51 protein-coding genes (1 of these 51 running past the window's edge) are annotated in these 57,671 nt (G+C 65.1%); 20 read left to right on the top strand and 31 right to left on the bottom strand.

Translation table 11 applies throughout. The features are described from left to right. The 23 genes from BA022_RS09525 to surE form a co-directional block, all read right to left on the bottom strand. Positions 1–365, bottom strand: partial view of a phosphoribosyltransferase gene (locus BA022_RS09525; protein WP_011804614.1) — the 5' portion only. The gene continues 160 nt to the left of window position 1, outside the view; only the first 365 of its 525 coding nucleotides appear in the window; its start codon is at positions 363–365; the stop codon falls past the left edge of the window. 71 nt (positions 366–436) lie between these two features. Beyond that, positions 437–1,813: an adenylosuccinate synthase gene (locus BA022_RS09530; protein WP_088887356.1), complete on the bottom strand. Its 1,377-nt coding sequence runs from the start codon at positions 1,811–1,813 to the stop codon at positions 437–439. A gap of 29 nt (positions 1,814–1,842) precedes the next feature. After that, positions 1,843–2,991 (bottom strand): ATP phosphoribosyltransferase regulatory subunit, encoded by a 1,149-nt coding sequence (locus BA022_RS09535; RefSeq protein ID WP_088887357.1) that lies wholly within the window; start codon positions 2,989–2,991, stop codon positions 1,843–1,845. Positions 2,992–3,066: 75 nt separating this feature from the next. Continuing rightward, positions 3,067–3,246 carry a DUF2065 domain-containing protein gene (locus BA022_RS09540; protein ID WP_088887358.1) on the bottom strand — a complete coding sequence of 60 codons (180 nt, stop codon included), beginning with the start codon at positions 3,244–3,246 and terminating at the stop codon, positions 3,067–3,069. Between the two features lie 29 nt (positions 3,247–3,275). Next, the gene (gene hflC / locus BA022_RS09545) at positions 3,276–4,181 is read right to left on the bottom strand and encodes a protease modulator HflC (RefSeq protein ID WP_015912796.1); all 906 of its coding nucleotides are present in this window, start codon (positions 4,179–4,181) and stop codon (positions 3,276–3,278) included. A 9-nt stretch (positions 4,182–4,190) separates the two neighbouring features. Further along, complete coding sequence (hflK, locus tag BA022_RS09550) at positions 4,191–5,546, bottom strand: FtsH protease activity modulator HflK (protein ID WP_011804609.1); 1,356 nt, start codon at positions 5,544–5,546, stop codon at positions 4,191–4,193. 51 nt (positions 5,547–5,597) lie between these two features. After that, positions 5,598–6,776: a GTPase HflX gene (gene hflX, locus BA022_RS09555; protein ID WP_088887359.1), complete on the bottom strand. Its 1,179-nt coding sequence runs from the start codon at positions 6,774–6,776 to the stop codon at positions 5,598–5,600. Positions 6,777–6,839: 63 nt separating this feature from the next. Further along, the gene (gene hfq / locus BA022_RS09560; RefSeq protein ID WP_011804607.1) at positions 6,840–7,091 is read right to left on the bottom strand and encodes an RNA chaperone Hfq; all 252 of its coding nucleotides are present in this window, start codon (positions 7,089–7,091) and stop codon (positions 6,840–6,842) included. Between the two features lie 77 nt (positions 7,092–7,168). After that, positions 7,169–8,512 carry a ribosome biogenesis GTPase Der gene (der, locus tag BA022_RS09565; protein WP_015912794.1) on the bottom strand — a complete coding sequence of 448 codons (1,344 nt, stop codon included), beginning with the start codon at positions 8,510–8,512 and terminating at the stop codon, positions 7,169–7,171. Between the two features lie 19 nt (positions 8,513–8,531). Next, positions 8,532–9,659 carry an outer membrane protein assembly factor BamB gene (gene bamB / locus BA022_RS09570; protein ID WP_418236082.1) on the bottom strand — a complete coding sequence of 376 codons (1,128 nt, stop codon included), beginning with the start codon at positions 9,657–9,659 and terminating at the stop codon, positions 8,532–8,534. Between the two features lie 20 nt (positions 9,660–9,679). Continuing rightward, entirely contained in the window at positions 9,680–10,357 is a 678-nt protein-coding gene (locus BA022_RS09575) for a YfgM family protein (RefSeq protein ID WP_088887361.1), read from the bottom strand. Positions 10,358–10,370: 13 nt separating this feature from the next. Beyond that, complete coding sequence (hisS, locus tag BA022_RS09580) at positions 10,371–11,660, bottom strand: histidine--tRNA ligase (protein ID WP_088887362.1); 1,290 nt, start codon at positions 11,658–11,660, stop codon at positions 10,371–10,373. A gap of 97 nt (positions 11,661–11,757) precedes the next feature. Beyond that, complete coding sequence (gene ispG, locus BA022_RS09585) at positions 11,758–13,035, bottom strand: flavodoxin-dependent (E)-4-hydroxy-3-methylbut-2-enyl-diphosphate synthase (protein ID WP_088887363.1); 1,278 nt, start codon at positions 13,033–13,035, stop codon at positions 11,758–11,760. Further along, the gene (locus tag BA022_RS09590) at positions 13,036–13,968 is read right to left on the bottom strand and encodes a helix-turn-helix domain-containing protein (protein ID WP_088887364.1); all 933 of its coding nucleotides are present in this window, start codon (positions 13,966–13,968) and stop codon (positions 13,036–13,038) included. A gap of 33 nt (positions 13,969–14,001) precedes the next feature. Continuing rightward, complete coding sequence (pilW, locus tag BA022_RS09595; RefSeq protein WP_015912788.1) at positions 14,002–14,829, bottom strand: type IV pilus biogenesis/stability protein PilW; 828 nt, start codon at positions 14,827–14,829, stop codon at positions 14,002–14,004. 31 nt (positions 14,830–14,860) lie between these two features. Further along, positions 14,861–15,985, bottom strand: coding sequence for a dual-specificity RNA methyltransferase RlmN (rlmN, locus tag BA022_RS09600; RefSeq protein ID WP_088887365.1), 1,125 nt, complete (start codon positions 15,983–15,985; stop codon positions 14,861–14,863). A gap of 84 nt (positions 15,986–16,069) precedes the next feature. Further along, complete coding sequence (gene ndk / locus BA022_RS09605) at positions 16,070–16,495, bottom strand: nucleoside-diphosphate kinase (RefSeq protein WP_015912786.1); 426 nt, start codon at positions 16,493–16,495, stop codon at positions 16,070–16,072. A 77-nt stretch (positions 16,496–16,572) separates the two neighbouring features. Continuing rightward, entirely contained in the window at positions 16,573–17,913 is a 1,341-nt protein-coding gene (locus BA022_RS09610) for a pseudouridine synthase (RefSeq protein ID WP_088887366.1), read from the bottom strand. Then, on the bottom strand, positions 17,910–18,614 hold the full coding sequence (scpB, locus tag BA022_RS09615; protein ID WP_088887367.1) for an SMC-Scp complex subunit ScpB: 705 nt from the start codon (positions 18,612–18,614) through the stop codon (positions 17,910–17,912). The genes BA022_RS09610 and scpB overlap by 4 nt, the downstream gene beginning before the upstream one ends. 150 nt (positions 18,615–18,764) lie before the next feature. Beyond that, the gene (locus tag BA022_RS09620; protein ID WP_187305956.1) at positions 18,765–19,769 is read right to left on the bottom strand and encodes an RluA family pseudouridine synthase; all 1,005 of its coding nucleotides are present in this window, start codon (positions 19,767–19,769) and stop codon (positions 18,765–18,767) included. A 14-nt stretch (positions 19,770–19,783) separates the two neighbouring features. After that, entirely contained in the window at positions 19,784–20,695 is a 912-nt protein-coding gene (locus BA022_RS09625; RefSeq protein WP_088887369.1) for a peptidoglycan DD-metalloendopeptidase family protein, read from the bottom strand. 11 nt (positions 20,696–20,706) lie between these two features. Continuing rightward, a complete protein-coding gene (locus BA022_RS09630) occupies positions 20,707–21,477 on the bottom strand; it encodes a protein-L-isoaspartate(D-aspartate) O-methyltransferase (protein WP_088887370.1) in 771 nt (256 codons plus the stop codon). Next, a complete protein-coding gene (surE, locus tag BA022_RS09635; protein ID WP_047350873.1) occupies positions 21,477–22,259 on the bottom strand; it encodes a 5'/3'-nucleotidase SurE in 783 nt (260 codons plus the stop codon). The genes BA022_RS09630 and surE overlap by 1 nt, the downstream gene beginning before the upstream one ends. Positions 22,260–22,395: 136 nt before the next feature. Here surE and BA022_RS09640 point away from each other — a divergent pair, with 136 nt between their 5' ends. From BA022_RS09640 to BA022_RS19575, 7 genes are all read left to right on the top strand, one after another. Continuing rightward, a complete protein-coding gene (locus tag BA022_RS09640; protein WP_088887371.1) occupies positions 22,396–23,370 on the top strand; it encodes an NADPH:quinone oxidoreductase family protein in 975 nt (324 codons plus the stop codon). 93 nt (positions 23,371–23,463) lie between these two features. Beyond that, entirely contained in the window at positions 23,464–24,987 is a 1,524-nt protein-coding gene (locus tag BA022_RS09645) for a GGDEF domain-containing protein (protein WP_015912778.1), read from the top strand. Positions 24,988–25,001: 14 nt separating this feature from the next. Continuing rightward, positions 25,002–26,606, top strand: a complete 1,605-nt coding sequence (locus BA022_RS09650; protein ID WP_088887372.1) for an alkaline phosphatase D family protein — start codon at positions 25,002–25,004, stop codon at positions 26,604–26,606. Between the two features lie 69 nt (positions 26,607–26,675). Continuing rightward, entirely contained in the window at positions 26,676–29,330 is a 2,655-nt protein-coding gene (gene mutS, locus BA022_RS09655) for a DNA mismatch repair protein MutS (RefSeq protein WP_088887373.1), read from the top strand. 166 nt (positions 29,331–29,496) lie between these two features. Next, complete coding sequence (locus tag BA022_RS09660) at positions 29,497–30,324, top strand: proteasome-type protease (RefSeq protein WP_015912775.1); 828 nt, start codon at positions 29,497–29,499, stop codon at positions 30,322–30,324. Between the two features lie 8 nt (positions 30,325–30,332). Continuing rightward, complete coding sequence (locus tag BA022_RS09665; RefSeq protein WP_088888586.1) at positions 30,333–31,148, top strand: alpha/beta fold hydrolase; 816 nt, start codon at positions 30,333–30,335, stop codon at positions 31,146–31,148. 108 nt (positions 31,149–31,256) lie between these two features. Next, positions 31,257–33,047 (top strand): diguanylate cyclase, encoded by a 1,791-nt coding sequence (locus tag BA022_RS19575; protein WP_088887374.1) that lies wholly within the window; start codon positions 31,257–31,259, stop codon positions 33,045–33,047. A 5-nt stretch (positions 33,048–33,052) separates the two neighbouring features. Here BA022_RS19575 and BA022_RS09675 read toward each other — a convergent pair whose 3' ends face one another. Beyond that, positions 33,053–33,877 carry an undecaprenyl-diphosphate phosphatase gene (locus tag BA022_RS09675; RefSeq protein WP_088887375.1) on the bottom strand — a complete coding sequence of 275 codons (825 nt, stop codon included), beginning with the start codon at positions 33,875–33,877 and terminating at the stop codon, positions 33,053–33,055. 232 nt (positions 33,878–34,109) lie between these two features. Here BA022_RS09675 and BA022_RS09680 point away from each other — a divergent pair, with 232 nt between their 5' ends. The 4 genes from BA022_RS09680 to BA022_RS09695 are packed head-to-tail and all read left to right on the top strand — an operon-like array spanning position 34,110 to position 37,693. Further along, complete coding sequence (locus BA022_RS09680) at positions 34,110–34,430, top strand: 2TM domain-containing protein (protein WP_015912771.1); 321 nt, start codon at positions 34,110–34,112, stop codon at positions 34,428–34,430. Positions 34,431–34,473: 43 nt separating this feature from the next. Further along, complete coding sequence (locus tag BA022_RS09685) at positions 34,474–35,580, top strand: sensor histidine kinase (protein ID WP_088887376.1); 1,107 nt, start codon at positions 34,474–34,476, stop codon at positions 35,578–35,580. Next, positions 35,540–36,370 carry a LytR/AlgR family response regulator transcription factor gene (locus BA022_RS09690; RefSeq protein ID WP_088887377.1) on the top strand — a complete coding sequence of 277 codons (831 nt, stop codon included), beginning with the start codon at positions 35,540–35,542 and terminating at the stop codon, positions 36,368–36,370. Before BA022_RS09685 ends, BA022_RS09690 begins: the two co-directional genes overlap by 41 nt. Before the next feature lie 60 nt (positions 36,371–36,430). After that, the gene (locus BA022_RS09695; RefSeq protein ID WP_088887378.1) at positions 36,431–37,693 is read left to right on the top strand and encodes an MFS transporter; all 1,263 of its coding nucleotides are present in this window, start codon (positions 36,431–36,433) and stop codon (positions 37,691–37,693) included. A gap of 87 nt (positions 37,694–37,780) precedes the next feature. On the opposite strand, the gene BA022_RS09700 is transcribed toward BA022_RS09695, so the two are convergent. The 3 genes from BA022_RS09700 to BA022_RS09710 all read right to left on the bottom strand — a co-directional run bounded on the left by BA022_RS09700 (position 37,781) and on the right by BA022_RS09710 (position 42,755). Then, complete coding sequence (locus BA022_RS09700) at positions 37,781–39,025, bottom strand: FAD-dependent monooxygenase (protein WP_088887379.1); 1,245 nt, start codon at positions 39,023–39,025, stop codon at positions 37,781–37,783. Positions 39,026–39,150: 125 nt separating this feature from the next. Then, positions 39,151–42,069 carry an aconitate hydratase gene (locus tag BA022_RS09705; protein ID WP_088887380.1) on the bottom strand — a complete coding sequence of 973 codons (2,919 nt, stop codon included), beginning with the start codon at positions 42,067–42,069 and terminating at the stop codon, positions 39,151–39,153. Between the two features lie 389 nt (positions 42,070–42,458). Further along, complete coding sequence (locus tag BA022_RS09710) at positions 42,459–42,755, bottom strand: H-NS histone family protein (protein ID WP_088887381.1); 297 nt, start codon at positions 42,753–42,755, stop codon at positions 42,459–42,461. Positions 42,756–43,094: 339 nt separating this feature from the next. On the opposite strand from BA022_RS09710, the gene BA022_RS09715 reads away from it, so the two are divergent. Further along, positions 43,095–43,940: a symmetrical bis(5'-nucleosyl)-tetraphosphatase gene (locus BA022_RS09715; RefSeq protein ID WP_088887382.1), complete on the top strand. Its 846-nt coding sequence runs from the start codon at positions 43,095–43,097 to the stop codon at positions 43,938–43,940. A 106-nt stretch (positions 43,941–44,046) separates the two neighbouring features. Here the strand turns inward: BA022_RS09715 and BA022_RS09720 are convergent, their stop codons facing one another. Continuing rightward, on the bottom strand, positions 44,047–45,135 hold the full coding sequence (locus tag BA022_RS09720) for an FAD:protein FMN transferase (RefSeq protein WP_088887383.1): 1,089 nt from the start codon (positions 45,133–45,135) through the stop codon (positions 44,047–44,049). 18 nt (positions 45,136–45,153) lie between these two features. Beyond that, the gene (locus tag BA022_RS09725; RefSeq protein WP_041835930.1) at positions 45,154–45,594 is read right to left on the bottom strand and encodes a c-type cytochrome; all 441 of its coding nucleotides are present in this window, start codon (positions 45,592–45,594) and stop codon (positions 45,154–45,156) included. A 320-nt stretch (positions 45,595–45,914) separates the two neighbouring features. Between BA022_RS09725 and BA022_RS09730 the strand changes: the two genes are divergently transcribed. The 8 genes from BA022_RS09730 to BA022_RS09765 all read left to right on the top strand — a co-directional run bounded on the left by BA022_RS09730 (position 45,915) and on the right by BA022_RS09765 (position 55,085). Continuing rightward, on the top strand, positions 45,915–46,175 hold the full coding sequence (locus BA022_RS09730; protein WP_228403558.1) for a hypothetical protein: 261 nt from the start codon (positions 45,915–45,917) through the stop codon (positions 46,173–46,175). 11 nt (positions 46,176–46,186) lie between these two features. Next, positions 46,187–48,127: a TAT-dependent nitrous-oxide reductase gene (gene nosZ, locus BA022_RS09735; RefSeq protein WP_011804572.1), complete on the top strand. Its 1,941-nt coding sequence runs from the start codon at positions 46,187–46,189 to the stop codon at positions 48,125–48,127. Positions 48,128–48,228: 101 nt separating this feature from the next. After that, positions 48,229–50,850, top strand: a complete 2,622-nt coding sequence (locus BA022_RS09740) for a NosR/NirI family protein (protein ID WP_088887385.1) — start codon at positions 48,229–48,231, stop codon at positions 50,848–50,850. After that, a complete protein-coding gene (locus BA022_RS09745; protein ID WP_088887386.1) occupies positions 50,847–52,118 on the top strand; it encodes a nitrous oxide reductase family maturation protein NosD in 1,272 nt (423 codons plus the stop codon). Before BA022_RS09740 ends, BA022_RS09745 begins: the two co-directional genes overlap by 4 nt. After that, positions 52,093–53,025, top strand: a complete 933-nt coding sequence (locus BA022_RS09750) for an ABC transporter ATP-binding protein (protein WP_011804569.1) — start codon at positions 52,093–52,095, stop codon at positions 53,023–53,025. The genes BA022_RS09745 and BA022_RS09750 overlap by 26 nt, the downstream gene beginning before the upstream one ends. Before the next feature lie 20 nt (positions 53,026–53,045). Next, the gene (locus BA022_RS09755; RefSeq protein WP_011804568.1) at positions 53,046–53,861 is read left to right on the top strand and encodes an ABC transporter permease; all 816 of its coding nucleotides are present in this window, start codon (positions 53,046–53,048) and stop codon (positions 53,859–53,861) included. Then, positions 53,858–54,406 carry a nitrous oxide reductase accessory protein NosL gene (locus tag BA022_RS09760; RefSeq protein ID WP_088887387.1) on the top strand — a complete coding sequence of 183 codons (549 nt, stop codon included), beginning with the start codon at positions 53,858–53,860 and terminating at the stop codon, positions 54,404–54,406. Before BA022_RS09755 ends, BA022_RS09760 begins: the two co-directional genes overlap by 4 nt. Before the next feature lie 64 nt (positions 54,407–54,470). Further along, positions 54,471–55,085 (top strand): nitrous oxide reductase accessory protein NosL, encoded by a 615-nt coding sequence (locus BA022_RS09765; RefSeq protein WP_011804566.1) that lies wholly within the window; start codon positions 54,471–54,473, stop codon positions 55,083–55,085. Between the two features lie 93 nt (positions 55,086–55,178). Here BA022_RS09765 and BA022_RS09770 read toward each other — a convergent pair whose 3' ends face one another. Further along, the gene (locus BA022_RS09770; protein WP_088887388.1) at positions 55,179–56,633 is read right to left on the bottom strand and encodes a DEAD/DEAH box helicase; all 1,455 of its coding nucleotides are present in this window, start codon (positions 56,631–56,633) and stop codon (positions 55,179–55,181) included. 115 nt (positions 56,634–56,748) lie between these two features. Beyond that, positions 56,749–57,612: a KPN_02809 family neutral zinc metallopeptidase gene (ypfJ, locus tag BA022_RS09775; protein ID WP_011804564.1), complete on the bottom strand. Its 864-nt coding sequence runs from the start codon at positions 57,610–57,612 to the stop codon at positions 56,749–56,751. Positions 57,613–57,671: the final 59 nt, after the last annotated feature.

The raw sequence follows: 57,671 nt of genomic DNA on the forward strand, positions 1-57,671 counted from the left end.
ATGGGTGCGTAGTTGGTCTTGAGCATTTCCACCACGGCATTCAAGGTGTGGCCCGAGTCCGCTAGATCATCCACGAGTAGCACGCGGCCAGCGATCTCCCCCTTGGGAGTCGTGATAAAGCGAGCGATGTCCAAGTGCCCCTTGACTGTCCCAGCTTCTGCTCTATAAGAACTTGTGGACATGATGGCCAAGGGCTTGTCAAAGATACGACTCAGAATATCCCCAGGTCGCAAACCGCCACGTGCAAGACAAAGGATCGTATCGAACTGCCACGCGGATTGATGCACCTTTAGCGCAAGCTTCTCTATGAGGTTGTGATACTCGTCGTAGCTCACGTACAAATGCTTGCCGTCTTCCGTCAGCATACTAACTCCTGAATTGATAGCAACAATCGCCTTAACAGCGGGCGACACACTCCAACTGCCCCACTATGCCCTCAGTCCGCCGCGTAGGGATGGCGCATCAAGATCGTGTGATCACGGTCTGGACTGGTCGAGATCATTGCGATAGGCACCCCCGTCACTTGCTCAATACGCTCCAGATAGCGGCGCGCATTGGACGGCAGGTCCTCATAGCGAGTCACTCCCACGGTGGATTCCGTCCAACCGGCAATATTCTCGTAAATAGGTACGCACCGTGCGATTTCTTCGGCACCCATTGGCAGAAGATCGATCCTCTCACCGTCCAACTCGTATCCCACGCACAGCAACAGTTCCCTCAACCCGTCCAGAACATCCAGCTTGGTGATGCAGAGCCCTGAAAGACCATTGACCTGCGCGCTACGCTTGAGGAGTGCAGCATCAAACCAACCGCAGCGACGGCTGCGCCCAGTCGTCACCCCTTTTTCGGCGCCCACAGTACTCATGTGATAACCCGGTGTTCCAGGCGTTTCCCAGTCCAGCTCGGTCGGGAAAGGCCCTCCCCCCACACGCGTGCAATATGCCTTGGTGATCCCCAAGATGTAGTGCAGATGCCCTGGGCCAACACCTGACCCCGCTGCCGCATTACCCGCCACACAGTTACTGGACGTGACATAGGGATAGGTGCCATGGTCCACATCGAGCAACGTGCCCTGGGCCCCCTCAAACAGCAGATTTGCGCCCGCGGCATGCGCTTCGTTCAGTTCACGCGAGACATCTGCCATCATGGGCTTGAGCATCTCTGCATGCCGCATGGCCTCCTCAAAGACCGGTTCAAATTGCACTTGCCCGCCCGTGATGTAGGGCTTGAGTGCATCGCCAAACTGAAAATTGGCCGAACCCAAGAAGGTGCTGAGGACATGGTTGTGCAACGCCAGCAATTCGCGCAGCTTGGCGGCAAAGCGTTCTGGATACTTGAGGTCTTGTACGCGCAGGGCACGGCGAGCAATCTTGTCCTCGTAGGCCGGTCCGATACCACGGCCCGTGGTACCAATCTTCTCGGCGCCACCGTGTTCACGCGCCGCTTCACGCGCCACATCCAGCGCCGCATGGAACGGCAGGATCAATGGACAAGCTTCACTGACACGCAGACGCGAGCGCACTTCGACGCCCGCTTTTTCGAGTCCCTCGATCTCCTCAAACAATTTGCCCGCCGAGAGAACGACGCCGTTGCCGATGTAGCACTTGACACCCGGGCGCATGATCCCGCTGGGGATCAAGTGCAGCGCCGTCTTGACGCCGTTGATGACCAACGTGTGACCAGCGTTGTGCCCGCCCTGAAAACGCACCACCCCCTGGGCGCTCTCAGTCAGCCAATCAACCAGTTTGCCTTTGCCTTCATCGCCCCACTGGGTGCCAACCACGACAACGTTACGACCCTTGCTTGCTTTCATGTCAAACCCGATTCAAATGCTGAAGAAACTCAAATCGCCTTTACGACCCAGTTGCCATCCACCAGGACAAGCTCCCGATCGCAGTGGAATTCGTCCACTTCGCTGCCGTGCCCCGGCAGCACACACACAACCGTTTCGCCCTGACGACGCAACGTAGCAATGGCAGCACTGAGCGCACCACCATCGCCCCAGGGCGCCCGGATGGCCGCACGCAATGACGGAGCCGACACCACACCCACCAGTTGCTTCACGTCCAAGCTAAAGCCTGCGGCTGGCCTGTTACGGCCGAAGACCGCGCCGACTTCGTCATAGCGGCCGCCTCGCACCAGCGCATCACTGGCGCCCTGCGCATAAATCGCAAAACGCGCTCCGCTGTAATAGGCATAACCCCGCAGATCTGCCAGATCAAATGTGACCCGCACACCGTCCATTCGTGCCGCAATTGCCCTCAAATCTGATAGCGCCTCGCGCGCACCAGGAAAGGGCTTCAACAAATTTTCGGCCTCATTCAGCACTGCTGCATCACCATACAGCTGCAACAGTGCCAACAACCCTTCCCGCGATGCAGACGGGAAATCGCGTGTCAAAGACGCCAGTTCGCTGGCGTCTTTGGCAGCAAGCGCACCGTGGACGTGGGCGAGCTGATGCATACCGACAGGAAGTCCTGCAAGCAGACTACGCACGATACGGACGTCGGCCAGATCTACGCTCACCTCCTGTGCGTGGGCACTGCGCAAGCACTCCAACGACAGCAACACTGCTTCGATATCCGCCTCGATACCTGGATGACCGTAGATCTCGGCTCCAAACTGCAAGGGCTCCCGTGTGGCGTGCGGACGATCGGGACGCGTGTGCAGTACTGGGCCGCAATAGCATAGACGCGCCACCCCCTGCCGGTTGAGCAGGTGCGCATCAATGCGTGCGACCTGTTGGGTCGTATCGGCCCTCAAGCCGAGAGATCGACCCGAGAGTTGGTCCACCAATTTGAACGTTTGGAGGTCCAGCGCCTCGCCAGTGCCCGTCAACAGTGATTCCAGATGCTCCAGCAAAGGAGGCATCACCAACTCATAACCGTAACTGCGTGCCGTATCGAGCAGTCCGCGGCGAAGTTCTTCAATGTGCCGCGCCTCGGAAGGCAAGACATCGGCAATATGATCCGGCAGGACCCAGGCAGACATGGGATGGGGCAGGCTGTTAAAACGTTGATTCTACCGGCATGGATAAGCCCCACCCCGGGACCGAAAGCGGCCAGGCTACGCGAGCAGCAGAATGGCGCCGCCAGCGATCAGCCCCAGCAGCGCGCAAAAGCGAATCTGGCCGTCACGCAATTGCAAAAGCTGCGTGAACACGCGGCGCCAACCACCAGGTGACACGAAGGGCAGCAGCCCTTCGATGACCAGCACCCAACCCAACGCGATCCAGAACCCGTTCATGGAGGCCGACCACCGCCATCAGTCGCTCATCAGCGACGGGGGCCTGCAGATGCATTGCCCGTCCCGCCTCTGAACACCTTGAAAAATTCAGAGTTCGCCGGATCCAGCACCATGACATCGCCCTTGCGGTTGAAGCTCGCCTTGTAAGCTTCGAGACTCCGGTAGAACTGTGCAAATTGAGGATCACGGCCGAATGCCTCCGCATACAGACGCGCAGCTTCCGCATCACCCTCGCCCTTGATCTTCTGGGCGTCGCGGTAGGCATTGGCAATGGTGATCTCGCGCTGCCGGTCTGCGTCTGCGCGAATCTTTTCCCCCTCCGCCGCGCCCGTGGAGCGCAGTTCATTCGCAACGCGCTTGCGTTCCGCTTCCATGCGTCGATAGACGGACTCCGTGATCGCTTCTACGTAGTCGACCCGCGTGATGCGCACGTCCACGACATCGACACCCCAAGGCTTGGAGCCGCGGACAGCTTCCAGCACTTCCCGTTTCACGTCGGACATCAGCGCATCGCGCTTGAGCGACAGCAGCTCCTTGACGGTGCGACGGTTGACCTCTTCCTGAAATGCATTGCGGACCACCCGATTGAGCTGCAGTGCACCTGCGTTCTCGTCCAGCCCCACATTGCGGATGTACTCGGATGGGTCGGTAATGCGCCAGCGCACATACCAATCGATCACCACGCGCTGCTTCTCGGCTGTCAGCATCGACTCGGTGTCTGAACTGTCCAGCGTGAGCAGACGCTTGTCGATGTAGCGAACGTTTTGGAAAGGTGGAGGTAGCTTGAAATTCAACCCTGGTTCCGTGATGACTTCCTTGATCTGCCCCAACGCGTACACCACGCCAAACTGGCGTTGGTCGACGACGAACACCATCGAGCTGAGCAATGCCAGCAACAACAGAACTGTCGATGCGATAAATCCGATTCTGTTCACACGGCTCTCCTATCGGGACTCACGTTCGCGCGAACGGTTGGCATCACGCAACCGAGAATCGCCGGGAAATTGAGAGGTCGCGGCAGGAGGGACTGTCGCTGGCGGCGTATCGGTCGCCGCAGCCGCCGAAGTCTGCTGTGAAACGCTCTGCATGATCTTGTCCAACGGCAGGTACAGCAAGTTGGATCCTTGCCGCGACTCCACCAGTACCTTGGTCACATTGCCGTAAATTTGCTGCATGCTCTCCAGATACATGCGGTCTCGCGTCACCTGCGGCGCCTTCTGGTATTCAGCAAGGACGGCGCTGAAGCGCTGTGTGTCACCCTGCGCCTGCGCCACGATGCGCGCCTTGTAGGCTGCCGCCTCCTCGATCAAGCGGGACGCCGTACCCGTGGCACGCGGAACCACATCATTGGCATAAGCCTGGGCTTCGTTCTTAGCGCGCTCCCGCTCCTGGCCCGCCTTGAGCACGTCATCAAAAGCCGCCTGTACTTGCTCAGGAGGGCGCACCCCCCCTTGCTGCAGGTTGATGCCAACGACTTCCACGCCGACCTTGTATCGGTCCAGAATGGTCTGCATCAGATTGCGCACGCGCGGAGCAATCTGGTCCCGCTCTTCCGCCAAGGCGGTATCCATGCGCATTTTGCCCACGACTTCGCGCACCGCCGTCTCTGCCGCCTGAACCACGGCTTCGGCCGGATTGCGGCTCTCGAACAGCCACGCACGCGCGTCATTCAAACGATATTGCACTGCGAACTTGATTTCGACGATGTTCTCGTCTTCGGTCAACATGGCGGACTCACGCAGCCCCGTGCTCTTGATGACGCTATCCCGCCCCACATCAGCGGACCGGATCTGGGTCACGAATACCAGTTCATGGCGCTGAATGGGGTAAGGCAGGCGCCAATTGAAGCCGGCGTTGACCGTGCTCTTGTACTTGCCGAACTGGGTGATCACCGCTTGCTGGCCTTCTTGCACGATGAAAAAGCCAGTGCCCAGCCAGATCAGCACCGCTATGGCGGCGATCAATCCCACGCCAACCCCCGCGTTCTTCATGTCTGGCTGGAAACCACCATTGCCGCCACCAGAAGCTGGACCACGCGACCCGCCGCCGCCAAACAACCCACCCAGCTTGCGGTTCAGATCACGCCACAACTCATCCAGGTCCGGCGGCTGTCCCGAAGGATTCTGGTCACGTCCACGTGGACGCTGTGAGTTATCCGGAGAAGGGCGCTCCGAATCAGGGCGCTGTCCACCCTCGCCCTTATCGTCCCCACGGCCCCAACGAGGATCGTTGAGATTGAACATCCCCCGAATACGCTCAGGCAGCACGGCCCAGCGAGAGGCCCGGTTAAGAAGGTTCATGCGCGAATTCTCGTACTCTCAATAGCAATAGAACACCAGCATTGTGCCCAATCAGTCCCACTCGCCCTTCAATTCAGCCGCCGTCACAGGGGGCATGCCTGACGAAAGTGACTTCTGAACCATGTCTGCCAATAGCTGCCGCAAGTCAGCCACCCCTTCGCCAAGGCCGGCACTGACAAAAATCCGCGGTACAGGCCGCCCATCCAGTTCATAGGTATCTTGCCGCACGTTAGGACGCACTTCGGGCGTGAGGGCATCCAATTTGTTGAATACCAAGAGTTGTGGAATATCTGCGGCGCCAATCTCACCAAGAACCAGTTGCACCTGTGCAATCTGCTCGGGAAAGGCGGGGTTGGCGGCATCGACCACATGCAGGAGCAGATCCGCGTCCACGGCCTCCTGCAACGTGGCCTGAAACGCATCCACAAGCCCGTGCGGCAGATCACGAATGAAGCCCACGGTATCGGACAATGACACCGAACCCGCGGCTTCGCCCAAATAAAGATGACGCGTGGTGGTGTCCAGCGTGGCGAACAATTGGTCCGCTGCGTAGGCTCGCGCCTTCACCAGTGCATTGAACAGCGTGGATTTGCCCGCGTTCGTGTAGCCCACCAGCGAGATATTGAATGTATCGCGCCGCTGCCGCTGCCGCCGCTGGGTCGCCCGTTGGCGCTTGACCTTGACCAGGCGCTCCCGCGTGCGCTTGATGGCTTCGCTGATCATGCGACGGTCGAGCTCAATTTGTGTTTCACCCGGCCCGCCCCGTGTGCCAATCCCCCCGCGTTGACGCTCCAAGTGCGACCAGCGCCGCACAAGTCGAGTGCTCAAGTACTGTAAACGGGCCAACTCCACCTGCAGCTTGCCCTCGTGGCTGCGGGCGCGCTGGGCAAAGATTTCCAGAATGAGCAGCGTGCGATCATTGACGGGCAATTCCAGGCTTCGCTCCAGATTCCGCTGCTGCGCCGGACTCAGCGCCTGGTCGAACAGCACCTCCTTCGCGCCATGCATCTGCGCCAGAGTGCGGATCTCATCCGCTTTGCCGCTACCCACGAACAGCGCCGCATCAGGCGTCTTTCGCTTGCACGTCAGCCGCGCGACAGGATTCAAGCCAGCAGTCTGGGCCAATAAGCCAAGCTCTTCGAGTTCGGCATCGAAATGGGGCAAACCAAAATCCACGCCTACCAATAGAACAGGCGTGGATTTCGTGTCAGGAGAAGAATGGGAACTCAAGGCTGCGTGCCCTGGGATGCGCAATGCTTGCGCCGTGGCGCAGCCTTGAACTGCCGCAGGGGCTTACTGGTTGTCCCCGTCGGCGGCGGGTTCCGCAGTCGAGAAGTTGACGGCACGACCAGGCACGATCGTGGAAATGGCGTGCTTGTACACCATCTGCGTCACGGTATTGCGCAGCAGCACGACGTATTGATCGAAGGATTCGATTTGACCCTGCAGTTTGATGCCGTTCACCAAATAGATCGAAACCGGCACATGCTCCCGACGCAATGCGTTCAGGAAGGGGTCTTGAAGAAGCTGACCTTTATTGCTCACGATATTCTCCGTGTTCAAAAATGTTGTTGTAAACCAGCACCTTACCACAGCCAGACGGCCATACGCCGTCCAGGGGCTCAGGAGTTCTGCTTGTCCGTATAAGGATTGCTGGAGGTTTTCATTTCGATACGCAGCGGCGTACCGACGAGGTCAAATTCTTTGCGAAAACGCGCCTCAAGAAAGCGCTTGTAGGCGTCCGTGACATGCTCCAGCGAATTCCCATGGATCACGATCACCGGCGGATTCATGCCGCCCTGGTGCGCATAGCGCATCTTGGGCCGGAACATACCAGAGCGCTTGGGGCTTTGGAACTGCACCGCCTCCTGCAGCAGGCGCGTCAACACCGGCGTAGGCATCTTGCGGTTGGCAGACTTGTACGCCTGGATGATGGATGACCACAGCGGCCCAATGCCCTGCCGTTTCTTCGCGGAGATGAAGTGCAACGGCGCGAACTTTAGAAACGACAGACGCGTTTCGATGGAACGCTCCAGCTGCTGCCGGCCATAGTCGTCCACCGCATCCCATTTGTTCACTGCGATCACCACGGCGCGACCACTCTCCAGGATGTAGCCGGCAATATGTGCGTCCTGGTCCGTCACTCCCTGCGTGGCGTCCAGCAGCAGCAGCACGACATTGGCTGACTCGATGGCCTGCAGGGTCTTCACGACCGAGAATTTCTCGATCGCTTCAAACACCTTGCCTTTGCGTCGCAGGCCCGCCGTGTCGATCAATTCGAACTTCTGGCCGTTGCGTTCAAAAGGCACCGATATGGCATCGCGCGTGGTGCCGGGCATGTCGAAAGCCACCAGACGCTCTTCGCCCAGCCAGGTATTGATCAGTGTCGACTTGCCCACGTTGGGGCGCCCTGCCACTGCAAGACGGATGACATTCTTCTCGGCAGCCGCATCCTCCTCCTCAATCTCGGGCAACGCGAGCGGTTTCAGCGCGAGATCCACCAGGCTGCGCACACCCTGGCCGTGCGCCGCCGATACGGGGTGCACCTCTCCCAGTCCCAACTCATAGAACTCGGCCAGATGCATGCTGTCCTGCATGCCTTCGGCCTTGTTGCCGGCCAACACGCAGGGTTTGCCCAGGCGGCGAAGGTAGTTGGCAATGTCGTGGTCCTGGGCGGACAGTCCGCCGCGTACGTCCACGACAAAAACCACGACATCGGCCTCCGCCACGGCCTGCTGGGTCTGCCTGGCCATCTCGCGGTAGATGCCGCTGGAGGCGTCGGGCTCGAACCCCCCGGTGTCGATGACGATGTACTCGTGCTTGCCCTGTCTCCCATTGCCATAGTGGCGATCACGCGTGAGGCCGGCAAAGTCGGCCACGATCGCATCGCGCGACTTGGTCAAACGGTTGAACAAGGTGGACTTGCCCACATTGGGCCGCCCCACCAAAGCGATGACAGGCTTCATCCTGTGTCCTATATCCCTATCAGTCCGGACGGAAGCCGTAGACGCCGCCCTTGCGCGTCACCACCACCAAGGTGTCGCCCGCCACCGCCGGGGCCGCCGCAATGGCCGAGCCATCGGTCGTCAGGCGGTTGAGCGGTGCGGCGTCCTCACGGGACAGCAGGTGCACCAGCCCTGTATCGTCACCCACTACCACCGAACGCCCCAGCACCAAGGGCGCTGTGAGCTTGCGGAACTGCAGCCTGTCCGATGTCCAGGCGCGGGCCCCATCGGTGCGCCGCCATGCGATCACCGTTCCGTTGCTTTCCGTGCCGAACAGCATGGTGTCATCCCCGTGGATGCCCACGCCGCCGCTGGCGGGCTGCGTCCACGAGACCGTCCCCCGGGATGCATCGATACAGCCCACCGAGGCCTGAAAAGCCCGCGCGCACAGGCTGTCGCCCACACGGCTCGTACGGCCAACGATCTCCACCAGCCGCTCGACGTCATTGGTGCCGCGCGGGCTGGCCAAGGGCGCCTCCCAGCGCACCACGCCGTTGTCGGGATTGAAGCCGACCAGACGGCCGGACAGCCCCGCAACCAGGGTGTCACCCACAGCCATCAGCACACCGCCCTGGCGCAGGACCAGGGGCTCACCCGGCCGCTGCTGACTCCAGAGCCGGTAGCCAGTCGCCGCGTCGAAGGCGGAAATGGAGCGATCCGCCGCCAGCACGAAGATGCGCTTGCCCGCGACCAACGGCGCCGTATAAGCCTGGGCGGGCAATGGCTTGCGCCAGATCTCCCGACCGCCGTCCAGTGCGATAACTTGATTGCCCTTCGACACCACCGCCGTCCAACGCCCATCACTTCCCACGCCCGAGGCAAGCGGCTGGTTGAGACGCGTGCGCCATACGTCGCCCCCCGTGCGTGCATCGATGGCCGCCACATCGCCATTGGCAGAGGCCACCGTCACCACGCTGCCCTCCACGTGCATGTCGAGTTCAAGGCCTTCCTGTTCCCCAATCTGGGACATCCACGCCTGACGCACTCCCAGCACAGGGACGTTGGGGCCGAGCTCCGCCGGCTTCGGCTTCGGCGTGCCGCCCCACAACGAGCACCCTCCCATCACCAGCAGGCTCACCAGCAAAGAGGCGCCGGTCAGCGCCCTCATGGCATGACTACGTGCCTGGCTCATTGCACGCCCCCCGACGTAGCGGAGGCTACCGTCTCCACCTGTGCACCCAAAGCGTTGAGCTTGGCTTCCACCAGGCGGCGGTATTCCACACGCTCGTCAAAAGCCTGGTAGGCGCGGCGGTACTCGGCAATGGCTTCCTGTTTCTTGTCCTGCAACGCGAACACATCACCCTTGCGATCCGCGACCGTAGCGGCAAACTCTGCGGGGAATTTCCCCGACAGCTGTGCCGAGGCCTCGTCGTAGGCCTTTTGCTCGATCAGGACGCTGGCCAGGCGCAGCCGGGCCAAGGCCTGGTAACCCTCATCAGACGCTTTCTCGGCCACCCAAGTCAACGTACTTTTGGCGGCGTCCCACTTGCCAGCGTCGGCCAGCGCTTTGGCGGCCAGAAGCCCTGCCTGCCCCGCCTGCGCGGTGCCGCCGTAACTCGACTTCAGGTCGCCAACGGCTTGCTCCACGCGCGCAAGGTCACCCGCCTGCATGGCCATTTCCACGGCCTCGGCCAGTGCCGTCGCCTGCTGGGCCTGGCGGCCCTGCCACAGCCGGTAGCCGTTCCAGGCGGCAAGCCCCCCCATGATGACAATCAACACCCAGGTGATGGGCGTGCCCCACGTGTTCCAGAAGTGCTTGATCTGCTCAAGCTGTTCTTGTTCTTGAAGGTCGAAGTTGTTGGCCATGTTGTGGTTCCGTTCAGCGCGAGGATTGTAGGGTGGCCGCCCATTCGGCCAGCGCCGCCAGCGGGCGCTCCGCCTGCTCGCCGCTATCCCGCAGCGGCTTGACGGTCACGGCCCCGCGGGCCAGTTCGTCGGCGCCGAAGACCAGTGCATAGCGTGCGCCGCTGGCGTCCGCCTTCTTGAACTGGGATTTCATGCTGCCCATGCCCTCGCCTGCGGTGGTGGGGCTGTGCATCTGCACCGACACCCCCTGCGCACGCAGCCGCTGCAAGGTAGCCATGACGACCGGCAGGGCAGATGCGTCGGGCACTACGGCATAGGCATCGGCAGCTGGTCGGGCCACTTGCGTCTCCTGCTCCTTGAGCAACTCCAGCACGCGCTCCACCCCCAGCGCCCAGCCCACGGCCGGAGCGGACTTGCCGCCGATCTGCTCGATCAGGTAGTCGTAACGGCCCCCACCGCAGATCGTGCCCTGCGAACCCAGTTGGTCCGTCACGAACTCGAATACCGTGAGGTTGTAATAGTCCATCCCGCGGACCAGGCGGGGATTGAGGCTCCAGGCCACGCCGTTGGCATCCAGGATCGCCTTGACGGTCTCGAAATGCTGCAGCGACGCCTCGCCTAGAAAGTCGATGAGCCGCGGGGCGCCTTCCACCAGCGCCTGCATCGCGGGGTTCTTGGTGTCGAGAATGCGCAGCGGATTGCTGTGCAGACGGCGGCGCGCATCCTCGTCGAGCACATCCATGTGCTGCTCCAGGTATGCGATCAGCGCCGCGCGGTGGGCGCGGCGCTCGTCGGGCTGCCCCAGGCTGTTCAATTCCAGCCGCACGTTCTCCAGCCCCAGTTCCGCCCACAGCGCATGCGCCAGCAGAATGATCTCGGCATCGGCTTCCGCGCCGGGAAAGCCCAGCGCCTCGGCACCGATCTGGTGGAACTGGCGGTAGCGGCCGCGCTGTGGCCGTTCATGCCGGAACATCGGCCCCATGTAGTACAGGCGCTTGCCGCCGTCGTAGAGCATGGAATGCTCTACCACCGCACGCACCACCCCCGCCGTTGCCTCGGGGCGCAGCGTCAGCTGTTCACCGTTGAGCCGGTCCTCGAAGGAGTACATCTCCTTCTCGACGATGTCGGTGACTTCGCCCAGGCCGCGCACGAACAGCGGCGTAGGCTCGACGATGGGCGTGCGGATGTTGCGATAAGCGTAGCGCGCCATGAGGGTGCGCACTTTGTCCTCCAGCCATTCCCAGCGCGCCGAATCGGGCGGAAGAATGTCGTTCATGCCCTTGATGGCAACCAGCTTCTGCATCTTGTTCTGTTGTTTGTGATTTTGAATCAAATCAGCCTCTAGCGCTTATCCATCAAGCGCTATAAGCTATAATACTTATAGCAAACTTGCGCACACTTCACTGTGCGCCTGCGCCGTTGCCGAAACGCCGGGCAATGTAGCCTTCAACGATATCCTGGAACTCTCGCGCGATGCCCTCGCCCCGCAGGGTCATGGCCTTTTCGCCGTCGATGAACACCGGGGCGGCGGGCGCCTCGCCCGTGCCGGGAAGGCTGATGCCGATGTCGGCATGCTTGCTCTCGCCCGGGCCGTTGACGATGCAGCCCATCACGGCCACCTTGAGTTTTTCCACGCCGGGATAGCGCAGCCGCCATACGGGCATCTGCGCACGCAGGTAATCGTCGATCTGCTTGGCCAGTTCCTGGAATGTGGTGCTGGTGGTGCGGCCGCAGCCTGGGCAAGCGGTCACGCTGGGCACGAACGCACGCAGTCCCAGCGATTGCAGGATCTCGGAGGCCACCACCACCTCCTGGGTGCGCGCCTCGCCGGGCTGCGGAGTCAGCGACACACGGATAGTGTCGCCAATGCCTTCCTGCAGCAGGATCGAAAGCGCGGTGGTCGACGCCACGATACCCTTGGTACCCATGCCCGCCTCGGTCAGACCCAGGTGCAGCGCATAGTCGCAGCGGCGCGCGAGTTCGCGGTACACCGAGATCAGATCCTGCACACCGCTGACCTTGCACGAAAGGATGATCTGGTCGCCGCTCAGGCCCATTTCCTCGGCGCGTTTCGCCGATTCGATGGCGGAGGTGATCAGCGCCTCGTACATGACCTGGCGCGCATCCCACGGCTGGGTGCGGCGGCTGTTCGCATCCATCAGCTCGGCCAGCAACTCCTGGTCCAGGCTGCCCCAGTTCACGCCGATGCGCACGGCCTTGTCCCAGCGCACCGCTGCCTCGATCATCTGGCCGAACTGCTTGTCCTTCTTGTCGCCCTTGCCCACGTTGCCCGGGTTGATGCGGTACTTGGACAATGCCTGTGCGCAGTCGGGAAATTCCGTCAGCAGGCGGTGGCCGTTGTAGTGAAAGTCGCCCACCAGCGGCACCGTCTCGCCCATGCGGTCCAGCTGCTCACGGATGTAGGGCACGGCCGCTGCGGCCTCCGGCGTGTTCACCGTGATGCGAACGAACTCAGAGCCCGCTTGCGCCAGTTCCTTGATCTGGATGGCCGTGCCGATCGCATCCACCGTGTCGGTGTTGGTCATGGACTGCACCCGCACCGGTGCGCCGCCACCCACCGTGACCACCCGGCTGCCCCAGACGATGCGTGCCTGCCGCGAGCGGCGTGCCTGGGGCTGTGCCATAGCGATCGGTGCGGCTGTGCCGGAGATATTCATTTACTTCACCTCGAAACGCGCAACGTTCTCGCGCGCAATCGCATTCAGATCCATGGGCTGGCCGCGCACAACCACCTCCGTGGCATCCGCCTTGCCAATGACAACCGACCAGGGAGGGCTGCCCGCCGCGGAAACACTCTCGCCCGCAGCCAGGATCTTCTGCAGCACGACGCCGCCCGCGGCGTTGCGCACCTGAATCCAGGATTCTCCCCGGGCGCGAATGACCAGCACGCCCGAAGCCTCTGTGCCCTTGGCGTCAACTCCGGCCTCGTTGGTCACGCCGTGAGATGGGGCCGGCTCCACCGCCGCAGCGGAGGTCGATGCGGCGAGGGCCGCTGAGGCCACCGCAGCAGAAGATGGCTCTGCCCGCACAATGGCCTGTCCCCCTGAGGCAACGGACTCTTGTGTTGAGGGCACCGCAGCAGTCACCGGGTCCAGTTGCGTGGCTTCGGGCGCGCGCTGTGGCGGTGTTACCGCCTCCGGACTGCTGGCGACCGGCAAACCGTCGTTGCCCTTCGGGAGAAAGGCGATGGCCACCGCGGCGGCCAACAGCGCGGCAACCGTCACGCCCATCATGCGCGATTTGGGTCGCTCCAGCGTTCCCCCCTTGATGAACCGGTGACCAGGGTCTTTGAACGACGCGTTGAGTCCCTTGTCCACCACAAGCTGCACGGGGCCGCTCTGGGGCAGCAATGCGAGCACCGGCGCAGCATCGGCCTTCAAGGTCCGGCAGACGCCCGACGCCAACGCCCGCATGAAGACGGCGTCGGGAAATGCGTCGTATTGGTCCGCTTCCAGCGCATGCAGTTTGTTCGCGGGCACCTTCAGCGTTCCGGCCAGCACATCAACATGGACCCCTGCGGATTCGCGCAGTTGCCTCAGCAACTGCCCCGCGGTAACGCCGCCCGCCGGTTCAGTGCCGTGATCCTGCATCCGATGATCACCCCCCCAGCGGCGCCCATGGGCTCACTCATCGAAGGCCCCTCGTTCGAATGCCAGGGTTTCTTTCGCGTTGGGGAAGCGCTTGCGCAACTGATCACCCAACTGGCGCATGGCCACGAACTCCTTGAGCACGCGCTCGATCTTCACACCCAACCACAGAGACTCGGCATTGGCATACTCGCCATTGTTCACGCGACGGACATAAAACTGCGCCCGCTTGGCCTCGCCCCGCGCAAACAGCACGGCCGCCAAGTGGTACCCCACCGCCGGGTTGCCCGCATCAATCTCATAGGCCTGCTTCAGCGCTTGTTCGGCCTCTGCAAGACGCCCCGCCCGCTGGTAGCACAGGCCCTGGGACATCAGCGTCTTGCTGCGTGCCTTGTAACTCGGCACGGCAAGCGCCCGCTCGAACATCTGATTGGCGACGTCGTACTGCTGGCGCTGGCACTGCAGCCAGCCATAGTTGTGCATGATGTCTGGATCGGAAGGCTTCATGCCTTGGGCGCGCTTGAGGCTGTCTTCCGCGAGCGCCAGGTCGCCCATATTCATGTATATCAAGCCGCGAAGGTGGTAGGCGTCGGCATACGTGGGATCGGTCGTGATCGCCTGCCGCACCTCCTCCATGGCCACGGTGGTCTGCCCCATTTGCAGGTAGTTCGCAGCCAGCTCCAGCCGGATACGCGCACGGCGGCGCACGTCGGCTTCGCCGCCACCGGATGCGGATTCCGCCACGGCACCATTGGCATCGGAGGCCCCTTGGTGGGCACAACCGGCAAGGCCCGAGACGACAACGGCAATGCCGATCGCCGCCATCGCCTGCCACCCGCCATGATTGATCCGCCACTTCGCCATGAAAGCCTCCCGTAATTGTTGCGCCACGCCGTCAGATGACCGGCTTGATCTCGATGGTCCTGAGCTTGGCCATGCGTTCATTGACCCGTGTTCGGTCCTTCACATCGCCAGCCAGTTGTCCGCATGCCGCATCAATATCGTCACCGCGCGTCTTGCGAACGGTCGTGACGATACCCGCGTCACTCAACAATTGTGCGAAAGCCGTCACAGCCGCCGGGGGAGATCGGCGCAGACCGGAAGCCGGGAACGGGTTGAAGGGGATGAGATTGAACTTGCACGACACCCCGCCGTCGGCCGCCTTGCGGCCCACCAGGTCAATCAACTGTCGCGCATGCTCTGGCTGATCGTTCACGCCTTCCAGCATGCAGTATTCAAAAGTGATGAAGTCCCGCGGTGCGTGGTCCAAGTAACGCCGACACGCCGCCAGGAGTTCATGCAGCGGGTACTTGCGGTTCAGGGGAACGAGGTTGTCGCGCAACACGTCATTGGGAGCATGCAGCGAAACAGCGAGCGCCACAGGACAATCCTGCGCCAGGCGGTCCATCATGGGCACGACGCCTGAGGTAGACACGGTTACGCGACGCCGCGACAAGCCGTAACCATGGTCATCGAGCATGACACGCAGCGCAGGCACCAGTGCAGCATAGTTCTGCAGCGGCTCGCCCATTCCCATCATCACCACGTTGGAAATCACGCGTTCGCCGTCACCGCGGCGCTGCCGTAGTGCGTGCTCGGCATACCAGAGCTGGGCCAGGATTTCGCCAGTAGTGAGATTACGGCTGAACCCCTGGTGACCGGTGGAGCAAAAACGGCAGCCTACGGCGCATCCAGCCTGCGAGGAGATGCACAAGGTGCCGCGATCGTCCTCAGGAATAAAGACTGTCTCCACGGCGTTGCCGTCGCCCACGTCGAACAGCCACTTCACCGTGCCGTCGGCAGAGATATGTTCGCTGATGGCTTGCAGCCCTGCCACCTGGGCGCAGCCCCTGAGCTTCTCGCGCAACGATTTCGCCAGGTCGCTCATCTGGTCAAAATCGCTGGCACCGCGCTGGTGGATCCAGCGAAACAGTTGCGTGGCCCGAAAACGTTTTTCTCCCAGCCGCTCGCAAAAAGCAGCCAGGCCGTCCAGGTCAAAATCCAGAAGGTTCGTGGTCATAACGTTCACGGATGTCCACGCCCACATAGCGCATCCGCACGGGGGCGGCCAAACCAGGACCGCCCGGCACGCGGAGCCACTGCATTAGCGCGAGTAGATGTTCAGGCCGGGGAAGAAGAAGGCCACTTCCACCTGTGCGGTTTCAGCAGCGTCGGAGCCGTGCACTGCATTGGCGTCGATGCTGTCCGCGAAGTCGGCGCGGATCGTGCCGGGCGCCGCCTTCTTGGGGTCGGTCGCGCCCATGAGTTCGCGGTTCTTCAGGACGGCGTTCTCACCCTCCAGGGCCTGCACCATCACGGGGCCGGAAATCATGAAGTCCACCAGATCCTTGAAGAAGGGGCGCTCCTTGTGCACTGCGTAGAACTGCTCGGCTTCGGCGCGCGACAGGTGGATCATGCGCGCAGCGACAATCTTCAGGCCAGCGGCTTCAAAGCGCGCATAGATCTGGCCGATCACGTTCTTGGCAACTGCGTCCGGCTTGATGATGGAAAGGGTGCGTTCGATAGCCATGTTGGTTTTCCTAGTGAGGTGTTGCGGTATTTTTTGCCCTGAAGGCAAACCGTCAATTTTAGCTTTACGCCAATCCCCTAACGGCCGCCGCGGCGCGGCCCGTTGTTGCGTTGCTGTTGGCGATGGCGCGAGAAACTGTCAGCCCCGATATAGCCGAGCGACGTCTTCATCGGGTCCGGCTGAGCATTCGGTGAGGGCGATCGCCCCGCACGCCCCCCTGTCTTGTCACGCCCACCGCCAGATGCCTTGCCGGGCCCCGCGGATCGACGATCGCCTTTGCGGCCGCCCCTGCCCTGGCCACTAGTGGGGCGCGCACCACCACCGTCCAGCGTTGCACCTGCCGCCTGCATCAGGGCACGAATGTCGCGCTCATCAAGCTCCAGCCACGCCCCGCGCTTGAGCCCGCGCGGCAGCATCATGGCCCCGTAGCGAATCCGAATCAGCCGGCTCACCGCATGTCCTACCGCCTCGAACATACGGCGGACCTCGCGGTTACGGCCTTCAGAGATGGTGACCCGGTACCAACAGTTGGCGCCCTCGCCGCCGCCGTCTTCCACGGAGCCAAAGGAAGCCATGCCATCCTCCAGCGGCACGCCTTCCAGCAAGCGTTGCTTTTCCTCGGCGCTCAACGCACCCAGCACGCGGACCGCATATTCACGCTCCAGCCCGAAGCGGGGGTGCATCAACTTGTTCGCAAGCTCCCCCGAACTCGTGAATAGCAACAAACCTTCGGTATTCAGGTCCAGTCGCCCGACGGATTGCCATTTGCCCTGCTGCAGCCGGGGGAGTTTGCGAAACACCGTGGGGCGGTTTTGCGGATCGTCATGCGTAACCACTTCGCCCACCGGCTTGTGGTATGCAATCACGCGTACCGGCGGTGGTGCAATACGGAAGCGGATGGGTTTGCCGTTGACCTTTATCTGGTCCCCAAACTGCACGCGCTGTCCGATATGGGCCGGCTCGTTGTTGACGGAAATACGACCTTCCAGGATGAGCTGCTCCATTTCCAGCCGAGACCCCATGCCCGCCTGGGCAAGCACCTTGTGCAGTTTGGGGGTTTCTGGCTGGGGAAGCAGCACCCGCTTGGCGGGGGCGAGCTCGGCGTTGGCTTCATCCTCGTCGAACAGACCCGACACCACGTCGGCAAACTGATAGCCATCACCCTTCGGCGCGCGCTTGGCAGCATGGCCGCTAGACTGTCGTGGCACCTCAACAGCAGCGCCTTGCTCATGCACTTCCTGCATCTTCACGTCCGATTGGGCACCGTCAGCGCTCAGTTGCGGCACTGCCACATTCTCCTGAAGCGCGCCTTCCGCAGACTTGCGCTTGCGGAGCCTGCGCGGCGCAGCAGCCTCCGATGCGGGCAAAGGCGAGTGACCCGCCATGGAGTCCGGATCCTTGTGAGATTCATCATTCATATGTCAATGTCCCGTGGCCCCTCTTCGGCACCACTGTGTGTCGCGCCCACTACCAGATCAGGGGCATCTTCAATATCTACTTCGTCTACGGCCGACACCTGCACGCCGTCCTCAGGTACCCCTGCAGTGTCTTCGCTCTGCGGTGCCCCCTGAATGGCGCCCAGCGCTTCAAACATGCTGACCTGCACGCCGGGGTCTTCGAGCGTAGGCAGTTGATCCAGTGATTGCAGTCCTAAATCGTCCAGGAACTGCCGTGTGGTAGCAAACAACGCAGGCCGGCCCACTGTCTCGCGGTGGCCAATGACCTCCACCCAGCCGCGGTCCTCCAGTTGTTTGATGATGAGGCTGTTGACCGTCACCCCACGGATGTCTTCGATGTCCCCGCGGGTCACGGGCTGCCGGTACGCAATGATGGCCAGCGTCTCCAGCGTCGCTCGCGTGTAGCGGGGCGGCTTTTCAGGATGCAGCCGGTCCAGAAATTCACGCATCTCGGGCCGGCTCTGGAAACGCCAACCTGTGGCCACTTGTACCAACTCCACCCCTCGCAAGGCCCAGTCCTGCTGCAGTTCCAGCAGCAGCATCTTTACTGTATCGGAACCCAGCGCGTCATCGAACAATGTCCGCAAGTCACGGATCGATACAGGCTGCGGGGCACAGATCAACGCGGTTTCAAGAACCCGTTTGGCGTCCACCGAATTCATGGTCCAACAGTCCCTGGAAAGGCAGCCTCGCATCAAACGGGAGGCTGCGCCTTGGGTTGGAGATATTGCGGCGCAGAAAGCAGAGCGTGGCAATGCGCCTTCACGGGGCCGGTAGCTCGTGCTGACCGGCGGTTCACGGCAGAACAGCCGTCAGGGGCGATTGTAGCGCAGCCCCCAAAAATCCAGCGCCTGCGTCATGTCTTCCGGCAGCGGCGCGTGGAACTCCAGGGGAGCGCCAGTGACCGGGTGTACAAACGCCAGCCGGAATGCATGCAGCGCCTGTCGATGCATGGGCCCGGCCATCGCGCCGCCGTACAGTGCATCTGCCACCAAGGGATGACGTATGGATGCCATATGCACGCGGATCTGGTGCGTTCGCCCCGTGTGCAGCGTACAACGCACGAGGCACACCTCCTCGTTGGCATCTATCAGGTCGAAATCGGTGCGGGCTTCCTTGCCTGGATGCTGTGCCAGATCGACCACCGCCATCCGCAGGCGATTGCGCGGGTCACGACCGATCGGGGCATGCACCGATCGATGTGCGGCCCCCGTCCAGCCACCCCACCCCAGCGCCACATACTGGCGGCTGACCTCGCGCGCAGCGATCATGCGGACGAGTGCATCCATGGCCGACCGGCTGCGCGCAACGACCATGAGGCCACTGGTGTCCTTGTCCAGGCGATGGACGATGCCCGCACGCGGCACCTGCATCGCCTGCGCATCCCGGCCAAGCAAGGCGTTCAGCAACGTGCCGCTCCAATTGCCGGGCGCGGGATGCACCACCAGCCCCGCAGGCTTGTGAATCACGAGGATGTGCTCATCCTCATACACCACATCCAATGGCCATTGCTCGGGCCGAAAAGCCTGGCTCTGCTGCGTAGGGCGCATCTCGACCGCAATGCGGTCCCCGGCCTTGACCCTGGACGCCGGCTTCTGTACCTCCCGCCCATTCAGGCGTACGCAGCCCTGGAGCAGCAACTGCTGCAGATAACTGCGGGAAAACTCTGGGACCAGTTCCGCGAGTGCCTTGTCCAGCCGCTGAGCATGCTGCTCGGCACCCACGACGACCTCCCGCAGTTCCGCCTCAAACTCGTCCGCCTGACTCCCACCTGTCTCTGCTGGACCAGCATCCTCCAGCCAGGACGCCTCTCCCATGGAAGCCGGCGCACTCAACGGGAGGGGAGGTAGCGGGCGGGGTCCACGGGCTTGCCCTGGCGCCGGATTTCGAAATGCAGTTTCACACGATCCGCGTCGGTGCTTCCCATCTCGGCAATCTTCTGGCCGCGGCGCACGTTCTGGTCTTCCTTCACCAGCAGCGTCTGGTTGTGCGCATAGGCCGTGAGATAGGTGTTGTTGTGTTTCAAGATCACCAGGTTGCCATAGCCGCGAAGCCCAGCACCGGCGTACACCACACGTCCATCGGCAGCGGCGAGCACCGGATCGCCTGCCTTGCCGCCGATGTCGTAGCCCTTGTTACGCACCTCGTCGAATCCCGCCAACAGGCTGCCCGACGAGGGCCAGATGAAGTTGACGTCATCCGTTGCAGCGGCTGCGGCCGGCGCGGTGGCCACCGCTGGCGCGCTGGGTGCCGCTGCCGGCGCCACCGCGGCCGGTGTAGACGCCGCCGATGCCGACGGCTTGGGTGCGCTCGCAGCCGATGCTGCAGCCAAGGGCGAAGACGTGACGGGGCGGGTGACCACACCGGTGTCAGATGCCACCGCAGTCGCCGCAGTCGCAGCAGGGGGCACCACACGCAGCACCTGGCCCACCTCGATCAGGTTGGCGTTTTCCAGGTTGTTCCAGCGCGCGATGTCTTTCCAACTTTGCCCGTTTTCCAGACCAATGCGAATCAGCGTGTCGCCTGGCTTCACGGTGTAGTAGCCAGGCTTGCCCGCGTTTTCAGCACCAGGCAAGGGCTTGACCTCAGGCACGGCCCCGGCGGGCCCCGTCGTGCCGCTGCTCGCGGCAAAGGTGCCGCGATCTTCCACGGGAGCCCTGTTGATCGGGGTGCTGCACCCCGCCAGCAAACCGCCAGCCAGCACGGCAACTCCCCAAACCACAAGACTACGCGATACCAACATAAGCAAATCCTTCAGGCGATCCCCGATTTTAGGGGGACGAAATGCACGGCTTCCAGAATGCCCTGCTTCAAGCCTTGCGCAGTTTTATCAACGACCAGCAGCATCTGCTGGCCGTCGGTGCCCGCCAGTGGGGCGACCAGCCGGCCACCCACGGCAAGTTGCTCGCACCACGCGGCGGGAAGGCTATCTCCCCCCGCCGCGGCAATGATGCCCGCATAGGGCGCGCCGCTGGGGTAACCCAGCATTCCATCGCCCAGGATCAGGTGCACATTTGCCAGGCGCAGCGGGCGCAAGTGGTCTCGCGCCTTTTCATGCAACGCGCGCAAGCGTTCAACGGTATACACCTCGCGCGAGACACGCGACAGCACCGCTGCCTGATAGCCGCAGCCCGTGCCGATCTCCAGCACCCGGCCCATTCCATTTCCGCGCGCGCACTCGGCCCCCAGCAACAATTCGATCATGCGTGCTACCACGCTGGGTTTGGAAATGGTCTGACCCAGTCCGATGGGCAGACTGGTGTCCTCATAGGCTTGGTTGGCCAAGGCGGTGTCGACAAAACGATGCCGCTCAATCATTCCCATGGCCTGAAGAACCGCCCCCGCCGAGATGCCCGAGGCTGCGAGTCGCTGCACCATGCGTGCACGCACGGCAGCGGAGTCCAGCCCCACGCCGTGCGGCGTGGGCGGCTGCACCTCGCGGCGCGCGCCTACCGGTGGCGCCGCAGTGGGTGCACCGGGTTGGCGCCAGTCGATCCGCGCAGGAAAACCTGGCCGCCGCTGCATCAAGCCACCTCGCCGGACGCCTGCGCTGGTACGAGACGGGCCAGAGTCTGCGCCCAATACCCCAGTCCGTCGTAATCGGTCAGGTCCACCTTCAATGGCGTGACGGATACATGGCCGTGGGCCGTGGCATGAAAATCGGTGCCCTCCGCCGCGTCCTTGGCGGCGCCAGCGCCACCGATCCAGTACATCAGCTCCCCACGCGGGCTCTGCTGCTCAATGACACGCTCTGCCGCATGGCGTCGGCCCAGGCGGCACATGCGCAAGGGCCGCAATGCGTCATACGGCATATTGGGAATGTTGACATTCAACAGCCAGGGGGCTTCGCCGACCAGGTTTTGGCGATCCATCTGCTGAACGATCTCGCGCGCCTTGCGCGCAGCCGACTCGATCTCGCCCCACCCCTTGTCCACCTGCGAAAAGGCGATGGACGGGATCCCAAAAAGATAGCCTTCCATCGCAGCACCCACCGTGCCGGAATAAATTGTGTCGTCGCCCATGTTGGCACCGTTGTTGATGCCGGAGACCACCAGATCAGGCCGGTAACCCAGCAGGCCCGTCAGCGCAATGTGCACACAATCGGCAGGCGTGCCATTGACATAGCGAAAGCCGTTGTGCGCGGTTTGCACATACAACGGCGAATGCAGCGTCAGGGCGTTCGACTTCGCGCTATTGTTGTGTTCGGGAGCCACCACTTCCACATCAGCAATGGTCTTAAGGGCGTCATGCAGCGCCACGATGCCAGGCGCCTGGTAGCCGTCGTCGTTGGAGATGAGGATTTTCATGGTCTGGAAGGCGGAACGGCTGGCATTGTAGGAGCGCACACACACGCTGTCGCTGGTCACGCAAGGGACAACCCAGCCTCAGGGACGGCCCCTATGATGCCCGCCCAACAGATTCGTAGCGACCAAGGAGACATTCATGCACGCCTGGCTCTGCACCAACCCCATCGGCGTCGAGGCCCTGGCCTGGACAGAACTGCCCGACCCGGCTCCCAAGGCGGGCGAGGTCCTCGTCGAGATCCGCGCGGCAAGCCTGAATTTTCCCGACCTGCTGATAGTGCAGAACAAGTACCAGATCAAGCCACCCCTGCCTTTCGTGCCCGGCTCGGAGTTCGCGGGCGTCGTGCAGGCCGTGGGCGACGGCGTCACCCATCTGCAGGTGGGTCAAAACGTGGCCTGCCTCAGCGGCACGGGTGGTTTCGCCACGCATACCATCGCCCCGGCCGCACGCTGTATCCCCCTGCCGGACGGCTTTGGCCATGTGGATGCGGCGGCATTCATCATGACCTATGCAACCTCCTACCACGCCCTGCTGGACCGGGGCCAGCTCCAGCCTGGCGAAACCGTGCTGGTGCTGGGCGCGGCCGGCGGCGTGGGCACTGCCGCGATTCAGATCGCCAAGGCCAAGGGAGCGCGCGTGATCGCCGCCGCCTCCACGGACGAAAAATGCGACGTGTGCCTGAAGCTGGGCGCCGATGCCGTGATCAATTACAGCGTGGAGGACCTGCGCGACGCCGCCAAGTCACTGACCGACGGGCGGGGACCGGACGTCATCTACGACCCGGTGGGCGGCGCACTGGCAGAGCCCGCATTTCGCTCCATCGCCTGGCGAGGCCGCTATCTGGTGGTCGGCTTCGCATCGGGCCCCATCCCTTCGTTGCCGTTGAATCTGCCACTGCTCAAGGGTGCTTCTGTCGTCGGCGTGTTCTGGGGCGAATTCGCCAAGCGCGAGCCCCAGGCCAATGCTTCGATGATGGGCACCCTGCTCCAGTGGTATGCGCAGGGCAAGATCAGGCCCGCCATCGACCGAACCATGCCCATGTCACAGCTACCCGCCGCGTTTGCCCACATGGGCGCACGTGCGGTGATCGGGAAACTGGTTCTGGTCAACTGACACGATTTACACATGGCTTGACCCGGCCTGCTATCCAAGCGGGCTGCACTCTGTCACACTTTTGGCTGTTTGCATCTTCCTGCGTCCCTGCAGATGGCCTCCGCCAAATCCCCTTCTGAAATTGCCCGCGAGACGCTCAAGCTACTCGCCACGCGCCGGCTTCCTCCCACGCCCGACCACTACCAGGCCCTCTATGACGAAGTGGCCGGCACCACCAGCGCGCCGGCGTTTCCCAGCGCCCAGCTGCGGCAGATCTCGCGGGTGATCCCCGGCCAGACCCCGGCGCAAAAGCGGTTGCTGGGCCTGTTGGAAACCGCCATCACCCAGCAGGACTGGGGCGTTTTGCAAAACGTGTTGGTGGGATACGCCAACCTGGGACTCTCGCCCGTGGCTGCGCCCGAGCCCGCGAGCACCCGGATTGACCACCTGCCGCTGACACTGGCGCAGAATCTGGCGCGGCTGGTGGACAACACCCTGCCGGCGCTGGGCGAGGACGATGCCCGCGTGCATGAGCTGGCTGCGCAATTGAGCACCTTCCTGCGCGAGCCCGACCCACCCGTCTCCACCGCCGAGCTGATGCTCGGCAACTTCAGCTACCGCCTGTCTTTCGCGGCGGAAGACCAGGCCGCCATCCGGCTGAGCTTGCTCAGCCTGCTGCGCCTGGTGTTCGAGAACATTGCCGCCCTGAGCATGGACGACGAGTGGCTGCACGGCCAGGCCGAGGCGCTGCTTGCGGCCTCCACCCCGCCGCTCACGCTGCGCCGGCTGGACGACGTGCAGCGACGCCTCAAGGACGTCATCTTCAAGCAGACTGAGGCCAAGGAACGCACCGTTCACGCCCAGATGCAGATGCGCGAACTGCTGGCCACATTCATCGAGCGCCTGGCGCAGATGGATGAATCCAGCAGCGCCTACAACACCAAGATGGAGGATTGCGCCGAGCGCATCAGCCAGGCCACGCAACTGCAGGACATCATGCCGCTGCTGGAAGAAGTCATGGCCGCCACGCGCGCCATGGCGCTGAGCAGCCGGGTGACGCGCGGCGAACTGCAGGAACTGCGCGAGCGCACCGAGGCCAAGCACGCCGAAATCGACCACCTGCGCCAGGAGCTGGACCGCGCGAGCGCCCAGGCGCGCCACGACCCGTTGACGGGCTCGCTCAACCGCAAAGGCTTTGCCGAGGCCATGGAGCGCGAGATCGCGCGTGCGCGCCGCCAGGACGCGCCGCTGTGCGTGGCGCTGCTGGATGTGGACAACTTCAAGTCCATCAACGACCGCCTGGGCCACACCGCCGGCGACGCGGCCCTGGTGCATCTGGCGCAGGTCACCCGCGAGGTGATGCGGCCGCAGGACCAGCTGGCGCGCTATGGCGGCGAGGAATTCGTCATCATCCTGCCCGACACCGAACTGGCGGAAGGCGTGAAGGCCATGGAGCGCCTGCAACGCGAGCTGACCACGCGCTACTTCCTCAAAGACCAGGAGCGGGTGCTCATCACCTTCAGCGCCGGTGTGGCCCAGGTGGAGGGCGAACAAGGCAGCGCCGACGCAATCCGCCGCGCCGACCAGGGCATGTACCTGGCCAAGCGCACCGGCAAAAACCGCGTGGTTGCTGCCTGACGCCTGGACCCCTTGTGCGATGTCCCGTGCACCCGCCTTCGCTTGACATCTCGCGCCGCACACTGCTGCGTCAGGCCGCCTGGGCCGGCATGGCCACGCAGTTGCCCCGCTGGGCCTGGGCCCAGGCCGCCGTGCGGCACGACCCCTTTGGCCTGGGTGTGGCCAGTGGCGACCCAGCGCACGACGGCGTGGTCCTCTGGACCCGCGTGCTTCCGCCCGCGGACCTGGCCGGCGCCCACGCCCCCTGGGCCGGCCCCCTGACCGTACGCTGGGAACTGGCCGACGACGCGCAGTTTCGCCACATCGTGCAGCAAGGCACGGCGATGGCGCTGCCTGAACTGGGCCACAGCGTGCATGTGGAGGTGGCCGGCCTGCGCCCCGACCGCTGGTACCACTACCGCTTCATGCTGGGTGACGCCACCAGCCCCGTCGGCCGCACCCGCACCGCACCCGCACCGGATGCGCTGCCCGGGCGCCTGCGGCTGGTGTTCGCGTCCTGCCAGCGGTGGGAGCATGGCCATTACGCGGCCTGGCGGCATGCCTGCGCGGACCAGCCCGACCTGGTGCTGTTCCTGGGCGACTACATCTACGAATATCCCAGCCCGCAGGACGCCACGGGCCTGGCCCGCGTGCACCCGCTACGCCTGCCTCGCAACCTGCAGGACTACCGTGACCGCTACGCCCTGCACAAGAGCGACCCCGCGCTGCAGGCTGCGCACGCCTGCGCCCCGTGGGCGGTGACCTGGGACGACCACGAGGTACAGAACGATTACGCCGCTGGCCAGGGCCGGGGCGAGCGCGCCGAATGGCTGCCGCTGCGCAGCGCCGCGTGGCAGGCCTTCTATGAACACATGCCGCTGCGTGTATCCACGCTGGCCGGCTCCGGCTTCCATCAGTTGCAGATCCACCGCCGCCTGCTCTGGGGGCGCCTGGCGCGGCTGCACATGCTGGACACACGCCAGTACCGCGACCTGCAGGCCTGCCGCACGCCGGGCAAGGGCGCGACCGGCGCGGTGCGGCCCGACGCCTGCCCCGAAATCCTGGACGGCCACCGCAGCTTCCTCGGCTGGGAACAGGAGCAGTGGCTGCACGCGGGCTTGGCAGCCGATGCGCGCAACCAAGCTACGCGCTGGAGCGTACTGGCGCAGCAGACCCTGTTCTCGCCACGCCGCTATCCCTCGGGCCTACAGTCCACCGACAGCTGGGACGGCTACCCCGCCGCACGCGACCGCCTGCTGCAGGCGCTGGCGCAGCACCCGCCGCGCAACACGGTGCTGCTGGGCGGCGACATCCACCAGAACTATGTTTGCAACGTGATGGCGCCACACGGGCCGCATGCCCACGGTGCGCCGCGCGTCCTGGCCAGCGAGTTCTGCGGCACCTCGATCTCCTCGCGCGCCGGCACCACGCAGGAGAAGGTGGATTCCATCACGCGCCACAACCCCCATGTACTGCTGGCACGCTGCGAGGAGCGCGGCTACGGCCTGTGCGACATCACGCCCACGCGCTGGACCACCACGCTGCACGCCCTGCGCGACCCGCTGGATGCCGGCAGCGCCGCGTACACTCTGGCCCGATTCGTGGTGGAAGACGGCCGCCCCGGCCCGCAGCCGGCCTAGGGCCCGCACCAATCCTGGCGCGTCGCGCGCCTTGCCACTTTCGTTCGCACCCAAGGAACACGCACGCAGATGACCGGGAAACCCGCGCCCACCCCGCGCCCCGACGAGGCCGACTTCTCGAACCACACGCCGATGATGGCGCAGTACCTGGCCCTGAAGGCGCAGCACCCCGACACGCTGCTGCTGTACCGCATGGGCGACTTCTACGAGCTTTTCTACGCCGATGCCGAGAAGGCCGCTCGCCTGCTGGACATCACACTCACCCAACGCGGCCAGTCGGCCGGCCAGCCGGTGACCATGGCGGGCGTGCCCTTTCATGCGCTGGAGAACTACCTGGGCCGCCTCATCAAGATGGGCGAGTCGGTCGCCATTGCCGAGCAGGTGGGCGAAGTGGGCGCCGCCAAGGGCCCCGTGGAGCGCAAGGTGGTGCGTGTGGTCACCCCCGGCACGCTCACCGATAGCGAACTGTTGTCCGACAAGAGCGAGTCCATGCTGCTGGCCGTGCACCAGGGCGCGCGTGCGCGCTGCGGCCTGGCGTGGCTCTCCGTCACCCAGGGTGTGGTGCAGCTGGCCGAATGTGCACAGGCCGACGTGGGCACCTGGCTCGCACGCATCGCCCCCAGCGAGGTGATCTACAGCGCGGGCATCACCCAGCGCTTTGAAGAACAACTGACCCAGTTGCGCCAGGGCGGCGTGTTCACCTGCCCCATGAGCCTGCGGCCCGACTGGCAGTTCGATGGTGCCCTGGGCGAGCGCAAGCTGCTGGAGCAGCTCGGCGCGGCCAGCCTGCAGGCCTGGAATGCCGAGGGCCTGCCCCACGCCCACGCCGCCGCCGCCGCGCTGCTGCAGTACGCCGAGCACACGCAGGGCCGCGCACTCACCCATGTGCACGGCGTGCGCGTACAGCAAAGCGACGAACTGATCCACCTGCCGCTGGCCACGCGGCGCAACCTGGAACTGGTGAAGACCCTGCGCGGCGAGGACGCGCCCACGCTGTTCTCGCTGCTGGACACCTGCATGACCGGCATGGGCAGCCGCCTGCTCAAGACCTGGCTGCTGGAGCCGCGCCGCGACCGCAGCGACGCGCGCCAGCGCCTGGCGGCTACGGCCGCGCTGCGCGGCGCCGGCAGCGGCCAGGGCCCGTGGCAGCTCCTGCGCAGCGAACTGCGCGGCGTGAGCGACGTGGAGCGCATCACCGCGCGCATCGCGCTGCGGCAGGTGCGCCCGCGCGAGCTGGTGGCGCTGTGCAAGACGCTACAAAAAGCAGAGCTTCTCGCGCTTAACAGTCAAGCGCCAGAGCCGTTTTTGGCCCAAATCTTCAGCCACCTGCAGCCCCCCGTCGACTGCGCGGCACTGCTGCGTGCCGCCATCCTGGAGGAACCCGCCGCGCTGGTGCGCGACGGCGGCGTGATCGCGCCGGGCTTCGATGCCGAGCTGGACGAGCTGCGCGGCATCCAGAACAACTGCGACGACTTCCTGCTCGATCTGGAGACGCGCGAGAAGGCACGCACCGGCATCCCCAACCTGCGTGTGCAGTTCAACAAGGTGCATGGCTTCTACATCGAGGTCACCAGCAGCCACGCGGACAAGGTGCCCGAAGACTACCGCCGCCGCCAGACACTGAAGAACGCGGAACGCTTCATCACGCCCGAGCTGAAGACGTTCGAGGACAAGGCACTGTCGGCGCAGGAACGCGGCCTGGCGCGCGAGAAGTGGCTGTACGAGCAGGTGCTGGACCAGCTGCAGCCGCATGTGCCCCAGCTCACGCGGCTGGCGCAGGCGCTGGCCACGCTGGACGTGCTGTGCACGCTGGCCGAGCGCTCGCTCACGCTCAACTGGTGCGCACCGCAATTCGTCAACGAGCCCTGCATCGACATCGAGGCAGGCCGCCACCCCGTGGTGGAGGCCCGGCTGGCCGAAACATCGAGCGGCGCCTTCATCCCCAACCACACGCGCCTGCACGCCAACGCGCGCATGCAGATCATCACCGGCCCCAACATGGGCGGTAAGTCCACCTACATGCGGCAGGTCGCCCTGATCGTGCTGCTGGCGAGCATGGGCAGCCACGTGCCGGCCGCGGCCTGCCGGCTGGGTCCCATCGACGCGATCCACACCCGCATCGGCGCGGCCGACGACCTGGCCAATGCCCAGTCCACCTTCATGCTGGAGATGACCGAGGCGGCGCAGATCCTGCACGCCGCCACGCCGCACAGCCTGGTGCTGATGGACGAGATCGGCCGCGGCACCAGCACCTTCGACGGGTTGGCGCTGGCCAGCGGCATCGCCACCCATCTGCATGACAAGACCCGCGCATTCACGCTGTTCGCCACGCATTACTTCGAGCTGACCGAACTGGCGGCGCGCCACCCGCACGCGGTGAACGTGCACGTGGGCGCCACCGAGTCCGGCCACGACATCGTCTTCCTGCACGAGATCCAGCCCGGCCCCGCCAGCCGCAGCTACGGCATCCAGGTGGCGAAGCTGGCGGGGGTGCCCGCCGCCGTGCTGCACCACGCGCGCCACACGCTCGCCGCGCTGGAAGAGCGCGCGGGCGAGGATGAGCTGCAGGTGGACCTGTTCGCTCCGCCGCCCGCGCCCGAGGTGGCGACCGTGAGCCCCGTGGAGTCCGCCCTGGCGCAGATCCACCCGGACCAGCTGTCGCCCCGCGAGGCGCTGGACGCGCTCTACCAGCTCAAGCGGCTGAGCACGCCCGGGTTTGAATAAAATAAGGCTCTAGCGCTTGCCAGTAAAGCGCTAGCAGCTATGTTTATGGTAGCAAACAAAACCTCATGAGCATGCCCGCCCTGCGCCCGCCGCAGCGCCGCAGCCGCGACACGGCCGCCCGGCAAAGCGCCCTACACTCGCCCTCTTCGCCTTCACTGCCCATCCCATGACGTACTGCGTCGCCATCAAGCTCAACGCCGGCCTGGTGTTCCTGTCCGACTCGCGCACCAACGCCGGGCTGGACCAGATCAGTTCCTTTCGCAAGATGATGGTCTACGAGCAGGCTGGTGACCGCTTCATGGTGCTGCTGTCGGCCGGCAACCTGAGCATCTCGCAGTCGGTGCGCGAAATCCTGCAGGTCGAGCAGATCCAGGAGCCCGGCGACAGCACGCCCATCACGCTGTGGAACGCCACCAGCATGTTCGACGTGGCGCGCGTGCTGGGCGCGGCGGTGCGTCGCGTGTACGAGCGCGACGGCGCCGCACTGCAGCGCGCGGGGGTGGACTTCAACGTCTCCCTGCTGCTGGGCGGCCAAATCAAGGGCGAGGGCATGCGCCTGTTCCAGGTGTATTCGGCAGGCAACTTCATCGAGGCCACGGCCGAGACGCCGTACTTCCAGGTGGGCGAGTCCAAGTACGGCAAGCCCGTGCTGGACCGCGTGATCACGCCCCACACGCCGCTGAGCGAGGCGGCCAAGTGCGCGCTGGTGTCCATGGACAGCACGCTCAAGTCCAACCTCTCGGTCGGCCTGCCGCTGGACCTCGTGGTGTACGAGGAGGGGCGCCTCGCCACCGACAAGATCGTGTGCATCGACGAGCACAACCCCTACTTCCGCATGCTGCACGACAGCTGGGGCGAGAAGCTGCGCCAGGTGTTCGACAGCATCGAGGACCCGGCATGGAACGGCGGCGTGACCGAAGTGCCCATCCGCGTGGAGCCCCTGCGCAGCCGGCCGATCAAGAAGATCACCACACCGCGCGACAAGCTCGTGTGAACCGTTCCATGGCCTGCATCGTTTTCTCCCACGCCAACAGCTTTCCCGCCGGCACCTACCGCGTGCTGTTCGATGAACTGCGCGAGCGCGGCTTTCGCGTCAGCGCCATCGAACGCTATGGCCATGACGAGAAATACCCCGTCAGCAACAACTGGCCCCACCTGGTGCAGCACCTGGCGGACTTTGCCGCCGAGCAACAGCAGCGCAGCGGCGAACAGGCCTTTCTGGTGGGCCATTCGCTCGGGGGCTTCCTGAGCGTGATGGCCGCAGCGCGCCACCCCGAGCTGGCACGGGGCGTGGTGCTGATTGACTCGCCCCTCATCGGCGGCTGGCGCGCCAGTGCCCTGGGGGTCGCCAAGCAGACGCAGGTGGTGGGCGCCGTCTCGCCCGGGCGCGTGAGCCGCGCGCGGCGCAACAGCTGGTCCAGCAACGAGGAGGCGCTGGAGCACTTTCGCCGCAAGAAGGCCTTCGCCCACTGGGACCCGCGCGTGCTGCGGGACTACGTGACACACGGCCTGCAGGACCAGGACGGCAAGCGCGTGCTGGCCTTTGACCGCGCGGTGGAAACCCAGATCTACAACACCCTGCCCCACAACCTGGCCCGGCTGCTGCACGCGCATCCGCTGCGCTGCCCGGCCGCCTTCATCGGCGGGCGCGATTCCGCCGAGATGCGCCAGGTGGGCATGGCGATGACCCAGCGCATCACCCAGGGCCGCGTGACGATGCTGGACGGCAGTCACCTCTTTCCCATGGAGCAGCCCCGCGCCACGGCCGCGGCGATCGAGGCCGCGCTGCTGAACCTGGCCCACATCGCGGATTCCTGACACGCGCAGCCCGCGGCAGCCCGCGGCAGCCCGCGGCGACTCGCCCTCTATCCGCTCACACCGCAGTCGTTACGCGGTGATACATTTGAACCTCCTGCGGAGGGTGCGATGCGGCTCTTGCTGTTGCTCTGGTGCGGAATCTTGCCTGGCGGCGCGCGGCTGCGCGCGGTGCTGGGCGGAATGCTGTGCCTGCTCGGCGCGCTGCACCCCGGCCCGGCGCAGGCCTGCAGAGCCACGGTGCTGGAGCCGGGCACGGGCCCCGTAGATCTGTGGGCCCACCTGTGCACGCGCTCTGACCCCACGCTGGCACGCACGGTGCAGGAGATGCTGGCCACTCCCACGGAGTTCGCGGCACCTGCGACGCGCGGCGGTTCACTGGGCGTGCGCCCGGATGCCGTGTGGCTGAAGGCGACACTGGTCCCCCAGGCGCGCGCAGGGCCCTGGGTCATCAATGTGGACTTCCCGCTGCTGAACGAACTCGACGTCTATCTGGTGGCGGACGGCGAGGTGCTGCAGCATCACGCCCTGGGCAACCTGCAGCAGCCCAGCCCCCACGCGCTGGATTGGCGCACCCCCGCGGTGGTTCTGGCGCTGGAGCACGAACGCACTTACGAGCTGCTGGTGCGCGTGCGCACGCTGGGCGGAATGATTGTCCCGCTGCGCATCGGCACCTGGCGAGACATGGCTGCGCCCATGCTGCGCGAGCAGATGCTGCAGGGCCTGTTCGTGGGCCTGGCGCTGTGTCTGTTCATCTACGGTCTGCTGCAGGCCGTTGCGCTACGGGAAAAGGTGTTCGCCTACTACGCGCTGCTGGTGCTGGGCAGCGCGGGGTTTTCCATCCACTTCTTTGGCATCGGCACCCTGTTCATCTGGGGGCACCACCCCTGGATGCAGCAGCACGCCGGCCCGCTGTTCGTCTGCATCGCGGTGATCGGCGCCTTCCTGTTCATGGGGCACTCGCTGGCGCGCGACAACCGGCCCGGTCGATTTCTGCGCACCATGCAGGGAGGAGCCGCGCTGTCCATCCTGCTCTGCGCCGCGTTCCTGTCAAACGTTTTGAACACGCCCGCGACCCTCGCCACGCTGGCACTTCTGGGGCCGCTGCCGGCGTTGATCAGCCTGCCCGTGGCCGCGCGGCGCATGCACGAGAACGACCCCGTGGGGCACACGCTGCTGCTCGCATGGCCGGCCTATATCGGCACTGCCGTCGCGCTCGCTCTGCTGGTGCATGGGGTGCTCCCCGCCCGGTTCTGGCCCATGCACCTCTTCCAGATCGCAGCCGTGGTCAACATGCTGCTGTTCATGCGCATGCTGGGCCTGCGCCACGCACGCCTGCGTGACGCAGTGCAAGACGCCAGCCGGGAGCGCGACGCGCTCATGTCGCTGGCCCGCACCGACCCCCTCACCGGCCTGCCCAACCGGCGCGGCCTGGACGCAGCCCTGGGCGCCGCGCTGCCCCACGCACAAGCCGACCGGCTGCTGGCCGTATTTATGCTGGACCTGGACGGCTTCAAACCCGTCAACGATCAGCATGGGCACGCCGTGGGCGACCGGCTGCTGGTGGCCGTGGCGCAGCGGCTGCGCGCCCAGTTGCGCCACGCCGACTTGATCGCACGGGTGGGCGGGGACGAATTCGTCGTCATGGCGCAGCAGCTGCCCAGCGTGATGCAGGCGCACGATCTCGGGATCGCACTGCTGGAATCCTTCCTGAAGCCGTTTTACGTGCAGGACGTCGAGATCCGCGTGGGGTTGACGATCGGCTACGCACTCGCGCCCGACGACGCCTGCGACGCCTGCACCCTCATCCGCCTGGCGGACGCCGCCATGTACAGCGGCAAGCAGCAGGGCAAGTTCTGCGTGCGCCGCAACAAGGGCGACCTGGCGCTGGCGTCGTCCTGACGCGGCTATTCGGCCCAGGTCACCAGGCCGCTCCATGCCGTGGCCAGCACCACCAGGCCAAACGCGATGCGATACCACGCGAACGGCACGAAGCTGTGCGAGCTGATGTAGCGCAGCAGCCAGCGCACGCACAGCCAGGCGCTGATGAACGAAAACACCAGTCCCACGGCAAACAGCGGAATGTCGGCCGCCGACAGCAGCGCGCGCTCCTTGTAGAGGCTGTAGACGCCTGCGCCGATCAGCGTGGGGATGGCGAGAAAGAACGAATAGTCGGTGGCCGCCTTGCGCGACAGCCCCAGCAGCATGCCGCCGATGATGGTGGCACCGCTGCGGCTGGTGCCGGGCACCATGGCCAGGCACTGCACCAGGCCAACCTTCAGCGCGTCCAGCGGCGTCATGTCGTCCACGGCATGGATGCGCACGGCGGCCTGCTGGCGCCGCTCGGCCCAGAGGATGACGAAGCCGCCCAGGATGAAGGTGCTAGCCACCACCACCGGCGTGAACAGATGCGCCTTGATGGCCTTGCCCAGCAACAGACCCAGCAGCACGGCCGGAAGAAAGCCGATCAGCACGTTCAAGGCGAAACGACGCGCCTGCCGCTCGGTGGGCAGCGCCACCAGCGTCGCGCGGATGCGCTGCCAATAGACCAGAATGACCGCGAAAATGGCGCCGGTCTGGATGGCGATGTCGAAGACCTTGGCCTTGGCATCGTCAAACCCGAGCAGCGCCCCGGCCAGGATCAGGTGGCCGGTGGAAGAGATGGGGAGGAATTCGGTCAGCCCTTCGACCACGCCCATGATGGCGGCCTTGAGCAGCAAGAGAGTGTCCACGCAAGCGTCCTGACAGCGAAAAAGCAAAGCGCGGATTATCAGCCCCGTGCGGCGTGACACGGGTGTCACGCCCTGTGTCCTGCCGGGCCATACGCCAGAACGGCTCCGCTCGCGCCCGCCAGGCAACCGCCCGCGCCACGCGGGTGCCGTTCGTCGCAATGCACTGTTTGGTGGGCCCCTTCTCCTTGCACAGTACGGCAACGGGGTGCAGTACCCCGTCTGGAGACGCGCCATGCATCACTCTCTTCATTCCCCGAACCACCCGGATACCCTCGACCGCCTGGCCCGGCGGCGCGCGGGTGCCAAGCTGGGCTGGCTGTTGCACGCGGGCGTCTACCTCACCGTTCAGCTGGCGCTGGCGGGCCTGGCGCTGATGCAGGGGCGGACTTGGACGCCCTACCCCGCTCTCGGTTGGGGTCTGGGCCTGCTGCTGCATGGGGCGGTCGTGTGGCTGGCCCTGCCCGGAGCCCACTGGCGCGAAGCGCTTGTCGCACGCGAGCGGGCGGCGCTGGCACGCGAGCGCAGCGGCCACAACGACTCGGCACCGCAATGACGGGCCGGCCCTGCAGCACAATGGCTCGTACCCCGCCTGTTCCATGAGCGTCAACCACCCCATCGCCTTCCTCTGCCGGCTGCTGACCACGGCGGCGTTCTGCTGCCTGGTGGCGCTGGGCGTCACACTGGCGAGATCCACGCCCTGGGATGCGAACCTGGTGTATTCGCTCACCATCGGCCTGGTGAGCTGGTTCACGGTGGACCTGGGGCGCATGGCGCTCACACGCCACAGCGCCATTCCGTGGCCGCGGCGGCCATGGGGAGCGGTACTCATCTTTGCGGGCACGGCCATGGGCTTTGTCTCCGGCTCGGTGGTGGGACACCTGTACAACGGCGGCGCACTGGGCGACCTGGCCTGGCTGCGCGGGCACGAGGCCGTGTCCACCCTGGTCGTCACCATCGCTGCCAGCGCATCCATCTCGTTTTTCTTCCACAGCCGTGGCAAGGCGCGCTTTCTGCAGGCGCGCGTGGCCCAGGTACAGCGTGACGCGGCCGAGGCACGCCTGAAACTGCTGGAAACGCAGCTGGAGCCGCACATGATGTTCAACACCCTGGCCAACCTGCGCGTGCTGGTGGCCACGGATCCGCCGCGCGCCCAGGAGATGCTGGACCACTTCATCGCCTACCTGCGCGCCACCCTGGGCGCATCGCGCGCCGCGCTGCACCCATTGGCCGACGAGTTCGCGCGGCTGCAGGACTACCTGGCCCTCATGGCCGTGCGCATGGGCCCGCGCCTGGACTACACCCTGGAACTGCCCGAGGCTTTGCACAACGTGCCCGTCCCGCCCCTGCTGCTGCAGCCGCTGGTGGAAAACGCCATCCGCCACGGCCTGGAGCCACAGGTGCAGGGTGGCCACATCCACGTACAGGCCGCGCTGCTGCAGGGCGGCACCCCGGCGGCGCGCGTGCAGCTGGCCGTGCGTGACACCGGCGCGGGCCTGCGCGACACACCACCCGCGGGCACCGCGGGCACGACCACCGCGCGCTTTGGCCTGCAGCAGGTGCGCGAGCGCCTCGCCACCCTGTACGGCGACGCTGGCACTCTCGAATTGATAGCTGCTAGCGCCCAGGGCACAGCCTGCATCATCACTTTTCCCTTGAAGCACCATGCACTCGACGTTCCCCCGAGCCCTGATTGCCGAGGATGAGCCGCTGCTGGCCGCGGCCCTGCGCCACGAGCTGCAGCAGGCCTGGCCCGCGCTGGAGATCGCTGCGAGCGTGGGCGACGGCCTGAGCGCCGTGCGTGAGGCGCTGGCACTGCGCCCCGACGTACTGCTGCTGGACATCCGCATGCCCGGCCAGAGCGGCCTGGAGGCGGCGGCAGAGCTGGCCGATGCCTGGCCCGATACCGCAGCCTTTCCCGCGCTGGTCTTCGTCACCGCCTACGACCAATACGCCGTACAGGCCTTTGAAGCCCAGGCGGTGGACTACCTGCTCAAACCCGTGCAGCCCGCGCGGCTGCGCCAGACGGTGCAGCGGCTGCAGCAACTGCTGGCACAGCGCGGCGCCCCTGGCGCGCTGCCGGCGCTGGAGCAAGCGCTGACCCAGTTGCGCGCTTTGGCGCAGGCCCCAGGGCTGGGCGGATCGGTGCAGCCCCCAGCGGGCGGCGGCGCGCCGCTGCGCATGATCCAGGCCAGCAGCGGCACGCAGATCCACCTCGTGCCCGTGCAGGAGGTCGTGTACTTCGAGGCGGCCGACAAGTACGTGCGTGTGCTCACCGCCGAGCGTGAATACCTGATCCGCACGCCACTCAAGGAACTGGCCGGGCAGCTCGATCCGACCGACTTCTGGCAGGTGCACCGGGGCACGCTGGTACGTGCCGCCGCCATCGCCAGCGCCATACGCGACGAAGCGGGCCGGATGCATCTGCAGCTGCGGGGCAGGCCTGAGCGGCTGGCGGTGAGCCGGCTGTATGCGCCGCTGTTCAAGGCCATGTAAGCGCGGGCCGGTGCGCACGGCGCCTGCACGCGCGCCGCGTCCGGTGTAGCCTCGGGCCCCATGCCCAACGCCCCCTCCGCCGCGCCGCTTCCACCCGCCCCCATCGCCATGGCATCACGCGCCGCCCTGCTGATGCTGGTGGCGCTGACCTCGGGCTTCGCGTTGAGCTCGGCCTTTCGCACCGTGGCCGCCATCATGGCCGCGCCGCTGCAGGCGGACTTCGGGCTGTCGCCGCAAGCGCTGGGAGTGTTCGCGGGCACCTTCCATTTCGCCTTTGGCGCCATGCAGCTCTTCATGGGCATCGGCATCGATCTGTATGGCGTGCGCCGCACGATCCTGGCGGCGTTTCCGCTGTGTATCGCGGGGGCGCTGCTGTCGGCGCTGGCACCGGGCTACGGCACGCTGCTGCTGGGCCAGGCGCTGATCGGCGTGGGCTGCGCGCCGGCCTTCCTGGTGTGCACGGTGTTCATTGCACGGCATTTCGCGCCGCAGCGCTTCGCGGCGATGTCGGGCATGGCGATGGCGCTGGGTACGCTGGGCATGCTGTTCACCGGCACGCCGCTGGCCTGGCTGGTGCAGCAGTGGTCCTGGCGCGCGGGCTTCGTGGTGCTGGCGGCGCTGGCGCTGGCGGCTTGGCTGTGGATCTGGCGCAACGTGCATGAGCCCGTCGCCGCGCCGGCGCAGCAGGAGGCCCCGCGCGAGTCCGTGCGCGAGGCGGTGCTGCGCTTCGCCGCGCTGTTCACCGTGCCGCACACCTGGGGCATCGTGGTGCTGGGCGCGGTGACCTATGCGGCGCTCATCTCCCTGCGCGGCCTGTGGCTGGGGCCCATGCTGATCGAGCGCCACGGTTTCTCGCTGGTGCAAAGCGGCAACGTGGCGCTGGCCCTGTCGGTGGTGGCGCTGTGCGGGCCGATGCTGTTCGGCCGCATCGACCCCGGCCCCGCCCGGCGCCGCCGCTGGATCGTGACCTGCACCCTGGCCATGGCGGTCCTGTTCGCGGCCATGGTGCTGCCGCACTCCGCCCTGCTGGACGTGGCCTGCATGCTGGCCGTGGGGCTGCTGTCAGGCTTCATCGTGCTGCAGTACGCGGACGTGCGCGCGGCCTACCCGGCGGCGCTCACCGGGCGGGCCATGGCGGTGTTCACCATGGCCATGTTCCTGGGTGTGGCGGCCATGCAGTGGCTCACGGGGCTGGTGGCGTCCCTTGCCAAGCGCGGGGGGACGGACCCTTACCTGGCAGTGATGGCCTGCATCGCCGTGCTGCTCGCGCTGGCGGCGCTGGCGTTTCGGCTGCTGCCGCATCCGCCACAGGGTGAAAGATAGCAGTCAAATCTGCCGTTATCGCTTACAGGATAAGCGCAAGTAGCTATCAATTAAATAGCGTCACATGCCAACTGCCCCAGCGCACGTTCACAGCGAGCTGGCGCTGGAGCCGTCGCCCCGGTAGAGCCAGGGCACGTCCAGCAGCCGCTCTCCCAGCAGCCGCAACGCCGTGTCGCGCCCCCAGCGCACGAGGCCCGTGGCATGGAAGATGCGCCCGTTGCGCCGCGAGCGCTCCTGCACGCGCGCGTTGCGCTGCCAGCGGTTGAGCGCGTAACGGCGCAGGCGCAGCGGCACTTCCAGGTCGTGCATGGCCAGGGCGCGCTGCAGCTCGGCCGCGTCCTCGATGGCCATGCCGGCGCCTTGCGCCAGGTAGGGCCGCATGGGGTGTGCCGCGTCGCCTAGCAAAGCCACCAAGCCCTGCGCCATCTCTTGCGGGCCGGCGACGGGCGGGCGGTCCAGCAGCGGCCACAGGCGCCAGCCGCTGCCCACCTGCGGCACGGCGCGAATCAAGTCCTGCAGCGGCGTGCAGGTGCGGGCCAGCGCGGCCTCCAGATCGGCCGCGTTGGCGCCATGGTCCCAGGAATCGAGGTCGGCCGGCGGTTGCCCGTGGCGGATGGCCACCACGTTCAGCAATTCGCCACGGCGCAGCGGGTACTGCACCACGTGCAGGCGCGGTCCCAGCCAGGCGGTCACCTGCTGGCTGCGCAGCGCCTGGGGCAGCGCGTCCTGGCGCACCACGGCGCGGTAGGCCAGGTGACCGGAGACTCGCGTGGGCGTCTCACCCAGCAAACGCATGCGCGTGCCGCTGCGCAGGCCGTCGGCGCCGATGAGCGCATCGCCTTCGATCAGCAGATCTTGCGCACCGCCCTCGCTGTCGCTTCCCGGGCCGTGGCGCGCTACGCGCACGGTGACCACGCCACCCTCTTGCGCATGGTGCACGATGGAATGGCCCAGGTTCAGGTGCACACCGGTGCGCTCGCGCAATGCATCGAACAGCAGGCCGTGCAGGTCCGCACGGTGGATGGTGGCGTAGGCGGCGCCGTAGCGCTCGATGGCGGTGTTGCCCAGGCGCAGCGCCGCCAACTCAGCGCCGGTGAGCGCACTGCGCACCTGCAGACGCTCGGGGAAGGCGGCCACGGCCTGCAGCGCCCCCTGCAGGCCCCAGGCCTGCAGCCGGCGCACCACGTTCGGGCCGATCTGCACGCCGGCGCCCACCTCGGTGAACTCCGCGGCACGCTCGAAGAGGCGCACTTCCCACCCGGCACGCGAGCTACCCAGGGCGGCAGCCAATCCTCCAATGCCACCGCCTGCGATCAAGACTTGTTTCTGCATGGGCCGATTGTCCGCCCACCGGCAGCCACCCTGCTACAGCGGCGCACCAGGCATGGCGCAAGCCCGCGGCGCGCAGACCAGATCGCACCGCCTGGGGCCGCAGCATCGCGTCCTAAGAGATGGAATCACGCACTCAGCAACTGTCGCAGTACATACGGCAGGATGCCGCCCGCACGGTAATAGTCCACCTCGATGGGTGTATCGATGCGCAGGGTGACGGCCACTTCCTGGCAGGAACCATCCGCACGGCGGATGACCAGGCGCGCCTCGCTTTGCGGTGTGAGCGCGGGGTCTGGAATCACGTCGATCACCTCGTCGCCTTGCAGGCCGAGGCTCTGCCACGAGTCGTTGTCGCGCAGCTGCAGCGGCAGCACGCCCATGCCCACGAGGTTGGAGCGGTGGATGCGCTCGAAGCTGCGCGCCACCACCGCCTTGATGCCCAGCAACTGGGTGCCCTTGGCCGCCCAGTCGCGGCTGGAGCCGGTGCCGTATTCCTCCCCCGCGAAGATCACCGTGGGCGTCTTGTTGGCGATGTAGTGCATCGCAGCGTCGAAGATGAACATCTTCTGGCCCTGCATCGGCCCCTCGCCCTGGAAGAGGGTGACGCCCCCCTCCTCGCGCGAGCCGTCGGCCAGCGGCGGGATCATGAGGTTCTTGATGCGCACATTGGCAAAGGTGCCACGCATCATCACGTCGTGGTTGCCGCGGCGCGCGCCATAGCTGTTGAAGTCGGGCTTGGCCACCCCGTGCTGCAGCAGCCACTGGCCGGCGGGAGAGGTTTCCTTGATGGAGCCTGCGGGAGAGATGTGGTCCGTGGTGATGGAGTCGCCGAACAGCGCCATGATGCGGGCACCCATCACGGATTCAGAGTTTTTTTGGCCTGCAGCGCCCTGTTTACCAGCGCTAGCAGCTACTGAATCGAGAGCAAAATCCGCGAAGAATGGCGGCTCCGCGATGTAGGTGCTGCCGGGCCATACATAGACGTCTCCGTCCACCCCGCGGATCTTGTTCCACAGGGCTCCGGGGTCGGTCTTGACCTTGGCGTAGTTCTCCTTGAAGGCCTTGCCGTTCATGGCGTACTTCATGAGCGCATGGATCTCGTCGCTGGTAGGCCAGATGTCGCCAAGGTACACGTCGCGCCCGCCCTTGCCCTTGCCGACCGGTTCGGTCATGAGGTCCTTGAGCACCGTGCCCGCGATCGCATAGGCCACCACCAGCGGCGGGCTGGCCAAGAAGTTGGCTTTGAGGTTGGGGTGGATGCGCGCCTCGAAATTGCGGTTGCCCGACAACACCGCGGCACACACCAGGTCATTGCTGGTGATGACCTCATTGAGCTCGGGCGCCAAATCGCCCGCATTGCCGATGCAGGTCGTGCAGCCATAGCCCGCCAGGGCAAAGCCCAGCTTTTCCAGATAGGGCAGCAGCCCGGTCTGCGTGAGGTATTCGGTCACGATGCGCGAGCCCGGCGCCAGCGAGGTCTTGATGTGCGGCGCGACCCGCAACCCTGCCTCCACCGCTTTCTTGGCCAGCAGGCCCGCAGCCAGCAGTACGCTGGGGTTGGAGGTGTTGGTACAGCTGGTGATCGCCGCGATCAGCACGTCGCCGTTGCCGATGGTCGGGTCCGCCCCCTTGGCGGGCAAATGGATCGCCGCGTCTTCGTGCTGCACCTCCAGGCGAGGCTTGTTCTGCTCCATCTCGACCAGGAAGCGCGGCGCCCCTTCGGGTGCGGGTTTTTCGCTGGGGGCCCCCTCGGTCACGGGCGCCATGCGCCGGTGGATATGGTGGCGCGTGTGCAGCAGCTCAGCGGGCTGGTTGAAACCCGACTCGGCCACCGGTTTGCTGAACAGCTCGGCAAACTGGCGGCACACGTTGCCCAGTTCGATGCGGTCCTGCGGGCGCTTGGGGCCGGCCAGGCTGGGGGTGACATCCCCCAGATCCAGACGCACCACCTGCGAGTAGTCGATCTCCCCCGCGCGCGGCACACCGAACAGGCCCTGTGCGCGAAAGTACGCTTCAAACGCATCGATCTCCGCCTTGGTGCGCCCCGTGCCGCGGAAGTAGTCGATGGTCTTCTCGTCCACTGGGAAGAAACCCATGGTGGCCCCATATTCCGGTGCCATGTTGCCGATGGTGGCGCGGTCGGGCAGCGCCAGGGTCCGCGTGCCTTCTCCAAAGAACTCCACGAACTTGCCCACCACCTTCTCGCGGCGCAGGATCTCGGTCACGGTGAGCACGAGGTCGGTGGCGGTGACCCCCTCGCGCAGTTGACCCGAGAGTTCGAAGCCCACTACGTCGGGCGTGAGGAAATACACCGGCTGGCCCAGCATGGCGGCCTCGGCCTCGATGCCGCCCACGCCCCAGCCCACGACGCCAATGCCGTTGATCATGGTGGTGTGGCTGTCGGTGCCCACCAGCGTGTCGGGGTAGTACACGCCGTCGTTGCCCTTGTGCACGCCGCGTGCGAGGTATTCCAGGTTCACCTGGTGCACGATGCCAAAGCCCGGAGGCACCACCCCAAAAGTGCTGAAGGCCTGCATGCCCCACTTCATGAACTCATAGCGCTCGCGGTTGCGCTGGAATTCCAGCTTCATGTTCAGGTCGAGGGCCTTCTTCGTGCCGTAGTAGTCCACCATGATGGAGTGGTCCACTACCAGGTCCACAGGCACCAGCGGTTCGATCTTGCGGGGGTTGTGGCCCAGGCGCTGGGCCACGCTGCGCATCGCGGCCAAATCGGCCAGCAGCGGCACGCCCGTGAAATCCTGCAGCACGACGCGCGACACCACGAACGGAATCTCGTCCTTGCGCGGCGCATTGGGCGCCCAGCGAGCCAACTGCTCCACATGCTCTGCAGTGATGCGGCGGCCATCGCAATTGCGCAGTACGGATTCCAGCACGATGCGCAGGGACACCGGCAGCCGGTTCACCCCCGGAAACTGGCGCGCCAGCGCAGGCAGCGAGTAGAACTTGCCGCTCTTTCCTGCTGCCGTGGCAAACGTAGCGAGCGTGGAAGCAAAAGCGTGACCGGGGTTGCGGGAGGCTGCCATACAAGAACTCCTGTGGGTAACGACAGAGCCCATTTTGGCAGCGCCGCACTGCAGAGCCAACGCATCGCGAAATACCTTTACCCCACGCTGGGGGCAATCGGATTTAAATGAATACGCGTTCTGCGGTCGCGGCGCGGCCAGAAAGCACCGGTACAGCGCTCCTGCACCGTATCCGTTAATCGGTGCGTGGGCCACTTTGCCGAGTGTCTGACATCAGCGGGTCCTTTGACGCACCCACCATATTGCCGCGCACCGCGCCACGAATACTGCACCCCTCATAAGCGACAAAACCCGCCAAGGCCACGCCCCAGCGGGTTCTTCAAATCACACGCAAAACAGCGGTTAGGTCGGCCCGGAGAATTGCGCCGAGCCGCGCCGCCACGTGGTGTTCAAATAACGAACTTCTCGCGGTCTTCGTTTTGAATCCATTTCGGCGCCTTGCCGCGGCCCGTCCAGGTCTGGCCCGTGGCGGGGTCGCGGTATTTGGGCGCGACCTTGGTTCCACTGGTTGCAGAAACGCGGCCCGTGCGGCCTGCAGGGAACACATCCTGCTGCGTCAGGCCATATTCCGCCACCAGTTCGCGCACCTGCGAGATAGCAGCCGTCAATTCACGGCGTCGCGCCTCGGTGATTTGCTGCTCAAGGGCTTCACGCTGTTTCAACAGTTCTTTGTAGCTGACGGTCATGGAGGTATGGAGCGTTAAGGATTAATGGGCACGCGGATTATAAAGTCCCAAACCCAATCCCGTTACAAGTTCATGGCAATTGGCCGCATAAAAAAGCAACCAACAACCCCAGCCCGGATCACTACCTCTCATGGACACCCTCAAGGAACCTTTTCTCGCGCAGGTGCACAAATGCATCCGTATCATTGCTTGCACCAAAATGGTGATTTGATTCAACTAGTTACTAACGCTTCTGGTTTGCGCAGCACTTTCCCAGCATCGCATAGCCCTTCAAATAACCACCGATTCCACCCAGTTGGCGCGCACAATCGCCGCTTCTCCTGACTCTGTTCTAAGAATATGGCTCTATATTGTGTGGGCGACATCCAGGGTTGCGACAACGCCTTTGAACGCCTGCTCGCCACCATTGGTTTCTCGCCCAGCCGGGACACGTTGTACGTGCTGGGTGATCTGGTGAACCGCGGCCCGGACTCCGCCGCAGTGCTGCGCCGCTGCATCACCCTCGGAGACAGCGTGCGGCCCCTACTCGGCAACCATGATTTGCACCTGCTCGCTGCCGCCTACGGCACGCGCCGACCGTCGCGGCGCGACACGCTGCAGGGCATCCTGCTGGCGCCGGATCGGGACGAGATGCTCGAATGGCTGAGGCACCAGCCGCTGGCGCGGCGTGTGCACCATGGCGGCGGCGACCTGCTGATGGTGCATGCCGGCGTGTTGCCACAATGGACGGCAGAGGAGACGTTGGCATATGCCGGCGAAGTCGAAGCCGTCCTGCAAAGCCGGGAGTTCGCCGGTTTTCTGCAGCAGATGTACGGGAATTCTCCCGACCTGTGGAGCCCGGAGCTTCAGGGAACGGACCGCCTGCGCGTGATCGTGAATGCGCTCACGCGCATGCGCTTTTGCTCACCCGAGGGCCGTATGGATTTCGAGAGCACCGAAAGCGCCTCCGAGGCGCCTCCAGGGCTGGTGCCGTGGTTTGACGCACCCGGACGTCGCACGCTGAACACACTGATCGCCTTTGGCCACTGGTCCACGTTGGGCTGGCTGGACCGGGCTGACGTCCTCGGGCTGGACACCGGGTGCGTGTGGGGCGGCTGTCTGAGCGCAGTGCGTTTCGGCACGACACTGGCCGACCGCGAGCGCTACCACGTGGAATGCCCGCAGGCGCAAATGCCCGGTGCCTAGGCACGCTATCAACAATATAGCTTGGAGCGCTTGCTGTTCCGTCAGTTGAGCCGCAAATCGCCAAAAGCCTTCTTCGCGGCACCGCTGGCCCGCGAAGAAAGCGTTTTCATGCTGCGCGCGCAGGCACTGGGCGCAGCGCGGCGAGCATGCCAGGGGAGCTCCAGCGCGTGCCATCCGCGCTCGCCACGAGGGCTTCGACATGTGCGTGGCCCGCATGCCATGCAGGTGCTGCCGCAGGTCCTTGGACCATCAGCGCCGTGCCCCAGCCGTTGACGTCTTCGATACGCTCGGCCATGAGCGCCACGCCAGACACACCTTCCGTAGGCCAACCCGTGCGGGGGTTGAGCACATGGTGCAGGCGGCGTCCTGCACGCAGGAAGCCCCGCTCGTAGTCGCCGGACGATGCCACCACGCCGCGCCCTTGCAGCTCCAGTACGCCCAGCAGCTGCGCCGGAGCGGAGGGATTGCGCACGCCCACACGCCAGGGACGGTCGTGCTGCCGGCCCATGACCAGGACATCGCCACCGCCGTTGACCAGCGCATCCGTGACGCCAGCGCGCTCCAGCACTTGCAAGCCCGCCTGCAAAATAGGTAGCTTCGCCACGCCGCCCAGATCCAACCCCATGCCCGGCCGCGCAAGGTAGGCCGTTCCTGCGCGCTCGTCCAGCACGAGGTGGCGCGCGTTCACCAAACGCAGCGCCTGAGCGATCTCCTCAGGTGCCGGCGCGGCTTCGTGGCCGGGCTCAAAATGCCAGCCCCGCAGTGCACCGACGGTGGGATCGAAGGCGCCAGCACTTTCTTGGTGCAGGCGACGCGCCGTGCGCAGCACCTGCATCACTTCCGGGGCCACGTGCACGGCATGCCGGCCGGCGGCCGCGCCGAGCCGCGCCACGTCGCTGCCCTCCCGGTAACGGCTCATGAGCGCCTCCAGGCGCTCCATTTCCGCGAATGCGTGCAGCATCGCCTGCTGCACAGCGCCGGCATCGCGGCCATTGCCAACGGCAGCCGCGATGTCCACGCGTGTGCCCATGAGGGTACGGCTCGCGCGCACCAGGGGCTGCGCGCCCTCCACCATGCCAGCCAAAGCCTGGCGCGGGTCGAGGTACGCCAGCGCGCCCAGCAACGGCAGCGCAAGGGCGAAGCGCCGCCGCGTCCACCGGTTGCCTACCGCCGGCATGCACCGATCTGAATTCATCGCGAGCCCCTCCGGTCCTTACATCGACTGGTCAGCCATGAAATCCACGGCAGCCTTCACTTCGTCGTCGCTCAACGAAGCCGCGCCGCCGCGCGCGGGCATCATGCCCTTGCTGCCGGTGAAGCCTTCGATGGCGTGCTTGTAGAGCGTGTCCTTGCCCTGGGCAATACGCGGCGCCCAATCGGCCTTATCGCCAGGCTTGGGAGCCCCTGCAACGCCGGCCGCATGGCACATCGCGCAGGTTTTGCCGTACACGCTCTTACCGACGGTGTTCTCCGCCGTCGCGGGGGCGGCGGCAGGTGCTTGAGCGGCTGGCGCGGGAGCAGGGGTAGGCGCGGGAGCCGGTGCTTGCGCAGCGGGTGCAGGAGCAGGCGCGGGCGCCGGAGCGTCGTTTTTGCCACAGGCGGCGAGCAGCAGGGTTGCGGCGGCCAGCGCCATCGTGAGAGATGTCTTTTTCATGAAAGCCTTTCTTGTTGACGTCCAAAACCAAAAGGGCATCTTAGCCTGCGCCCCATGCAACGAGCCTGCCCTTCAATGGGTCGTCAGTTTGGTAGTTTCCAGAATCATTCATTTGATGTAAATCAACATCGAAAGAAACATTCAAAGTGAACATTTAGGCACTGTCACCACAGAGGTGGCTTCCAACACGCGCCGTTAGAGCCCATACTTCCGCCATGGATAAACTCCGCTCCCTGAACCTCCTACGCTGGTGGGCAGTGGCGTGGTTCGTCCTTGGTTTTGGGGCGGCACTAGCCTCCCCCCTCATTCAGCCGCGCACCATGGAACTCGTCTGTTCCAGTGCCAGCGGCGCCACCTTGGTGGTTCACCATGCCGGTAGCAATGCCGTGCTCGACATCCTGGGCATGGACTGCTCGCTGTGCCTGCCCAGCATGGAACCGCCGCAACCCGCCGTACTGACCGTGCCGGGCTGGCCCATCACCCATTCCGTACCCCTGCCACCGCCTCGTGTGGTGGCCGTTGCCCCCACGGCCGCGCCACCACCTGCGCGCGCGCCCCCATTTTCCGCTTGCACTACCTGAAAGAGGACATCATGAGCGACAAGAGAGAGAGCCTGAACCCTGAAACCGTCGGCATGGGACGCCGCCGGTTCATCAATACCGCTGCTTTGGCGGGACTGACCGTGGGCGTTGCCGCGTGCAACGACAAGCCCGCAGCCGCCCCTGCAGCATCCGGCACCCCCGCGCCGGCACCCGCCCCCGCTGCTGCCGCCCACGCCGGCGCCAATGTGCACCTCAAGCCCGGTGAGCTCGATACCTACTACGGTCTTTGGAGCGGCGGCCACAACGGCGACGTTCGCGTGCTGGGCCTGCCCTCCGGTCGTGAACTTCTGCGCATTCCCTGCTTCGTGCCTGACGCCCTCGTGGGCTGGGGCATCACCAATGAATCCAAGGCCGTGATGGGCACCAAGCCCGACGGCAGCCTGCGTTACACCGTGGCGGACACCCACCACTTGCACGGCTCGTACAAGGACGGCAACTACGACGGCCGTTACGCCTGGGTCAACGACAAGATCAACAGCCGCATCGCCCGCATCCGCCTGGACTACTTCATCTGCGACAAGATCACCGAGCTGCCCAACGTGCAGGGCTTCCACGGCATCTTCCCCGACAAGCGCGATCCGGTCGATCCCAACATCAACTACACCACGCGCGTGTTCTGCGGCGCTGAATTCGGCATTCCCCTGCCCAACGACGGCAAGGATGTGAACGCCACCGAGAAGTACCGCTCGATGTTCACCTGCGTGGATGCCGAGACCATGGAAGTGCGCTGGCAGGTCCTGATCGACGGCAACTGCGACCTGACGGCCACGTCGTTCGACGGCAAGCTGGCAGCGACCAACCAGTACAACACCGAGAACGGTGTGCACTACGAAGACATGATGTCGGCCGAGCGCGACGCCTGTCTGTTCTTCAACATTGCCCGCATCGAAGAAGCCGTGAAGGCCGGCAAGTTCAAGACCTACGGCACGTCCAAGGTGCCCGTGGTGGACGGCACCCGCGAAGCCAACAAGGATGCCAAGACCGCCCTCACCGCCTATGTGAGCGTTCCCAAGAACCCGCACGGCGTGAACGCCAGCCCCGACCAGAAGTACTTCATCTGCGCCGGCAAGCTGTCGCCCACGGCCACCGTGATCGAGCTGGCCAAGGTGCTGGACTGGTTCGACGGCAAGAGCGAGAAGCTCGACGACGCCATCGTCGCCGAGGTGGAAATCGGCCTGGGCCCGCTGCACACCGCCTTCGACGGCCGCGGCAACGCCTACACCACGCTGTTCCTGGACAGCCAGATCGTCAAGTGGAACATCGACAAGGCCATCGCCTTCCACAAGGGTGACAAGAACGCCACCTACGTCGTGGACCGCCTGGACGTGCATTACCAGCCTGGGCACATCAATGCCACGCACTCCGAGACCGTGGCCGCTGACGGCAAGTTCCTCGCCGTGGGTTGTAAGTTCTCCAAGGACCGTTTCCTGCCGGTGGGCCCCTTCCACCCCGAGAACGAGCAGCTGATCGACATCTCGGGCGACAAGATGGTGCTGCTGGCCGACCACCCGGTGCGCGGCGAGCCCCACGACTTCATCATCTTCAAGCGTGACATCGTGAAGCCCAAGCAGGTCTACGACCTGGACGAGTTCCCGCTGGCCGTCAAGGACGCCAAGGAATCCGGCGTCTTCCGCAACGGCAAGAAGGTCACGGTGAAGCTCACGTCGCAGGCCCCTGCCTTCAGCCTGCGTGAATTCACCGTCAAGAAGGGCGATGAAGTCACGCTGATCCTCACGAACCTCGACAAGATCGAAGATTTGACGCACGGCTTCGCGGTGCCCAAGTACAACATCCAGTTCGTGATCAACCCGTTGGAGACGAAGTCGGTGACCTTCATCGCCGACAAGCCCGGTGTGTTCTGGGCTTACTGCTCCACGTTCTGCCATGCGCTGCACCTGGAAATGCGCACGCGCATGATCGTCGAAGCCTGATGACGCGCAACCCTCCTGGGCCTGGCCTGGGAGGGTTGTAAGTCAAATTGGCTTCTTTCGCAGACGCAGCAAGCGGCGCCTGCTATTAGTTGGATAGTGCAATGTTTTCCCTAGGTTCACGGTTAGCCGCTTTCTGTCTTGCTCTGGTCCTCGCCGCCCCGCTTTGGGTGCCGCGGGCGCACGCAGGGGCCTACGAGGCGGAACTGCCTGCGAACCTGGCCACCACGCCCGACATGTGCGCGCTGCTGCCGTGCACCGAAGTATTTCCGGGTGCTACGCATTTTTCGCCGCGCAAGGGCCAGCCGCCCTATGTCGAGGCGTATGACAACGACTCGGCCCAGAAGAAGCTTCTGGGCTACGTCATGCTGTCGACCGACATCACCGACACGCCCGCCTACTCGGGCAAGCCGGTGGTCACGCTCATCGGTATGGACACGCAGGGCCGCTTCGTCGGCATGAAGGTGCTCAAGCACTCCGAGCCCATTCTGCTGCTGGGCATCCCCGAGTCGGCACTCATCAATTTCAACAACCAGTACATCGGCAAGTCGGTCACCGACACCATCGAAGTCGGCCCCTCCCGCCCCGATGAGAACGTCATCGGCGTCGACGCCATCTCCGGCGCCACCGTCACCGTGGTGGCTCAGAACCAAGTGGTCATGGCCTCGGGCTCGGCCGTGGCACGCCAGACCGGCATCATTGCTCCCACGGTGCGCGAGCAGCCGCGCTTTGTCACCACCGGACAAACCTACGATTGGGCCCAACTCGTCAAGATGGGCGCAGTGCAGCAATTGCTGGTCAAGCCCGAACAGGTGGGCCTGCCGCGCGGTCCCGAGCCCTTCATCGAAATGTGGTTCGGCGACCTGAACCAGCCCGACGTAGGCCGCAGCCTGCTGGGCAAGAACAGTTTCGAAAGCCTGCGTTCGCGCCTCAAGGAAGGCGAGAGCGCCATGTTCGTCATCAAGACCGGCGGGCAGGAGTCCTTCAAGGGATCAGGTTTCGTCCGCGGCGGCATTTTTGACCGTGTGCAGGTCAAGCAAGGTGCCGACTCCTTCACCTTCCGCGACCTGGACTCCCTTAATCTGTACGGCCTGGAGGCCGCCGGCGCACCCCGCTACACCGAGTCGTCCATCTTCATCATCCGCTCGCAGGCCTTTTCTGCGGCCTATCCGTGGAAATTCGCCTTCCTGGGCAACCGGGTCGATCGGGCCACGGGCCATCGCAGTTTTGCCGTCTTCGAGTCGAAGTACTGGTTGCCGGCAGACCTGCTCGAAGGCGGCCGCCCCAAGGTGCAAGAACCCGATGCCCCCTGGGTACGCATCTGGAAATCACAGGCCCTGCCCATCAGCCTGTTCGCCCTGCTGCTGATCGCAGTCACCGTGGTGTACGCCTTCCGCGAAAGGCTCACCCGCCTGTCCACGCACAAGAACAAGTGGCCGGTCAATGGCTTCAAGTACACCTTCTGGGCCATCAGCATCTTCTGGATCGGCTTTGGCTACATGGCCCAGCCGTCCATCACCCAGGTGCTGACCTGGTTCCACTCCGTCCTGTTCCAGTGGACCTGGTCGCTGTTCCTGTCCGATCCGTTCATCTTCCTGTTCTGGATCTTCATCATCGTGACCGCCTTCCTGTTCGGGCGCGGGCTGTTCTGCGGCTGGATGTGTCCGTTCGGCTCGCTGCAGGAGGCGATCTTCAAGATCGCCAAGGCCCTCGGGCTGAAGCGCTTCCAGACACAGCTGCCGCAGAAGTGGCATGACCGACTCAAGTGGATCAAATACGCCGTCTTCTTCGTCCTGCTGGCGGTGTCGATGTTCTCCATGGGTCTGGCCGAGAAGCTGGCCGAGGTCGAACCCTTCAAGACCACGTTCCTGGTCGGCGTGATGAACCGGGCATGGCCCTATGGCCTGTTCGTCGCCGCCATCCTCGGCGTGTCGATCTTCATCGAGCGCCCCTACTGCAAGTACATCTGCCCGCTGGGCGCCTCGCTGGCCATGCCCAGCACCTTCCGCTGGTTCGGGTTGAAGCGCAAGCAGGACTGCAACAGCTGCAAGGCCTGCGCGGTGGGTTGCGGAGCCCAGGCCATCGACGCCGACGGGCGCATCGACCACCGCGAATGCCTGCATTGCCTGGATTGCATGATCCTGTACACCGACACCAAGGGCTGCCCGCCTCTGGCCAAGGAGCGCAAGCGCCGCGAGAAGGACGGCTTGGAGATGACGCCTATCGGCAAGAATGGCTACTTCATCCCCATCTACCCCGCCACCGTGCAGGACCAGATATCGGCCAAGGCCGCCCGGGGCCCCGATCCGCGCATGCCCACCGAACCCACGCTGCCCGCGCACAAGCGCAACGTAGGCTTCATGAGCTGGCTGTTGCTGGAACTGCGCGACCATCTCTGGCCCTGGAGCGCCGAAGGCTGGCGCAGCCAACGCGCGCTGCAGATCGCCGGGCTGTCGCTGGCGGTGGCGGCCACCATCGCCTGGATCATGGCGGCGATGGGCCACCTCTCGTCGGGCGCCATCATCGGCTGGTGGTTCGGCTGGAGCGTGTACGAAGTGCTGATTCGCCTGTCGGGCCGCCGTTACGTCAAGGACGGCCCGTGGTGGCGCGACAATTACCGCGTTGCAGGTGTAATGGACATGATGAGCTACGTAGGATTCAAGAACCTGATGATCGGTGCTGCGCTGTTCCTGGTGCTGCAGGCGCTGGGACTGTTCACCCCATGAAGGGCGGTGTCACCCACTTAATGCTGGCCTTGGCGATGACCCTCGCCGGGGCCTGCCAGGCAGCCACCCTCCATGTGCGAGCGGGCGACGATCTGACCGCCGCCGTGCGCAAAGCCAAGGCAGGCGATGTGCTGGAGATTGCACGGGGCACGTACCGCGCCAATCTGGTGATCGACAAGCCCCTCACGTTGCGCGGCGTGGACCGCCCCACCATCAGCGGCGGCAACCAGGGCGACACCATCCGCGTCACCGCACCGGACGTGGTGATCGAGGGCCTGATCGTGCGCGACTCAGGTGACGACCTCAAGGATCAGAACGCCGGCATCTACCTCTACCCTGGCGCCCACCGTGCCGTCGTACGCCGCTGCGACCTCACCTACAACCTGTTCGGCCTGTGGATCGAGAAGGCCAATGACGTGCTCATCGAGCACAACATCATCACCGGCAAACGTGAATACTCCTCGCCGCAGCGTGGCAACGGCGTGCAGCTGTACAACACCAAAGGCGCAAAGATCCTGAACAACAACATCAGCTTCGTGCGCGACGCGCTCTACGTGGACGTCTCGCACCATGCTCTGTTCAAGGGCAATCAGCTGCATCACAGCCGCTACGGTACGCACTACATGAACTCCTACTACAACCTGTGGGAGGACAACGACACCTACTACAACCGTGGCGGCTTGGCCCTGATGGAAGTGCGCGAGCAGACCGTGCGCAACAACCGCGCCTGGGGCAACTCCGACCACGGCATCATGCTGCGCACGCTGCAGGATTCGGTGATCGAAGGCAACGTCGTGGCCGGCAACAGCCGGGGCTTCTTCATCTACGACGTGGAGTACATCAAGCTCAACAACAACCTGGTGGTGGACAACACCGTCGGCGTGCACCTGGCCGCGGGCTCGAAGAACAACGAAGTCGAAGGCAACGACTTCATCTCCAACCGCGAGCAGGTACGCTACGTGGGTGCGCGCGACGAGCGCTGGGGCGCCAAGAGCGGCAACCACTGGAGCAACTACCTGGGCTGGGACCGCGATGGCGACGGTGTCGGCGATGTGCCCTACGAGGCCAACGACATGGTGGACCGCCTGACCTGGCGCCACCCTAGCGTCAAGCTGCTGCTGGCCAGCCCGGCCGTGCAGGCCCTGCGCCTGGTGGGCCGGCAGTTCCCTGTGCTGCGCGTGCCATCGGTCGTGGACCCGAAGCCGCGCATGCAGCCCAGCAATCAACAATGGAGTGAATGGCGTGGCAAGCATTTCCCCGGCCAGTGACAACGTGGCCATCTCGCTGCGCGGCGTCAGCAAGCACTACGGCGCGCTGCACGCCGTGGACGGCGTGGACCTGGACATCCCCAAGGGCGAGATCTTCGGCCTGATCGGGCACAACGGCGCAGGCAAGAGCACGCTGTTCAAGATGATGCTGGGCCTGGTGAAGCCCACGCAGGGCACGCTTTTGATCGCAGGTGCCCAGGTGGGTGGGCGGGGGTTCCGCGCCGCCCGCCGCCAACTGGGCTACCTGCCCGAAAACGTGGTGCTCTACGACAACCTGGACGGGTTGGAGACGCTGCGCTTTTTCGCGCGGCTGAAATCCGCCCCGCTGGCGCAGTGCGCGGACATTCTGGAGCGCGTGGGCCTGGCACACGCCGGCAAGCGCCCGGTGCGCGAGTATTCCAAGGGCATGCGCCAGCGCCTGGGCTTCGCGCAGGCATTGCTGGGCAGCCCGCGCGTGTTGTTCCTGGACGAACCCACCAACGGCCTGGACCCGCAGGCGATCCGCGACTTCTACGCCACGCTGCGGGGCCTGCAGGCCGAGGGCGTGACCATGGTCATCACCTCGCACATCCTCGCCGAACTGCAAGAACGCGTGGACCGGCTCGCCATTCTCTCGGCCGGCCGCATCCAGGCGCTGGGCAGCGTGCAGCAGCTGCGCGAGCAAACCCGCATGCCGCTGTCGTTCGAACTGGACATCGCACCCGCCGACCGGCCCGCCGCCGCACAGGCGCTGGAACAAGCGACGGGCATCGTCCCCGAGCACACGCCCGAAGGCTTGCGCCTGCACTGCCCGCGCGAGCAGAAGATGGCCGTGCTGGCCGCCCTCGCGCCACTGGGTGCGCGCGTGCGCGACCTCAAGCTGCTGGAGCCCTCGCTCGAAGACGTGTTCTTCGGCTTCGCCGACTGACACCCTGCCCACGACGCCCCATGGAACTGACCCAGATCTTCACCATCGCCGCCAAGGAATTCCGCGATCGCATGCGCAATCGCTGGGTGCTTGCGGTGGCCCTCGTCTTCACCGTGTTCTCACTCGTCATCGCCTACTTCGGCGGCGCGCAGCAGGGCACGGTGGGCTTTCGCTCCATCGAGTTCACCATCGCCAGCCTCGTCAGCCTGGTCATCTACCTCATCCCACTGATTGCGCTGTTGCTGGGGTTCGATGCCATCGTGGGCGAGCGCGAGCGCGGCTCGCTCGATCTGCTGCTGGCCCTGCCCATCACCCGGCTGGAATTGCTGCTGGGCAAATACCTGGGCTTGGCGGCTGCGCTGGCGCTCTCCACCCTGGCGGGCTTCGGGCTGGTGGCGGTGCTGCTGTGGCGCCACATGAGCGCCAATGCCCTCTTTCACTACGGCGGCTTCATGATCAGCTCGGTATTGCTGGGCCTCGCATTCCTGAGCCTGGCAGTGATGCTATCGGTGCTGGCACGCGACCGCACGCGCGCCTCGGGCCTGGCCATCGCTACCTGGTTCTTCTTCGTGCTGGTGTTCGATTTGCTGCTGCTGGGCCTGCTGGTGGCCACGGGCGGGCAGTTCGCGGGCGATGCGTTCGCCTGGCTGCTGCTGCTGAACCCGGCCGACGTGTTCCGTATCCTCAACGTGTTCTCGCTCGAAGACGTGCGCACGCTCTACGGGCTCGCCAGCGTCGTTCCCTCGTCGCTGGGTAGCCCCGCAATCATGGGTGGCGTGATGCTGGCGTGGATCGCCCTGCCGCTCGCCATCGCCAACTGGAGATTCAAGCCATGACCTGTTCCTGCATCACCCGTCGCCGTGCACTGGGCATGGCCGCCTTCACGGCGCTGGCCACCAGCAGCCTGCTGGCTGGCTGCGGCGACAAGGCAGCCGAACAGCAGTCCCTTGCGCCCGTGGAGATCGACCGTTCCACAAGTTGCGAGCTCGACGGCATGCTGCTTGCAGACTACCCCGGCCCCAAGGCGCAGATCCACTACGCGGGCCAGGACAAGCCCTCCTTCTTCTGCGACACCATCGAACTGTTCAACACCCTGCTCGCCGGCGAACAAGTGCGTGCGGTGCGCGCTGTGTACGTGCAGGACATGGGCAAGGCCGACTGGAACGAACCCAAGGGCCACTGGATCGACGCCAAGACCGCCGTCTACGTGCTGGGCAGCAAGCGGCATGGCTCCATGGGCCCCACCATCGCCAGCTTCGCGCAGGAGGCCGATGCGGCCAAATTCGCCGGCGAACATGGCGGCAAGGTGCTGCGCTTTGCGGACATCAAGCTCGACATGGTGGACCTGAGCGGCGGTGCGCTGCACGACACCCGCATGTAACAGCCCTTGCACCATGTCTGCATCCACCCTGAGTCCTCCGCCGCACCAGCCACGCCGCAGGCGCATGCTGGTTGCGGGCACGCTGGCGTTTGCAGCCGCGGCGGGCGGGCTCTGGGGCGTGCCGAGCCTGCGCAGCGCGCTGCGGCCCCAGCCGGCTCCCGCCCTGGAGCCGGACGTGTGCATCGTCGCACCCCCAACGCCGTACGACCCCGCGTCGGGCCTGCCGCCCACGGCAGCGCGCCCCATTCCGGTGGATGCGCGTTGTCCCGTGTGCGGCATGTTCCCCGCCCGTTCGCCCGACTGGGCGGCGCAGGTCATCTTTCGCAATGGCGACGCACAGTTTTTCGACTCGCCCCTGTCGCTGTTCATGTACCTGCAGGACGTGGCCCGCTACAGCCCCGGCCGCAATGCACGGGACATCATGGCGCACTACGTCACCGACACCGCTCGCCCTACGGCCGCGGGCGGCGCCCGCTGGACGGACGCGCTGTCTGCCTATTACGTGCACGGCTCGTCGGCGCGGGGGCCGATGCGCGCCGGCAATCTGCCCGCGTTCTCGACACGGGAGGCCGCACAGGCCTTTGCCGCACAGCGCGGCGGCACAGTGCTCGCTTTTGGCGCCGTGGATGCACCCCTGATCGCGCAGTTGGCGGGCCCTGGCGGGCACAATCACCCCTAGCATTCGCTATTAAAAACATAGCTACCAGCGCTTATTCCGCAAGCGCTAGGGGCTCTTTTAAATGAAAAGGCCGCTGAACGGCGGCCTGTGTTTTCAGTGGGTTGATGGCTCGGCCGTAGAGGCCTGCGGTGCCTTAAACAAGGCGGGTAATTTGCGCTTGGGCTTGATGTTGGCGGAGATGCCGCCACGCGCGGGAGATGCCTTGGGGGCCACCTCCCAGCTCGCAGACGCACCGGCCGAGGTGCTGGCCTCGTAGGGCTTGTCGAAGAACGGGTCGCGAGACGCCGCAGGCGCGGAGCGGTACGCGCTGCGCTCGCGGCTGCGGGGGGCGGCTGGAGCGCCTTCGCCCGAATCGTCGCCGCCCCAGGCGCGGCGGCCGTCGTTGTAGCGGCCCCGCGGACGATCTTCCTGCAATTCCAGCGGTTCCAGCTCGATCTTCTTCTTGATGAGCTTCTCGATATCCGCCACCAGGCGGGTATCGCTGCTGGCCGCCAGCGTGACGGCCAGACCCGATGCGCCGGCGCGGCCCGTACGGCCGATGCGGTGCACGTAGTCCTCTGCATTGAAGGGCACGTCGTAGTTGAACACCGCGGGCACGTCCTTGATGTCCAGGCCCCGCGCCGCCACGTCGGTGCAGACCAGCAGGTCCACCTCGCCGCTCTTGAAGGCTTCCAGCGCCTTCAATCGCTCGTCCTGGCTCTTGTCGCCATGCAGCGCTGCGGTCTTGAGGCCGTCGCGCTCCAGGCTGCGGGCCAGGCGCGCGCAGCCCAGCTTGCTGTTCACGAAGATGAAGGCCTGCTTGAGGCCGCGCTCGTTCAGCACATGGCGAATGGCGCGGCGCTTGTCGTCGCCGTCCACCGCGAAGAAGCGCTGCTCCACGGTGGAGGCGGTCTCGTTGGGGCGCGCGACCTCGATGGTGATCGGGTCCTGCAGATAGCTGCCGGCCAGGCGCTTGATCTCGGGCGAGAAGGTGGCGGAGAACAGCAGCGTGGTGCGCTGCTTGGGCAGGTAGGAGAGGATGCGCTGCAGGTCGGGCAGGAAGCCAATGTCCAGCATGCGGTCGGCCTCGTCCAGCACCACGTATTCGACCTGATTGAGTACCGCGTTCTTGGCCTCGATATGGTCCAGCAGACGGCCGGGCGTGGCCACCAGCACCTCGACGCCCTTTTTCAGCTCGATGGTCTGCGGCTTCATGTCCATGCCGCCAAACACCACCGTGCTGCGCAGCTTGGTGTACTTGGCGTACAGCGCGATCTGCTGCGCCACCTGGTCCGCCAGCTCGCGCGTGGGCAGCAGCACGAGCGCGCGCACAGGGTGGCGCGCGGGAGAGGCTGAACTGTTCTCGTGCTTGAGCAGGCGCTGCAGCAACGGCAGCGAAAAAGCCGCCGTCTTGCCGGTGCCGGTTTGCGCCGCACCCATCACGTCCTTGCCGGTCAGCACGACAGGGATCGCCTGCGCCTGGATCGGCGTCATGTTCTCGTAGCCCATCTCGGCTACGGCGCGCTTGAGCGGCTCGGCCAGCGCAAGAGTGGAATAGGGTTGTGTCATGAAGCCGCTATTGTCGCATTGCAGCAGCGGCGAAGGCCAACAAGGCCGTCAACGGCCTGTACCGGGGCTTCTCCTGCTTGGCGCGAAAACGACGGCTTAGCGCGCGTTCACGGTGTCAAAGCGACTGTGCGTTGAAAGTGTTGCAGCCTTGCACACTGCCGGTCTTGAACCCCTGCGTGAACCACCGCACGCGCTGCGCGCTGGAGCCGTGGGTGAATGCATCGGGCCGCACGGTGCCGGTCTGCTGGCGCTGCAGCGCGTCGTCACCGATCTGCTCGGCGGCGTTCACCGCGGATTCGATGTCGCCCTGCTCCAGCCAGTTCTTGGCCTGTTGCGAATGGTGGGCCCAAATGCCGGCGTAACAGTCGGCCTGCAGTTCCAGCCGAACCGACAGCGCGTTCTGCTCGCGCTGGCTCACGCGCCCACGCATGCCGTCCACCTTGCCGGTGGTGCCCAGCAGGGTCTGCACATGGTGGCCGACCTCGTGCGCGATCACGTAGGCGCGGGCAAATTCGCCTGGAGCACCCAGCTGGCGGCTCATGGTGTCGAAGAAATCCATGTCCAGGTACACCTTCTGGTCCCCAGGGCAGTAAAACGGCCCCATCGCGCTCTGCCCCGTGCCACAGGCCGTGGGCGTGGCGCCGCGGTAGAGCACCAGCTTGGGCTGGCGGTACTGCGCCCCACCCTGCTGGAACACCTGCGCCCACACATCCTCCGTGGACGCCAGGACGGTGGAGACGAAGGCGGCCTCACGGTCGCCCTGCGGCGGACGCTGGGCCGGCCCCTGTTGGACCTGCGGCGCGCCCCCGCCCGACAGTACGCCGATGGTGGTCAGCGGGTTGATGCCAAACACACCCCAGCCGATGAGCGCCACAACGATGGTGCCAATGCCGATCGAGCGTCCGCCGATGAAGCCGCCCCCGCCGCCGCTGCGCCGGTCTTCCACGTTGTCCGATTCGCGATTGCCTTCCCATCTCATGGGTATCTCCTGCGTGCACGACGCACCAGCCGCCGATGTTACGCCCGCCGCGGCACCCT

It is taken from the genome of Diaphorobacter nitroreducens, assembly GCF_002214645.1.
In the GTDB taxonomy this organism is placed as follows: Bacteria; Pseudomonadota; Gammaproteobacteria; order Burkholderiales; family Burkholderiaceae_C; genus Diaphorobacter; species Diaphorobacter nitroreducens.

Bases quoted from the DNA above. Each gene is read 5' to 3' on its own strand.
- BA022_RS09625 (WP_088887369.1), bottom strand. From the start codon at position 20,695: ATGTTGGTATCGCGTAGTCTTGTGGTTTGGGGAGTTGCCGTGCTGGCT.
- BA022_RS09685 (WP_088887376.1), top strand. From the start codon at position 34,474: ATGAGCGTCAACCACCCCATCGCCTTCCTCTGCCGGCTGCTGACCACG.
- BA022_RS09720 (WP_088887383.1), bottom strand. From the start codon at position 45,135: ATGAATTCAGATCGGTGCATGCCGGCGGTAGGCAACCGGTGGACGCGG.
- BA022_RS09745 (WP_088887386.1), top strand. From the start codon at position 50,847: ATGAAGGGCGGTGTCACCCACTTAATGCTGGCCTTGGCGATGACCCTC.
- BA022_RS09530 (WP_088887356.1), bottom strand. From the start codon at position 1,813: ATGAAAGCAAGCAAGGGTCGTAACGTTGTCGTGGTTGGCACCCAGTGG.
- BA022_RS09695 (WP_088887378.1), top strand. From the start codon at position 36,431: ATGCCCAACGCCCCCTCCGCCGCGCCGCTTCCACCCGCCCCCATCGCC.
- hisS (WP_088887362.1), bottom strand. From the start codon at position 11,660: ATGCAGAAGCTGGTTGCCATCAAGGGCATGAACGACATTCTTCCGCCC.
- BA022_RS09575 (WP_088887361.1), bottom strand. From the start codon at position 10,357: ATGGCCAACAACTTCGACCTTCAAGAACAAGAACAGCTTGAGCAGATC.
- BA022_RS09760 (WP_088887387.1), top strand. From the start codon at position 53,858: ATGACCTGTTCCTGCATCACCCGTCGCCGTGCACTGGGCATGGCCGCC.
- BA022_RS09645 (WP_015912778.1), top strand. From the start codon at position 23,464: ATGGCCTCCGCCAAATCCCCTTCTGAAATTGCCCGCGAGACGCTCAAG.
- der (WP_015912794.1), bottom strand. From the start codon at position 8,512: ATGAAGCCTGTCATCGCTTTGGTGGGGCGGCCCAATGTGGGCAAGTCC.
- BA022_RS09725 (WP_041835930.1), bottom strand. From the start codon at position 45,594: ATGAAAAAGACATCTCTCACGATGGCGCTGGCCGCCGCAACCCTGCTG.
- BA022_RS09610 (WP_088887366.1), bottom strand. From the start codon at position 17,913: ATGAATGATGAATCTCACAAGGATCCGGACTCCATGGCGGGTCACTCG.
- rlmN (WP_088887365.1), bottom strand. From the start codon at position 15,985: ATGACCACGAACCTTCTGGATTTTGACCTGGACGGCCTGGCTGCTTTT.
- ypfJ (WP_011804564.1), bottom strand. From the start codon at position 57,612: ATGAGATGGGAAGGCAATCGCGAATCGGACAACGTGGAAGACCGGCGC.
- BA022_RS09680 (WP_015912771.1), top strand. From the start codon at position 34,110: ATGCATCACTCTCTTCATTCCCCGAACCACCCGGATACCCTCGACCGC.
- scpB (WP_088887367.1), bottom strand. From the start codon at position 18,614: ATGAATTCGGTGGACGCCAAACGGGTTCTTGAAACCGCGTTGATCTGT.
- BA022_RS09700 (WP_088887379.1), bottom strand. From the start codon at position 39,025: ATGCAGAAACAAGTCTTGATCGCAGGCGGTGGCATTGGAGGATTGGCT.
- BA022_RS09765 (WP_011804566.1), top strand. From the start codon at position 54,471: ATGCTGGTTGCGGGCACGCTGGCGTTTGCAGCCGCGGCGGGCGGGCTC.
- BA022_RS09715 (WP_088887382.1), top strand. From the start codon at position 43,095: ATGGCTCTATATTGTGTGGGCGACATCCAGGGTTGCGACAACGCCTTT.
- BA022_RS09665 (WP_088888586.1), top strand. From the start codon at position 30,333: ATGGCCTGCATCGTTTTCTCCCACGCCAACAGCTTTCCCGCCGGCACC.
- mutS (WP_088887373.1), top strand. From the start codon at position 26,676: ATGACCGGGAAACCCGCGCCCACCCCGCGCCCCGACGAGGCCGACTTC.
- BA022_RS09640 (WP_088887371.1), top strand. From the start codon at position 22,396: ATGCACGCCTGGCTCTGCACCAACCCCATCGGCGTCGAGGCCCTGGCC.
- BA022_RS09660 (WP_015912775.1), top strand. From the start codon at position 29,497: ATGACGTACTGCGTCGCCATCAAGCTCAACGCCGGCCTGGTGTTCCTG.
- pilW (WP_015912788.1), bottom strand. From the start codon at position 14,829: ATGGCGAAGTGGCGGATCAATCATGGCGGGTGGCAGGCGATGGCGGCG.
- BA022_RS19575 (WP_088887374.1), top strand. From the start codon at position 31,257: ATGCGGCTCTTGCTGTTGCTCTGGTGCGGAATCTTGCCTGGCGGCGCG.
- BA022_RS09540 (WP_088887358.1), bottom strand. From the start codon at position 3,246: ATGAACGGGTTCTGGATCGCGTTGGGTTGGGTGCTGGTCATCGAAGGG.
- BA022_RS09620 (WP_187305956.1), bottom strand. From the start codon at position 19,769: ATGGGAGAGGCGTCCTGGCTGGAGGATGCTGGTCCAGCAGAGACAGGT.
- BA022_RS09740 (WP_088887385.1), top strand. From the start codon at position 48,229: ATGTTTTCCCTAGGTTCACGGTTAGCCGCTTTCTGTCTTGCTCTGGTC.
- bamB (WP_418236082.1), bottom strand. From the start codon at position 9,659: ATGAGGGCGCTGACCGGCGCCTCTTTGCTGGTGAGCCTGCTGGTGATG.
- surE (WP_047350873.1), bottom strand. From the start codon at position 22,259: ATGAAAATCCTCATCTCCAACGACGACGGCTACCAGGCGCCTGGCATC.
- BA022_RS09630 (WP_088887370.1), bottom strand. From the start codon at position 21,477: ATGCAGCGGCGGCCAGGTTTTCCTGCGCGGATCGACTGGCGCCAACCC.
- nosZ (WP_011804572.1), top strand. From the start codon at position 46,187: ATGAGCGACAAGAGAGAGAGCCTGAACCCTGAAACCGTCGGCATGGGA.
- ispG (WP_088887363.1), bottom strand. From the start codon at position 13,035: ATGAATATCTCCGGCACAGCCGCACCGATCGCTATGGCACAGCCCCAG.
- BA022_RS09705 (WP_088887380.1), bottom strand. From the start codon at position 42,069: ATGGCAGCCTCCCGCAACCCCGGTCACGCTTTTGCTTCCACGCTCGCT.
- ndk (WP_015912786.1), bottom strand. From the start codon at position 16,495: ATGGCTATCGAACGCACCCTTTCCATCATCAAGCCGGACGCAGTTGCC.
- BA022_RS09755 (WP_011804568.1), top strand. From the start codon at position 53,046: ATGGAACTGACCCAGATCTTCACCATCGCCGCCAAGGAATTCCGCGAT.
- BA022_RS09535 (WP_088887357.1), bottom strand. From the start codon at position 2,991: ATGTCTGCCTGGGTCCTGCCGGATCATATTGCCGATGTCTTGCCTTCC.
- BA022_RS09770 (WP_088887388.1), bottom strand. From the start codon at position 56,633: ATGACACAACCCTATTCCACTCTTGCGCTGGCCGAGCCGCTCAAGCGC.
- BA022_RS09730 (WP_228403558.1), top strand. From the start codon at position 45,915: ATGGAACTCGTCTGTTCCAGTGCCAGCGGCGCCACCTTGGTGGTTCAC.
- BA022_RS09690 (WP_088887377.1), top strand. From the start codon at position 35,540: ATGCACTCGACGTTCCCCCGAGCCCTGATTGCCGAGGATGAGCCGCTG.
- hflK (WP_011804609.1), bottom strand. From the start codon at position 5,546: ATGAACCTTCTTAACCGGGCCTCTCGCTGGGCCGTGCTGCCTGAGCGT.
- BA022_RS09590 (WP_088887364.1), bottom strand. From the start codon at position 13,968: ATGCAGGATCACGGCACTGAACCGGCGGGCGGCGTTACCGCGGGGCAG.
- BA022_RS09710 (WP_088887381.1), bottom strand. From the start codon at position 42,755: ATGACCGTCAGCTACAAAGAACTGTTGAAACAGCGTGAAGCCCTTGAG.